The organism is Pseudomonas gingeri (assembly GCF_013385635.1).
Taxonomy (GTDB): Bacteria; Pseudomonadota; Gammaproteobacteria; order Pseudomonadales; family Pseudomonadaceae; genus Aquipseudomonas; species Aquipseudomonas gingeri_A.
This window is the reverse complement of the sequence record NZ_JACAPR010000025.1, coordinates 1-56,691: the sequence shown is the minus strand read 5'-3', so window position 1 is coordinate 56,691 and position 56,691 is coordinate 1. Positions and strand designations below refer to the sequence as shown.

51 protein-coding genes and 1 pseudogene (1 of these 52 only partly in view) are annotated in these 56,691 nt (G+C 64.4%); 23 read left to right on the top strand and 29 right to left on the bottom strand.

The features are described 5' to 3' along the window. Positions 1-360: the 3' portion of a LasR-specific antiactivator QslA gene (locus tag HX851_RS27045; RefSeq protein WP_177066116.1), read on the top strand. It extends 162 nt beyond the left edge of the window; the window shows 360 of its 522 coding nt (coding positions 163-522); its start codon lies off the left edge, out of view; its stop codon occupies positions 358-360. A 277-nt stretch (positions 361-637) separates the two neighbouring features. On the opposite strand, the gene HX851_RS27040 is transcribed toward HX851_RS27045, so the two are convergent. From HX851_RS27040 to HX851_RS27000, 10 genes and pseudogenes are all read right to left on the bottom strand, one after another. Next, complete coding sequence (locus HX851_RS27040; protein WP_256262824.1) at positions 638-772, bottom strand: hypothetical protein; 135 nt, start codon at positions 770-772, stop codon at positions 638-640. After that, a complete protein-coding gene (locus HX851_RS27035; RefSeq protein WP_177058216.1) occupies positions 753-1,160 on the bottom strand; it encodes an S-adenosylhomocysteine hydrolase in 408 nt (135 codons plus the stop codon). Before HX851_RS27035 ends, HX851_RS27040 begins: the two co-directional genes overlap by 20 nt. Before the next feature lie 156 nt (positions 1,161-1,316). Then, on the bottom strand, positions 1,317-2,132 hold the full coding sequence (locus HX851_RS27030; protein ID WP_177066117.1) for a YfaP family protein: 816 nt from the start codon (positions 2,130-2,132) through the stop codon (positions 1,317-1,319). A gap of 3 nt (positions 2,133-2,135) precedes the next feature. Continuing rightward, positions 2,136-3,782: a DUF2300 domain-containing protein gene (locus HX851_RS27025; RefSeq protein WP_177066118.1), complete on the bottom strand. Its 1,647-nt coding sequence runs from the start codon at positions 3,780-3,782 to the stop codon at positions 2,136-2,138. 1 nt (position 3,783) lies between these two features. Further along, positions 3,784-8,352 (bottom strand): alpha-2-macroglobulin family protein, encoded by a 4,569-nt coding sequence (locus HX851_RS27020; protein ID WP_177066119.1) that lies wholly within the window; start codon positions 8,350-8,352, stop codon positions 3,784-3,786. Continuing rightward, on the bottom strand, positions 8,349-8,990 hold the full coding sequence (locus HX851_RS27015) for a DUF1175 domain-containing protein (protein WP_177066120.1): 642 nt from the start codon (positions 8,988-8,990) through the stop codon (positions 8,349-8,351). Before HX851_RS27015 ends, HX851_RS27020 begins: the two co-directional genes overlap by 4 nt. 185 nt (positions 8,991-9,175) lie before the next feature. After that, entirely contained in the window at positions 9,176-10,900 is a 1,725-nt protein-coding gene (locus tag HX851_RS27010) for a DUF2138 domain-containing protein (RefSeq protein ID WP_177066121.1), read from the bottom strand. 52 nt (positions 10,901-10,952) lie between these two features. Next, entirely contained in the window at positions 10,953-11,741 is a 789-nt protein-coding gene (locus HX851_RS27005; RefSeq protein WP_177058210.1) for a YfaP family protein, read from the bottom strand. A 247-nt stretch (positions 11,742-11,988) separates the two neighbouring features. Then, positions 11,989-12,093, bottom strand: a pseudogene (locus HX851_RS45190) (helix-turn-helix domain-containing protein); the annotation flags it as partial. After that, positions 12,094-12,687: a chorismate--pyruvate lyase family protein gene (locus HX851_RS27000; protein ID WP_177066122.1), complete on the bottom strand. Its 594-nt coding sequence runs from the start codon at positions 12,685-12,687 to the stop codon at positions 12,094-12,096. A 226-nt stretch (positions 12,688-12,913) separates the two neighbouring features. On the opposite strand from HX851_RS27000, the gene HX851_RS26995 reads away from it, so the two are divergent. Further along, complete coding sequence (locus HX851_RS26995; RefSeq protein ID WP_177058208.1) at positions 12,914-13,909, top strand: LysR family transcriptional regulator; 996 nt, start codon at positions 12,914-12,916, stop codon at positions 13,907-13,909. Here HX851_RS26995 and HX851_RS26990 read toward each other — a convergent pair. Further along, a complete protein-coding gene (locus HX851_RS26990; RefSeq protein WP_177066123.1) occupies positions 13,885-15,339 on the bottom strand; it encodes an MFS transporter in 1,455 nt (484 codons plus the stop codon). The genes HX851_RS26995 and HX851_RS26990 overlap by 25 nt on opposite strands. Before the next feature lie 361 nt (positions 15,340-15,700). Between HX851_RS26990 and HX851_RS26985 the strand changes: the two genes are divergently transcribed. The 3 genes from HX851_RS26985 (at position 15,701) to dxs (ending at position 18,856) form a co-directional block, all read left to right on the top strand. Then, positions 15,701-15,943 carry an exodeoxyribonuclease VII small subunit gene (locus HX851_RS26985; RefSeq protein WP_017123293.1) on the top strand — a complete coding sequence of 81 codons (243 nt, stop codon included), beginning with the start codon at positions 15,701-15,703 and terminating at the stop codon, positions 15,941-15,943. Further along, positions 15,940-16,827, top strand: coding sequence for a (2E,6E)-farnesyl diphosphate synthase (gene ispA, locus HX851_RS26980; protein WP_177058206.1), 888 nt, complete (start codon positions 15,940-15,942; stop codon positions 16,825-16,827). Before HX851_RS26985 ends, ispA begins: the two co-directional genes overlap by 4 nt. Positions 16,828-16,957: 130 nt before the next feature. Then, positions 16,958-18,856, top strand: coding sequence for a 1-deoxy-D-xylulose-5-phosphate synthase (gene dxs / locus HX851_RS26975; protein WP_177058205.1), 1,899 nt, complete (start codon positions 16,958-16,960; stop codon positions 18,854-18,856). 157 nt (positions 18,857-19,013) lie between these two features. Here the strand turns inward: dxs and HX851_RS26970 are convergent, their stop codons facing one another. The 11 genes from HX851_RS26970 to nrdR form a co-directional block, all read right to left on the bottom strand. Beyond that, positions 19,014-19,433, bottom strand: coding sequence for an MFS transporter (locus HX851_RS26970; protein WP_177066124.1), 420 nt, complete (start codon positions 19,431-19,433; stop codon positions 19,014-19,016). Continuing rightward, positions 19,430-20,047 (bottom strand): GTP cyclohydrolase II, encoded by a 618-nt coding sequence (ribA, locus tag HX851_RS26965; protein WP_017123289.1) that lies wholly within the window; start codon positions 20,045-20,047, stop codon positions 19,430-19,432. Before ribA ends, HX851_RS26970 begins: the two co-directional genes overlap by 4 nt. Positions 20,048-20,146: 99 nt before the next feature. After that, the gene (locus HX851_RS26960; RefSeq protein WP_177066125.1) at positions 20,147-20,671 is read right to left on the bottom strand and encodes a type 2 periplasmic-binding domain-containing protein; all 525 of its coding nucleotides are present in this window, start codon (positions 20,669-20,671) and stop codon (positions 20,147-20,149) included. A 10-nt stretch (positions 20,672-20,681) separates the two neighbouring features. Next, a complete protein-coding gene (locus HX851_RS26955) occupies positions 20,682-21,185 on the bottom strand; it encodes a phosphatidylglycerophosphatase A family protein (RefSeq protein ID WP_017123287.1) in 504 nt (167 codons plus the stop codon). After that, positions 21,182-22,147: a thiamine-phosphate kinase gene (thiL, locus tag HX851_RS26950; protein ID WP_177058202.1), complete on the bottom strand. Its 966-nt coding sequence runs from the start codon at positions 22,145-22,147 to the stop codon at positions 21,182-21,184. The genes HX851_RS26955 and thiL overlap by 4 nt, the downstream gene beginning before the upstream one ends. 18 nt (positions 22,148-22,165) lie before the next feature. Beyond that, positions 22,166-22,666 carry a transcription antitermination factor NusB gene (gene nusB / locus HX851_RS26945; RefSeq protein WP_177058201.1) on the bottom strand — a complete coding sequence of 167 codons (501 nt, stop codon included), beginning with the start codon at positions 22,664-22,666 and terminating at the stop codon, positions 22,166-22,168. Beyond that, complete coding sequence (ribH, locus tag HX851_RS26940; protein ID WP_017123284.1) at positions 22,663-23,139, bottom strand: 6,7-dimethyl-8-ribityllumazine synthase; 477 nt, start codon at positions 23,137-23,139, stop codon at positions 22,663-22,665. Before ribH ends, nusB begins: the two co-directional genes overlap by 4 nt. A 91-nt stretch (positions 23,140-23,230) precedes the next feature. After that, positions 23,231-24,322: a bifunctional 3,4-dihydroxy-2-butanone-4-phosphate synthase/GTP cyclohydrolase II gene (gene ribBA / locus HX851_RS26935; protein ID WP_177066126.1), complete on the bottom strand. Its 1,092-nt coding sequence runs from the start codon at positions 24,320-24,322 to the stop codon at positions 23,231-23,233. 16 nt (positions 24,323-24,338) lie between these two features. Continuing rightward, positions 24,339-25,001 (bottom strand): riboflavin synthase, encoded by a 663-nt coding sequence (locus tag HX851_RS26930; protein ID WP_177058199.1) that lies wholly within the window; start codon positions 24,999-25,001, stop codon positions 24,339-24,341. Between the two features lie 45 nt (positions 25,002-25,046). Then, positions 25,047-26,186: a bifunctional diaminohydroxyphosphoribosylaminopyrimidine deaminase/5-amino-6-(5-phosphoribosylamino)uracil reductase RibD gene (gene ribD / locus HX851_RS26925; RefSeq protein WP_177066127.1), complete on the bottom strand. Its 1,140-nt coding sequence runs from the start codon at positions 26,184-26,186 to the stop codon at positions 25,047-25,049. After that, positions 26,183-26,647 carry a transcriptional regulator NrdR gene (gene nrdR, locus HX851_RS26920; protein WP_177058197.1) on the bottom strand — a complete coding sequence of 155 codons (465 nt, stop codon included), beginning with the start codon at positions 26,645-26,647 and terminating at the stop codon, positions 26,183-26,185. Before nrdR ends, ribD begins: the two co-directional genes overlap by 4 nt. Positions 26,648-26,786: 139 nt before the next feature. On the opposite strand from nrdR, the gene HX851_RS26915 reads away from it, so the two are divergent. The 3 genes from HX851_RS26915 to trxA all read left to right on the top strand — a co-directional run bounded on the left by HX851_RS26915 (position 26,787) and on the right by trxA (position 28,842). Further along, positions 26,787-27,242 carry a YbaY family lipoprotein gene (locus HX851_RS26915; protein ID WP_177066128.1) on the top strand — a complete coding sequence of 152 codons (456 nt, stop codon included), beginning with the start codon at positions 26,787-26,789 and terminating at the stop codon, positions 27,240-27,242. Beyond that, entirely contained in the window at positions 27,239-27,895 is a 657-nt protein-coding gene (locus HX851_RS26910; RefSeq protein WP_177066129.1) for a class I SAM-dependent methyltransferase, read from the top strand. Before HX851_RS26915 ends, HX851_RS26910 begins: the two co-directional genes overlap by 4 nt. 74 nt (positions 27,896-27,969) lie before the next feature. Then, on the top strand, positions 27,970-28,842 hold the full coding sequence (gene trxA, locus HX851_RS26905) for a thioredoxin (protein ID WP_177058194.1): 873 nt from the start codon (positions 27,970-27,972) through the stop codon (positions 28,840-28,842). 241 nt (positions 28,843-29,083) lie between these two features. Here the strand turns inward: trxA and HX851_RS26900 are convergent, their stop codons facing one another. Beyond that, positions 29,084-29,428, bottom strand: a complete 345-nt coding sequence (locus HX851_RS26900) for a hypothetical protein (RefSeq protein WP_177058193.1) — start codon at positions 29,426-29,428, stop codon at positions 29,084-29,086. Between the two features lie 145 nt (positions 29,429-29,573). Between HX851_RS26900 and HX851_RS26895 the strand changes: the two genes are divergently transcribed. The 5 genes from HX851_RS26895 (at position 29,574) to HX851_RS26875 (ending at position 33,611) form a co-directional block, all read left to right on the top strand. Continuing rightward, positions 29,574-30,167, top strand: coding sequence for a DUF2796 domain-containing protein (locus HX851_RS26895; protein WP_177066130.1), 594 nt, complete (start codon positions 29,574-29,576; stop codon positions 30,165-30,167). A gap of 126 nt (positions 30,168-30,293) precedes the next feature. After that, complete coding sequence (locus HX851_RS26890) at positions 30,294-31,004, top strand: ABC transporter ATP-binding protein (protein WP_177066131.1); 711 nt, start codon at positions 30,294-30,296, stop codon at positions 31,002-31,004. Between the two features lies 1 nt (position 31,005). Continuing rightward, positions 31,006-32,271 (top strand): ABC transporter permease, encoded by a 1,266-nt coding sequence (locus HX851_RS26885; protein WP_177058190.1) that lies wholly within the window; start codon positions 31,006-31,008, stop codon positions 32,269-32,271. Positions 32,272-32,297: 26 nt separating this feature from the next. Then, a complete protein-coding gene (locus tag HX851_RS26880) occupies positions 32,298-32,816 on the top strand; it encodes a DUF3299 domain-containing protein (RefSeq protein ID WP_177066142.1) in 519 nt (172 codons plus the stop codon). A 96-nt stretch (positions 32,817-32,912) separates the two neighbouring features. After that, entirely contained in the window at positions 32,913-33,611 is a 699-nt protein-coding gene (locus tag HX851_RS26875; protein WP_177058189.1) for an OmpW/AlkL family protein, read from the top strand. A 63-nt stretch (positions 33,612-33,674) separates the two neighbouring features. Here the strand turns inward: HX851_RS26875 and pgnE are convergent, their stop codons facing one another. Together pgnE and HX851_RS26865 are read right to left on the bottom strand one after the other, a co-directional pair. Then, positions 33,675-34,604 (bottom strand): UDP-N-acetylglucosamine epimerase PgnE, encoded by a 930-nt coding sequence (pgnE, locus tag HX851_RS26870; protein WP_177066132.1) that lies wholly within the window; start codon positions 34,602-34,604, stop codon positions 33,675-33,677. Further along, positions 34,597-35,481: a sugar nucleotide-binding protein gene (locus HX851_RS26865; RefSeq protein ID WP_177058187.1), complete on the bottom strand. Its 885-nt coding sequence runs from the start codon at positions 35,479-35,481 to the stop codon at positions 34,597-34,599. Before HX851_RS26865 ends, pgnE begins: the two co-directional genes overlap by 8 nt. 164 nt (positions 35,482-35,645) lie before the next feature. Between HX851_RS26865 and HX851_RS26860 the strand changes: the two genes are divergently transcribed. Then, complete coding sequence (locus tag HX851_RS26860) at positions 35,646-39,947, top strand: DEAD/DEAH box helicase (RefSeq protein ID WP_177058186.1); 4,302 nt, start codon at positions 35,646-35,648, stop codon at positions 39,945-39,947. Between the two features lie 93 nt (positions 39,948-40,040). On the opposite strand, the gene HX851_RS26855 is transcribed toward HX851_RS26860, so the two are convergent. Further along, positions 40,041-42,119 carry a mechanosensitive ion channel family protein gene (locus HX851_RS26855; RefSeq protein WP_177058185.1) on the bottom strand — a complete coding sequence of 693 codons (2,079 nt, stop codon included), beginning with the start codon at positions 42,117-42,119 and terminating at the stop codon, positions 40,041-40,043. Positions 42,120-42,400: 281 nt separating this feature from the next. On the opposite strand from HX851_RS26855, the gene HX851_RS26850 reads away from it, so the two are divergent. Continuing rightward, positions 42,401-43,612 carry an MFS transporter gene (locus HX851_RS26850; RefSeq protein ID WP_177058184.1) on the top strand — a complete coding sequence of 404 codons (1,212 nt, stop codon included), beginning with the start codon at positions 42,401-42,403 and terminating at the stop codon, positions 43,610-43,612. 89 nt (positions 43,613-43,701) lie between these two features. On the opposite strand, the gene HX851_RS26845 is transcribed toward HX851_RS26850, so the two are convergent. Further along, a complete protein-coding gene (locus tag HX851_RS26845; RefSeq protein WP_176973802.1) occupies positions 43,702-43,911 on the bottom strand; it encodes a tautomerase family protein in 210 nt (69 codons plus the stop codon). 106 nt (positions 43,912-44,017) lie between these two features. On the opposite strand from HX851_RS26845, the gene HX851_RS26840 reads away from it, so the two are divergent. The 6 genes from HX851_RS26840 to HX851_RS26815 all read left to right on the top strand — a co-directional run bounded on the left by HX851_RS26840 (position 44,018) and on the right by HX851_RS26815 (position 48,863). Further along, positions 44,018-44,938, top strand: coding sequence for a LysR family transcriptional regulator (locus HX851_RS26840; RefSeq protein WP_177058183.1), 921 nt, complete (start codon positions 44,018-44,020; stop codon positions 44,936-44,938). 233 nt (positions 44,939-45,171) lie between these two features. Next, positions 45,172-46,140, top strand: a complete 969-nt coding sequence (locus tag HX851_RS26835; protein ID WP_177058182.1) for a CobW family GTP-binding protein — start codon at positions 45,172-45,174, stop codon at positions 46,138-46,140. Positions 46,141-46,169: 29 nt separating this feature from the next. Beyond that, positions 46,170-46,913: a nitrile hydratase subunit beta gene (gene nthB / locus HX851_RS26830; protein WP_177066133.1), complete on the top strand. Its 744-nt coding sequence runs from the start codon at positions 46,170-46,172 to the stop codon at positions 46,911-46,913. A 16-nt stretch (positions 46,914-46,929) separates the two neighbouring features. Beyond that, complete coding sequence (gene nthA / locus HX851_RS26825) at positions 46,930-47,550, top strand: nitrile hydratase subunit alpha (RefSeq protein ID WP_177058180.1); 621 nt, start codon at positions 46,930-46,932, stop codon at positions 47,548-47,550. A 9-nt stretch (positions 47,551-47,559) separates the two neighbouring features. Continuing rightward, a complete protein-coding gene (locus tag HX851_RS26820) occupies positions 47,560-47,862 on the top strand; it encodes a nitrile hydratase accessory protein (protein WP_177058179.1) in 303 nt (100 codons plus the stop codon). Positions 47,863-47,894: 32 nt separating this feature from the next. After that, positions 47,895-48,863: a GlxA family transcriptional regulator gene (locus tag HX851_RS26815; protein WP_177066134.1), complete on the top strand. Its 969-nt coding sequence runs from the start codon at positions 47,895-47,897 to the stop codon at positions 48,861-48,863. A gap of 9 nt (positions 48,864-48,872) precedes the next feature. On the opposite strand, the gene HX851_RS26810 is transcribed toward HX851_RS26815, so the two are convergent. After that, positions 48,873-49,928 carry a HoxN/HupN/NixA family nickel/cobalt transporter gene (locus tag HX851_RS26810; protein ID WP_177066135.1) on the bottom strand — a complete coding sequence of 352 codons (1,056 nt, stop codon included), beginning with the start codon at positions 49,926-49,928 and terminating at the stop codon, positions 48,873-48,875. Between the two features lie 282 nt (positions 49,929-50,210). After that, entirely contained in the window at positions 50,211-53,543 is a 3,333-nt protein-coding gene (locus HX851_RS26805) for an ATP-binding protein (protein ID WP_177066136.1), read from the bottom strand. Positions 53,544-53,827: 284 nt separating this feature from the next. Between HX851_RS26805 and HX851_RS26800 the strand changes: the two genes are divergently transcribed. Both HX851_RS26800 and HX851_RS26795 read left to right on the top strand, forming a co-directional pair. Continuing rightward, the gene (locus HX851_RS26800) at positions 53,828-55,717 is read left to right on the top strand and encodes an MAC/perforin domain-containing protein (RefSeq protein ID WP_177058175.1); all 1,890 of its coding nucleotides are present in this window, start codon (positions 53,828-53,830) and stop codon (positions 55,715-55,717) included. An 89-nt stretch (positions 55,718-55,806) separates the two neighbouring features. After that, positions 55,807-56,664, top strand: coding sequence for a hypothetical protein (locus HX851_RS26795; protein ID WP_256262427.1), 858 nt, complete (start codon positions 55,807-55,809; stop codon positions 56,662-56,664). The last annotated feature ends 27 nt before the right edge of the window (positions 56,665-56,691 follow it).

Here is a 56,691-nt window from a genome sequence, read left to right as displayed (position 1 = left end):
GCTGACAAACTGATCGAGGATGCCCTCGCTCTTTACGATCTGGCCTTGCGGCGGAGGCATCCTCCGCCGTTATCCGAGTCACACGCAGTGGTCAGCATCAATGCCTCAACCGATCCTCCTTCCGCACCACCTCCCCCTTGGGACGATCAGTTCGCTCAGGAAATCGCCAGTGGCGCTCGTTGTGCGGAACGCTGGCTGGAGCGGCAAAACACCCAGCCATTGTGGTGGCAACTGACACAGGCACGTATCAGCCACCCGGAGGGGGATCGGCGTAATGCTTTCGAGGCGGGATTTTTAAGGCGATTGCAGCACCACTTGATTGCGACGCAGCACCAGAACGTTCGAAGGTCGTCGAGTTGAACGCACCGAGCAAACGATGACTTACTGGATGACTCCCGCAGTCGCCCATCACGCCCCCAACGACTCGGAACCGATGGGCGACCTGCGTAAAGACTCAGATCATCGGTGCCGCCGCTCACATGGCCGTCCGGATTCGCGGGCCGGATGGGCCATGCTTTTGGTACGGGCAACGACCTCCAGTGCCAGTGCGATATAAGCCGCATATCCACTTTCGAAAGCGTGTGCCATAAGAGTAGCAATCGACTCAGAGTCTTCCAGCGCCGAGGCGGGCCCCTCTTCAAATCATCAAGGCTTGCAAAGCGTCGGTCACATGGATGTCTTTTTCGAGGATGCTGGCTGTCAGCAAACCAACATCAACCTCAGCCAGCACCGCATCAATCAACTCGGCCTGCTCAGGCGTAATGATTTTCATAAGTCACGTAACGCCCACCAAAACCAAGCTTGCGGTTGATACGGCGAGAACCCGTGTCCAATACGATGCCCGCTGGAAGCTGCAAAGTGTCGCCCGCGTTGTATTCACGCGCAGCACGCCCGACTTGGGTCTTCACACCGAGTTTCTGTAAAACCAGCGGTGCCAGCACCTCAAGCGGACGAATCGGGATCGGCTTACCCGTCAGAACACTGGGTTTTGCCTTTGCGAAGACGCCCACACCCAGTTTGACCAATACGCCGTTGGCGATCAGATGACGCAGGGCACGAGATAGCTGCGCCGGGCTGCCGAAGTCGCAAAACTCGGAGCGCAAAAAAACCTCGTCCTTTCGCAGGGCGATGGATCTTTTCAGACGTTCTTCGATAAGCATGGCTCGCTCCCGAGGCATCACCTAGCCATAAAAATCAGCTAACCATTTGTTTAATATAAAATTAATCAAACAAACAATGATCACCGGCTCTCAGTATAAACCAGAGAGGGCAGAACGCCTCTTACGCTCGTCAGGACGTACAAAGTTTCCCCACACCTATGGGTAACTAAACCGCCTCACCAACGTCAGCTCCCCCGGTGCCCGCATCGGCACGATGAACGATTCCATCTTCTCGTTGACCGTCCCTTCTTCCGTGATCAGCGTGATTTTCGCCGTGGTCAGGGCCTGGACGGCGTTTTCCTGGCCGCCGTCTTCGTCGTCATCGCTGCGGTAGCCGCCGCCGTAGTAGTTCACATACACCAGGTACTGGCCCTTGATCGGTGCGGGCATGGAGAAGATTTCCGGGCCGTAGCCGGTGGTGACGTCGACGTCCAGCGAGCCACCGTTGGGCGCCGAGCGGTCGCCGTACCAGATGTGCGCGCCGTCCGGTGTGACCACGTGCAGGTCGAGGTCGGTGCCGTCGCTGTCCCAGGACAGCAGGATGCGCAGCTTGGCCTTGGTCCCGCCGCCGGAATTGAGGAACTGCACGCGCTTGCGCTGTTGGCCATCGGGGCTGCGCACTTCGACGCTGTTGGTGCCGCCCGGGAATGAGTACGGGCGATCGAAGTTGCCGGCTTCGTCGAGCTTCAGCGGCATGCTGATGCCGTTGATGATCAGGTTGCCCGGTGCCTTGGCGTCCTTCGGCGCGCCCTTGATCTGGCCGAGGATGCGCGCCGTGCTGGCCTGGCCTTGCGGGGTGTTGACCGAGGAGGCCGGGTAGTTGACCGTCTGGCTGTAGCGTTCTTCGTCCGCCGAGCCGACGCGCCAGCCGCCGATCGGGGTGTCGAGGCGGATGGCGTTGTCGGCCTGGGCCGGGGTCAGCACGGCCAGCGCGCTGAGGAACAGGGCAACGGTGTGGATACGCAATGTCATGGCCTATTCCAGTAACAGGTGGCGGGCAAGCCCTTCGATATAGTCTTCGTCCTGGCCGTTCGGATGGGCCTCGAACGCCAGGTGCAGGTATTCATGGGTCAGGTCGAGCCGGTCTTGCTGGGTCAGCACGCCGCGCACGTAGATGCGCTGGCGTTCGCGGTCGACATATGGCCGGCCAAACGACAACCGGCAGACGGCGAACTGGCTGAGTTCGTTATAGCCGACTTCCTGGTCCAGGCGCGGGCGCCAGCCACGGCGCTGCTTGAGCAGCCAGTCACGGGCGGCGGGCAGCGGCTCGCAGGAAGCGACCGGGTTGTCCCAGCGGCTGAGGCTCGCGCGCGGGTAGGCACGCTGCAGGATCAGGTCGTAGCGCGCACCGGCATTGGCCTGTTCAACGGCCTGTTGCCAGGACAGTTTGTCCGGGCCGGGCTGGTCGCTGTGGTAGGTCACGGGACTGCCGGCCAGTACCAGGTCGCTGGTCCAGGCGGCAATCGTGCGGGCATCGGCGGTGGCCGGGCGCGGGGCGACGCGCTGGCGACTGCTGCTGTCGTCGATGCTCAGGCAATCGCCGTTGCGCGCGGCGTTCTGCAGCAGGTAGGTGCGGATGGCGACGGCCAGGGCCTTGGCGGCTTCCACCGGTTCGCTCTTGGCTTCCCGCTGCAGGACCCGGGCGACGTACTCTTCGCGATCCAGACGGGCGACCAGTTGCGGCTGGCCGGCGTTCTGCAGCAGGAACAGTTCGCCGGCGCTTTCGATATCCAGCTGGTTGCCATTGGCGAAGTCGACCCGGTAGCGGCCTTGCAGCGCACCGTTGGAGGCCGCCTGGCCGTCCGCGCGGCTGACGCCTTTCAGCGGGTAGCGCGAAAACAGTTCGACCTGCACGCAACGCCCGGCATACGCCGCAGAGGGCGCGGGCAGGAAGCTGCCGAGGACGTCCGAGTAGTGCCGCAGGACCATCTGGCTGGTGCCGCGCCCACCGACCCACAGCGGCGTGCCATCTTCCAGCCAGCCGGCAAAGCCGCCCTGGCGCGATTGCGGATCGTTGTCACCCAGCCAGCTCCAGGTCTTGACCCGCAGGCGTGCGCCCAGCACGCCGACCGCCTGGCCGTCCGCGGCGCCGAGCACCACATCGAGCAAGAGTTTTCGGGCCTGCTCCTGGGCCGGCAAGGTGCGCAGGGTTTCCAGCAGCTCGGCAATCGACACACGGGTCTGTGGCTTGAGCTGGTCGAGATCGAGCAGCCACGCCGGAGCGTGTCGTGCCTGCCAGTAGTCCCGCCAGCGGGCGGCGTCGATCTGCAGCCGCTCGGGCTCGAAATACAGTCCGCAGGATTTCACCAGCGCCGGATCCCGGGCGATGCTGCCACCCGGCGTGCAGCAATAGACTTCGTCGCGGTCCTGGCCGTGGCAATCGTAGGCCGGCTCCTGCTGGTCGGTATCCACCAGCCAGGCGTAGACGAACAACTTCCACAGGCTGCCCAACGGTGCTTGCAGGCTCGCCGGTAAAGGCTCGCGAGCGAGCACCTGGGTACGGTTCAACTGCACCAGTTCGTAGCCATCGGCGCCTTTCCAGGCCAGGCGCACGGGCTCCTCCTCCGCCGTCGCCAGCAGAGGAAGGACACACAACAACAGCCAGGCCAGGCGACGGGTCATGTCATTCGACCGTGATCTGTCCAAGGCTCGATTTCTGCTCCTGGGCCTGATGCTCCGGCGCATAGATCTGGCTGAAACGTGCCGGCGGCAGGTTGAACTGACCTTTCTGCGAGAAGCGGATCAGGTGACGGACCCGCACTTCGCCACTCAGGCTGTTCACCGGTACGGCATAGGCCAGTTGCCCGGCTTCGAAGCGGGCCTTCTCCAGCGGCGCCGAATCGGTGCCCGGCGCGCCGACGATGTTCACGCCCCAGGTGGTGCGCTCGACGTCGGCACCCGGCGGCAGCGGCACTTCGAGCATGCCGTAGCGCAGCGGTTTCGGGCCTTTGCTGGTGAGGATGACTTCGTCCAGGTAGAGGTTGTCGCTGGACAGCGGTTCCTTGCCCACCGCCTTCAGGCTGAAGCTGTAGGCATCATCGCCCGGCACCAGTTGCAGCAAGCGGCGCTTGAGGGTCACCGGCAGGTCGTCCGGGACCTTGGCCTGGCTGAGGTAGCTCAGGTTCGCCCGCACGGGACGCTCCTGGGCACCGCTCAGCGAGAGCACGGACGGCACGCCCGCGCCCTGCCACTGCCAGTAGTTTTCGCCGGTCGCGCCCTGGCGCGGCTGCCAGCCTTCGCCCGGGGCGAGGGCCACGGTCTTCGGCGCCTGTTCGACGCTGCGTTGCAGCCAGGTCAGGGCCAGCGCACGCTCCAGGGTCGATTGCTGCGGCAACAGACGCTGCAACAGGTCCTGGGCCTGGTCGGCATTGAACGGTTTGAGCGACAGGCTCAAGGCCGTGGCGAACGGTTGCGAGCTGGCACCCAGGCGCTGCTCGGCGGTAGCCAGTTGCTTGGTGAAGGCGTCCGGCAAGGCCACTTTGTTCTGACGGGCTAAGGCAGCTGTCAGCACCCGCGCGCTGGCCAGGCCGAGGGCCGAATCCGGTGCGCTCATGACCAGGCTGTCTTCGCCATCGTCCAGCAGGTTGGTGTTGTCGCCTTCCCCGGCTTTCGCCAGTTCGTCCACCAGGCCGCTCAACAGAGTGTTCACCGGCAGTTGCATTTCCTTGGCGAATGCCACCACCAGGGCCCGCTGCAACAGCGGTGTGGCGGCGGCCTGTTTGGCGTAGACGTCCAGCACCCGCTGCCAGTGTTCCGGCGGCAGGCTGATACCCAGGGCCTTGCTGGCGTTCCAGTCGGCGTAATAGGCATAGGCGGTCAGGAAGGCATCCGGCGTGACGTCTTCGCCCCACCAGGTGAACCACGCATCCGGGCCGGCCATCTGCACCAGGCGCAGGCGGCTGTTCTGCATGATCAGACGCAGACGGTCGCGGACCTGGGCATTGGCCGAGAGCGCCGGGTAGGCGATGCTCAACGGCAACAACTGGCTGGCGGTCTGTTCGACGCCGCCGTAAGGGTAGCTGAGCAGGTCGTCGAGGCTGGCGCGGAACAGCGCTTGCGGGCTGTCGTCCAGGCGCAGGCGGATATCGCTGGTGTCCGCCGGCAGGCTCAATGGCGTATCGCCCGCCGCCACGCCGAGGCTCTGGCTCTGGGTGATCTGCCAACCGTCACCGACGGCCGTGAGGCGCACCTCCAGGGCATCCTGGGTCTTGCCATCCTGCTGCAGCTCGGCGCTCCACTCGCCGCTGCTCAAGGCACTGCTCGGCAACGGAATGTAGTTGATGCCTTTGTTCAGCGACAGCGGCAGGCGCTGTTCCTGGCCGGCCAGGCGGATCAGCAGTTCGGCCTTGACCGGCTTGTCGGCCTGGCTGAAGGCGAACACGCCGAAGGTCGGTTTGTCGCCGTTGCGCAAGTGGGTCGGTCCGCTCCATTTCAGGTACAGCGGCTTGTCGGAGCGGATGAACTGGTTCTTCTGCCCGACCTGCCCGGCATCGGCCATGGCGCGCACGGTGATGCGCCAGCGGGTCAGGGAATCGGGCATGCGGAAGGTGAAACGCACCTTGCCGTTGGCATCGGTGACCAGCTCCGGCTGCCAGGCGGCGGTGTCGACGTCTTCACGCCGTGGCCGCTCCAGCACTTTCACGCCGCGCTCGCTGCGATTGGCCTTGCCCGGTGCGCCGGGGCTGCCCGGCAGGGCGACGTCGTAGCTGATGAACGACAGGCTGGCGCTGGTGCGTACGTTGTTGCGCCGCGGATGATAGAAGAACTGGTCGATGCTCGGCGCCACTTCCGGTTGCAGCGCGTAGATCATTTCATCCACCACGCTGACGGTCAGGTGCGCCGGAATCGGCTTGCCGGCGAACTGCGTGGTCAGGTCCACGGAGACGGTGTCGCCCGGCTGGTAGCTGTCCTTGTCGGTGGCGACGGCGATGTCGATCTGCGGCGCGGCGACCTTGATCCCGGCGTTCTGGAAGCTGTATTCGCCGCCCTTGGTGTAGAGCACGGAGAAGGTCAGGTTGGGGGCGAAGTTGTCCTTCACCGGGATGCGCACGCGGTATTGGGTGTCGCTGAGCTTTTCCAGGCGCAACCAGTCGGCGCCCTTGGACAGCAACGCGGTGGCCTCGACCTTGTCCCGCTCCAGGGACAGCAGTGCATCGCTGACCGGTTCCGGGAAGGTGATCAACGCCAGGGCTTCGTCACCGGCCTGATACTCGGGTTTGTCGAGGAGGATTTCGACGGTGCCCGGTACGGCCTTGACGCCATCGCCGGTCACCGAGTGGCCGGTGGCACCGAGGATGCGCTCGTGGTCGTCCTTGATCGACAGGTTGTAGGTGCCCGGACGATCGAAGGTGACGCTGAAGCCCTTATCCACCGCCGCGAGCTTGCCGCCGCCGGTGGACTGGTCTTCCAGGCGCACCCAGCTGTAACTCGCCGGTTGGCGCGCGGCCGCCTCGGCGCTGGCTTCGCTGGCATAGCCGAACTGGACCTTCTCGCCGGTGGCGCTGAAGCGCTGCGGCGCCGACAGGCGATAACGCGCCGCGCCGCGCTCGATGAGGATTTCCTTGGTGGTCTTGACCCGATACGCGGCGCCATCACTGGCGAATACCGTGAGCATGTAGCGGCTCGGTTTCTCCGCCGCCGGCAGGTCGAGGACGGCAACGCCCTTGTCATCGGTGGTCAGTTCGGCGCTGGTCAGTTCCACCGGGAATTGCCCGAGGTATTGCAGCTCGTTGTCGACCATGGACAGTTGCTGGGCCCGCAGGCTCAGTTGTACGCGGGCGTCGGCCACCGGCTTGCCGTCCGGATAGAGCAGCAGCAACTTGCCCTTGATCGCCTCGCCGGTACGGAAGTCTTGCTTGGCCAGGTCCATGGAGACTTCGAAGTGCGGCTTGATGTATTCGGCAACGCGGAAGGCGCTGCTGTAGGTCTGGTCGCGGTAGCTGAAGCGCAGCTCGTAGCCGCCGGCCACGGCATTGTCCGGCAGTTGGAAGCGGCCCTGGGTACCGGACTTGGCGTCCAGGTTCAGGTCCAGAGACTGCAAGGCGGTGCCGGTGGCATCGAGCACGGTGACACGCACCGGTGCGGTGGTCGGGTTGACCGAGTCACGGGCGTTCTTGAATTCGCGGCCGACGATCTTCAGCGACACCCAATCACCCGGCCGGTACAGCGGCCGGTCGGTGAAGGCGTAGAGCTTGGTGTCGTAGATTTCGCTGTCGTAGTAGAAGTTTTCGGAGACGAAGACCCCGCCCTCCTCGTCTTCACCGATCATGAACGAGCGTTCCGGGCTGACGTGCTTGAGCCGCAGCAGGCCATCGGCATCGGTCTCGCCGCTGCTCATCACGCCGAGGCCGTCGGTCCACAGCACCTTGACCTTGGGCACCGAGCTGCCTTCATGCTTGCGCGCGGCCCAGACCAGCAGTTCGTCGCCGGTGATCTTGCTCACCGCGACGGTGTTGGAGACGAACACCACGGTGGTCGCGCGGTATTTGCCGATCAGCGCTTCCACCAGGTACAGGCCTGGTTTCAGCTTGCCCAGCGGCACATAGACGTTGCCCGGCGAAACGCTGATGAACTGGCTCGACGAACCCGCCAGGTCGACGCCCTTCGGCGGCTGGATCGGCTTGGCTTCCCACAGCGGGTAGCGGAACTGGCTGACCAGCGGCAGGCCCGGCAGCGGCGCGTATTGCGGATGCGCGTCGTAAGGCGTCGGTGCGCCAAGGGTGTCGCCCATCTTCAGTTCCGGCACTTCCTCGGTAACCTGCTTGCGCGACTCGTAGGAGAACGCACGCTGCATCACCCGGCGGGACTTGGCGTACCAGTTGTCCCACAGGTAGGCCAGGGTGTTGGACAGTCCTTCGCCCTTGAACTGGGCGTCGCTGACCACTCGGTGCAGGTTCTTCTGGCGCTTGAGGAATTCCAGCGGCTGGTCGATGCGGTACACACGGATGTCCGCGCCGCCATAGGGCTCCATGCGGAAGCGCCGGTAGTCGCGACCCGGCGCTTCCAGGCGGACCATCGCCTGTTCGTCGCTGGCAAAGCTGGTGTCGGCCAGCAGGAAGAAACTCTCCCCGGCAACCGGCGTGTAATTGCTCGGCGGCACCGAGTCGTCGGCGGCACCGGCGGCCACCGGCAGCAGCACGGCCAGGGCAAAAACCATTCGGGATAACAGACGCATCATTCGAGACCCGTTCATCGAGAGAGGAAGTTCAGCCGATAGACGCCGATGAAGTTGGGGTTCGTTGCATCGGGTATCCATCGGGTGTCCTTCCATGTCATGAGTTGCTGCACGCTGGCGGAGCGCATGCCGTTGTCGGTAGGGGTGGTGGTGCCGGTGTGATAGGCGATGTTGCGGCCCATCCAGATCATCAGGTGCTGGTCGTCGCCCTGGTCGAAGAACAACAGGTCGCCGGGCCGCGCCTGGTTGAGGTCGCGGCTGACCAACTGGCTGTTGAACTGGATCAGCTTGATCGCATTGACGTAGGGCCCGACCTTGCCGCCGCCCTGCTGCCATTGCTGGGCGAGGCTGCGTTGTCCTGCATCCAGCGCCAACTCCGGCGGCAGGTAGCGGTTGGACAGGCCATTGGCCCGCAGCCACTTGTCGTCGTGGACTTTCAGCGCTTCATTGGCGGCGAAGCGCACCAGACCCGCGCAGTCCTGCTGGTACCAGCGCGGGCTCGGGCCCTGGGTCAGTTGCTCCTGGGCGATGCGCACGAACCAGGCGCGGAACACCTGGGACTGCTCGACGTTCAGGGACGATGTTTCAAGGGCGAACGCAGGCGCGCTGAACAGCAACGCCAGCACCCCCAGATATTTGCGAGCACGCCCACCCATTGTGGCGAGTGGGCTTGCCCACGCTGGGCTGCGAAGCCGCCCTGAAACCTGCAAGCGAGGTTTGTCTGGCGCAATGAGTTGGCCGGTTTTGCGACTGCTGCGCAGTCGAGCGTGGGCAAGCCCACTCGCCACAGTAGTGCTGCGTTGCCATCCCGATAGCGCTGTGCCAATTCCGAGCATAGGCGTCACATTGCCCGCCATTGCAACGGCAACCACTGCCAGTGGCCGTCCGGCTCACTGCCTTCGGGCAGCGTCAGGGCGTACTTGCCGTAGCCGGCGAGCTTCTGCAGCTTGGGCAGCAGGTGGGTCTGCGCGGCGTTGCGGAATACCGGTTCCATGTCCTGGGGCAGGCTGTCGAGGGTTTCCTGCTTCATCAGTTGCGCCAGGGAGTCCGGGCCGAAGTAGATCGGCATCAGCACATCCTTGGGCAGCACATCGGCCAACGGCGGGAAGTGCTTGTCGAGGGTGCCGAGGGCCTTGTCCACCAGTTTGTCGTCCAGGGAGAACAGCAGCGTCGAACCATGGCGGGCCAGGCTGACGCGGAAGAAGCCCTTGCCGGTGATCGCATCCGGTTGCGGCGCTTCCTTGGCCGCGTACTGGCCGAAGGTCGAGCTGACCTGGCGCTTCCATTGGTGGACGCTGTCTTTCTTCTGCTCGTCGATGGGGAACAGGCCGCCTTCGACATTGCTTTCGTTGGAACCGACCATGGAGCCGAACAGCTTGCCCAGGTCAGCGTCGAGAGCGTCCCCGGCCTTGTTGTCGAGGCTCGCCACCAGCAACGGCGTGTAGAGACGCGAGTCGGCGTACCAGCACAGGCCGGCGGCACCGTTCATGTGTTCGGTAAGCTTCTGCGCGGTGGCCTCGTCGGCACCGAGCTTGACCAGCAACGGCTTCTGTTGCTCGGCCGCCACCGGCAAGGCGACACAGGCGCTGGCGCCCACCGGCATGGCTTGCCAGATCGGCTTGAAGTCGAAATCCGGCTGGTTGTCCAGCTCGTCCATGGCCAGGAAGCTGTGCCAGCCCTTGTCGTCCATGTCCAGGCGCAGGCCGACGAAGTTCGGGATAAAGCGCTGGTAGCCCATGGCGAGGACACTGGCACCGACCGAGATGCGCTGTTTCACCGTGGCTTCCCGTGGCTTGAGACCAAAGGCCTCGGGGAACAACTTGTCGCCATTGAGCAGCGCGGCCATGGCCTGGAGCGAGACTTCACCCTGCTCGGCCACCGCATCGTCGGTGTGGTCGTAGAGTTTGTCCGGGTTGGACAGCACCACCATCTTGTCGCCACGGGAGGCGAACAGCAGCGATTTGCTGGCGTTGTAGGCCAGGCGGTACAGCGAGACATTGTCGCCGGCCACCTTCAGTTCGCCGACCTTGCTCAGTTGGGTATCGTCCAGCGCGACCTGGGCCAGCGGCTCCAGCACCTTGGCCAGGCCACCGCGATCCAGCACCAGCAGGAAGTCCTTGAGTCGGCCGTCCTTGCCGCGCCACAGCGCCACGTCCGCCGGCTGGTCGAACAGTTGCTCGATCAGCGTGTCCTGCAGTTTCAGGTCATGCTCGTAGATGATCCGGCGCAGGCTGCCGATCAACCCCAGGCGGTCGCCATGGGTTTCGTAGTAGAAGACGAAATCCTCGGTCAGGGTTTCGCGCAGGAACGGCACGCTGAGCAGGTCCTTGGGCAACTGACTGAGGGACGCGGTTTCCAGCAGGGCGTCCGGCCGGCTCAGACCGAGCTTTTCCAGGGCCAGCTCCGGCGCCGGAGCCTTGGGCTTGTGGTGGAGAAACCAGCCCAACCCGCCACCGACCACACCCACCACGCACAGCCCGAGTACGAGACCCAGCCAGCGGCGCGAGCCGGCGGGTTTGGCCGCGGCGGGTGTGCCGGCGTCCGGGGAAGCAGTGTTATCGCTCATGTTCACAAAGCCCATTCATCCGTGGAGCGGGATGCCCAGTAATTGAAAGTATTCAGTAGTTGAAGGTCTTGACCAGCATCAGATCGCCGATGGCGCGCATCGGCACGATAAACGTCTCGCGTTTCTCGTTGACGGTGTTTTCATCGAGGATCAGGTTGATCTGCGAAGTGATCACTTCGTTCTGGTTTTTGCCTTCATCGAAGTTATAGCCTTCGGCGCCGAAGTTGCCCCAATAGTTGACGTAAATCAGGTAGGTGCCGTGCAGCGGCGCGGTCATGGTGAACATTTCCGGGCCCGGGCCGTCGACGCCATCCGGGTCGAGGCCGCCGCCATTGGTCAGGCCGGGATGGCCGAAGAAGGCGTGCTGGCCATCCGGGGTGATGATGTGCATGTCCAGTTCGGCCTTGGGGTCGTCCCAGCCGAGCACCACGCGGATACGCGCCGGAGTGACCGAGCGGTTGGCTTCGTAGAACTGCACGCGCTTGAGGGATTTGCCGGCGGAGCTGCGCACTTCGACGCTGTTGGAGCCGGCACCGAAGGCATAGGGCCGCACGAAGCGGCCGTTGTCATCGGTGTAGAGATTCAGTGGGTTGCCGTTGACCGACAAGGTATGAGGTTGGCGCGGGCCGGACGGCGGATTGACCTTGCCCTCGATCGGCGTGCGACTGCGCTGGATACCGCGGTCGATGGGCGGCGTCGGGTAGGCGACCTGCGGCGCATCGCTGCGATCGAGCAAACCGGAATAGCGCCAGCCGCCTGTCGGCTCCTGCAACTCGGCCGAGGGCTCGGCCCAGGCACTCGCGGCCCAGAGGGCGATCAGGATGGGGAAAAACCGGCGCATCTATGCCTCCTTGCCAGACATCACGAAACCCTGCGCCCGATCCATCCACGGCGCACCACTGAAACACTGAAATCAGAAAGGACCTGTCGAGGACAGGTCGGGAAGTCGCAGAGGTTAGCGATTCACATCTGCTTGCACAATGGCGCAAAAGCGCTATTTGCCGGGCGGATCGGCAAATGAGAGGTCGTGCACACTCAATCCCGTGAAAGCCGCGAAAAACAAGGCCAAAGGCCACTATTCGGCAGCGTCACACCGGCTGCAGATCACGCAGGGCTTCGGGGTATTGGCTGGCGACCCGCAGTAGGGTCTGAGCCGCACCCGTGGGTTGTCGACGCCCCTGTTCCCCATCCTTTCAGGCCCTGCGCTTTTCCAGGAGTGCCGGTTCATCCACCTTCGCCCAGAACGTCGGCAGAAACACTTCCGATACCAGAATGCCCAGGTCGCCCCGTTCGAAGCGTGAGCGTCGCGCCCACAGCGGGGATGCCGTCAACTGACCGTTGCGGGCCGAGTCCTCGTAACGGCAGAACTCTATCGGCCCACGCCGGAAGTCGAGGTCACCGAACAGCAGAGGTCCGATCGGCTGATCGCCCAGGGTCCGCAAGTCCTGGCCGGTCATCTGCTGCACCGCAGCCGGGATAACCGTGCGGGCGAAAACCCAGGGCACGCCCTGGCCGGTGAGATAGATCTCGCGAATCCAGCCACGGCTGCCGGCGGGTAATTGCAGCGCCGTGCATTCGCTGTCCAGCAAAACGTCTTCGCGCTCATACAGCGGGGTGATAGCGAAGCGACCACCGGAAATCTCGACCAGACGCTGGGTCAATGACCCCGGATCCAGCAGGTAATCGGCAACCGATGCCTCGAGTCCGGCGCCCGGTTGCCCGGCCAGTTGCCATTGCACATGCGGATCGGCACACAGGGTTCGATGATTCCTGACGTTGTCGAACATTGCACTTTTCCACCTTTTCTCGAAACCGATCGTGCGGCATGGGCAATAGGGTCACATAGGGACGTGGGCGACTGAAGGGACATTCCTGCACTGTCGAAGTGCACAGGATTCACTTCTCAACGTTCGCCGAATCTGCACAACAATCATCAGCAACGGAACCTGCATCACCGATTGCCCACGGCGCCAGCTCGGCACAGAATTCGCCATCGCCACCGGAGCCCCGTGAATGATTGCTTTCGACCGTCTCGACCTCAACCTGCTGCGGGTCTTCGATGCCGTGATGGAGGAACGCAGTGTCCTGCGCGCCAGCCAGCGCCTGCACCTGAGCCAGTCGGCGGTCAGCCATGCGCTGTCACGCCTGCGCGACAGCGTCGGCAAGGAGATCTTCGTGCGCACCGGCAAGGGCATGACGCCGACTCACTACGCCTTCGAGATCAGCGGTGCGGTGCGCGAGGCGCTGCTGAACATCAACGCCGTGCTGAGCCGGGCGACAACGGCCTTCGACCCGGCTTCGGCGCGGCGCTCGTTCGTCATCGCCGCCAGCGACTACTCGTCGACAGTGCTGCTGCCGCCGTTCAACCGCCTGCTGGCTGCCGAGGCCCCGGGCGTCAACCTGGTCATCACGCCGTCGACCCGCCTGGACCTGGCCGAACAGATCGACCTGGGGCGCATCGATGTCGCCCTCGGCATGTTCCAGGACCGCCCGGAACGCTTGCGTTCGCATACCCTGTGGCAGCAGGAAGAAGTGCTGGTGACCGGCAAACACCACCCGACCGCACAGCGCTGCGTGACCCTGCAGGACATGGCGGCCTATTCGCTGGTGGTCATGTCGCTGGGCACCGCCGCCGATGGTGCGCCACCGAGCTATATCCTGGAGCGCGGCCTGTCCCGGCAAACCGACGGCTACGACCGCGCGGCCCTCGAAAACGCCCTGGAAACCCTGGGGTTGCAGCCGCGCCGGCAGGTGCTGATCCCGCATTTCATGGCCATTCCGATGCTGCTGGAAGACAGTGACCTGATGGCGATCGTCCCACGCCCCCTCGCCGCCGTGTTCAGCCGGACCCTGGGCCTGGTGACCCAGGAGTTGCCCTATCACTGCGTGTCGAGGTCGCTGGAACTGATCTGGCACAGCCACAATGATGCAGACCCGGCCCAGCGCTGGCTGCGCTCGCAACTGAGCGCGGTGGCCAGCCGGGTTCAGGAGGCCGCGTCAGCCGCTTGAAGCCGTTCCCGCCGCCGGGTATGGCGCGAGGTGAGGAACAGCACCACCAGCGCCAGCGCGAAAAAGGTCGCGGAACTGGTCGCGCCCACCGACAACGCCTGGCTCAAGGCCAAGCGGGCCTGGGCATCGGCCCCCGCCGCGACGGGCTGCGGCGACAGCCGCGCAACCATGCCGACAATCGCAATGATCACCGCCGTGCCAAGGGAGCCGCCAACCTGGTGGGCGACGTTGACCAGGCCGGACGCGGCTCCGGCATTCTGCGGTTCCACTCCGGCGATACCGGCGCTGGTCAGCGGCACGAAGGCCGCTGCGCAACCGATGCCGAGAATGATCAGCGGCACCATCAGCCGTGGAAAGTAGTCCACTTCGCTGCCCAGCCCGGTGAACATCAGCATGCCCAACAACGCCGTGCCCAGGCCGAAGAACAGCATCGTCGAGGCACTGATATAGCGCGCCAGCCACTTCACGCCATACATCGACATGGCGAACTGGGTCAGGGTCAGGGCGAGAAAGGCTTCACCGGCCTTGAGCGCGCTGTAGCCGAGGACTTCCTGCACGTACTGGATCAGGAAGAAATAGGTGCCGACCATACCGCCCACCAGCAGCATCCGGCCGATATAGGCGCCGGAACGCTCGGCGCTGGCGAACAGGTGCAGGGGCATGATCGGTTGTTCGGCGCGGCGCTCGATCCAGACAAACAGCGTCAACAGCACCAGGGCACAGGCCAGGGCAATCAGGGTCAGCGCATCGTCCCAACCCTGGGCTCCGGCGCGGACAAAGCAGTAGACCAGGGCACTCATGCCCAGGGTGACCGTCAGCGCACCGGACAGATCGAAGTGCCCGGTATGCCGCTCGGTTTCCTTCAGGTAGCGCCAGGCCAGCAGAAACAGGCCGATGCCTACCGGCAGGTTGATGAACATCACCCAGCGCCAGGACAACATGTCGGTCAGTACGCCACCGAGCACCAATCCGACCGCGCCGCCACCACCGGACACCGCCGTATAGAAGCTGATCGCCCGCAGCCGCTCGGGGCCCGCGGCGAAGTGGGTCATCATCAGGGCCAGGGTCGACGGCGCGAGGAATGCCGCGGCGATACCCTGCACGCCACGGGCAATCAGCAACTCATGGGCCGACTGCGCCAGCCCGCCGAGCAGCGAGGCCAGGGTGAAAACCGTGACGGCGACGATAAACACCCGCCGCCGTCCGAGCAAATCGCCGGAACGCGCGCCGAGCAGCATCATCCCGCCAAAGGTCAGGGTGTAGGCGTTCTGTACCCAGGTCAGGTCGGGCAACGACAGGTCCAGGGCTTTCTGGATATGCGGCAAGGCGGTGTAGAGCACCGTCACGTCGAGCACGATCATCAGTTGGCAGGCGAGGATGATCAGCAACAGAACACCGGACCCGGGAGTACGAGCAGGAGAAGACGCCATGGACGACAGCCTTATGTGTAGAAGCGCAGGAGAATATCGGGGGCGACGAGAGGGCGGTCCATGTCGATCATTCATCCTTGATCGATGGACTACTATAAAGAGACGATTTTGTACCGACTAGCGGGACAAATCGGGATACCCCTCGCCAGGAATCGGGATAATCCCCCACCTGTGGGAGCCGGCTTGCTGGCGATGGCGTGCGCAAGGATGATGCAAGACTCAAGGGCCTCATCGCTGGCAAGCCAGCGCCTACAAGGGATAGGTGGCCCGTCAGGACCGTGACTGCAACTCCCTCGCATTTGCCCCGAAACCCGCTGTCTGCTAGTGTCGCGCCGGTTTAACGCCTATCGAGATCGCCGCCATGGCCCGCAAAAAAGTTTCCCTGGATTTCGAACAATCCCTTGCTGACCTGCAAACGCTGGTCGAGCGCCTGGAGAACGGCGAGCTGTCGCTGGAAGACTCGTTGACCGCTTTCGAGCAAGGCATCCGCCTGACCCGCGACTGCCAGGGCGCCCTCGCCCAAGCCGAGCAGAAGGTGCAGATCCTGCTGGAGCGCGATGGCGAACTGGCCGAAGAACCCTTCGACGCGGAACAGCCAGAATGATCAAAGCCTACCAGGACAGCAGCCAGCAACGGGTCAACGCCGCGCTGGACACGCTGTTCGTCGCCCCGAGCGGCGAACTCGCCCGTCTCTACGAAGCCATGCGCTACAGCGTGATGAACGGCGGCAAGCGCGTGCGCCCGCTGCTGGCCTATGCCGCCTGCGAAGCCCTCGGCGGCAAGCCGGAACAGGCCAACGGCGCGGCCTGCGCGGTCGAGCTGATCCACGCCTACTCGCTGGTCCACGACGATCTGCCGGCCATGGACGATGACGACCTGCGTCGCGGCCAGCCGACCACCCACAAGGCCTTCGACGAAGCCTGCGCCATCCTCGCCGGTGACGGCCTGCAAAGCCTGGCCTTCAGCGCCCTGCTCGACCCGCGCCTGAGCAACCTGAGCGCCGAGATCCGCCTGACCATGGTCAGCACCCTGGCCCAGGCCGCGGGCCCCGCCGGCATGGTCGGCGGCCAGGCCATCGACCTCGGCTCGGTGGGCCTCAAGCTCGACCAGAAAGCCCTGGAGTACATGCACCGGCACAAGACCGGCGCGCTGATCGAAGCCAGCGTCATCCTCGGTGCCCTGGCCAGCGGCGATGCGCAGAAAGACGAGCTCAAGTCCCTGCAGACCTACGCCCAGGCCATCGGCCTGGCGTTCCAGGTGCAGGACGACATTCTCGACGTCGAAAGCGATACCGCGACCCTCGGCAAGCGCCAGGGTGCCGATATCGCCCGCGACAAGCCGACCTACCCGGCCCTGCTCGGCCTCGACAACGCCAAGGCCTACGCCCTGGAACTGCGCGACCAGGCGCTGCACGCCCTGCGACCGTTTGACGCGGCCGCCGAACCGCTGCGCGAGCTGGCCCGCTATATCGTCGAACGCCGCAGCTGACCTGGCGTTGCCCAGGGTCCTTCGCACGCGCGCAGGGCCCTGATCCGACCCGCCGATGCGACAGCGCGTGGGCAGCGTGCGCTCCATAAGGTAAACTGCCGCCTCTTCTATACCTATAACGATTCGCCTGATGCCCACGACGTTCCATGAGATTCCCCGCAAGCGCCCGACCACGCCCCTGCTGGACCGTGCCGAAACGCCGGCCGGCCTGCGCCGGTTAGGTGAAGCCGAGCTGGAAACCCTGGCCGATGAGTTGCGCCTGGAATTGCTCTATTCGGTCGGTCAGACCGGTGGGCACTTCGGCGCCGGTCTCGGGGTCATCGAGCTGACCATCGCGTTGCATTACGTGTTCGACACCCCGGATGACCGGCTGGTGTGGGACGTGGGTCATCAGGCGTATCCGCACAAGATCCTGACCGGTCGTCGCGAGCAGATGCATACCCTGCGTCAGAAGGACGGCCTGGCCGCCTTCCCGCGCCGCTCGGAGAGCGAGTACGACACCTTTGGCGTCGGCCACTCCAGCACCTCCATCAGCGCCGCCCTGGGCATGGCCATCGCCGCCCGGCTGCAGAACAGCGACCGCAAGGCCATCGCGGTGATCGGCGATGGAGCCCTGACCGCGGGCATGGCGTTCGAAGCGCTGAACCATGCGCCGGAAGTCGACGCCAACATGCTGGTGATCCTCAACGACAACGATATGTCGATCTCGCGCAATGTCGGCGGCCTGTCGAACTACCTGGCGAAGATTCTTTCCAGCCGCACCTACGCGAGCATGCGCGAGGGCAGCAAGAAAGTGCTCTCGCGCCTGCCCGGCGCCTGGGAAATCGCCCGCCGCACCGAAGAATACGCCAAGGGCATGCTGGTCCCCGGCACCTTGTTCGAAGAGCTGGGCTGGAACTATATCGGCCCTATCGACGGCCACGACCTGCCGACCCTGATCGCCACCCTGCGCAACATGCGTGACCTCAAGGGCCCGCAGTTCCTGCACGTGGTGACCAAGAAGGGCAAGGGCTTCGCCCCGGCGGAGGTAGATCCGATCGGCTATCACGCGATCACCAAGCTCGAACCGCTGGACGCTCCCGCCGCCGCGCCGAAGAAAGCCGGCGGACCAAAGTATTCAGGTGTGTTCGGCGAATGGCTGTGCGACATGGCCGCCGCCGACCCACGGCTGGTGGGCATCACCCCGGCCATGAAGGAAGGCTCCGACCTGGTGGCCTTCAGCGAGCGTTTCCCGCTGCGCTACTTCGACGTGGCGATTGCCGAGCAGCACGCGGTGACCTTTGCCGCCGGCATGGCCTGCGAAGGCGCAAAGCCGGTGGTGGCGATCTACTCCACCTTCCTGCAACGCGGCTACGACCAACTCGTGCATGACGTCGCGGTGCAGAACCTCGACGTGCTGTTCGCCATCGACCGTGCCGGCCTGGTGGGCGAAGACGGTCCGACCCACGCCGGCAGTTTCGACCTGTCGTACCTGCGCTGCATCCCCGGCATGCTGGTGATGACCCCGAGCGACGAGAACGAGCTGCGCAAGATGCTCAGCACCGGCCACCTGTACAACGGCCCGGCGGCCGTGCGTTACCCACGCGGCAACGGCCCGAACGCGACCATCGAGAAGGACCTGGAACCGATCGAGATCGGCAAGGGCGTGGTTCGCCGCCGGGGCAACAAGGTCGCCCTGCTGGTGTTCGGCGTGCAACTGGCCGAAGCCCTGGTGGTCGCCGAGAAGCTCGATGCAACCGTGGTCGACATGCGTTTCGTCAAACCTCTGGATGAAGCCCTGGTGCGCGAGATCGCAGGCAGCCACGAGCTGCTGGTGACCATCGAGGAAAACGCCATCATGGGCGGCGCCGGTGCGGCGGTCAGCGAGTTCCTGGCGCGCGCCAACCTGCTCAAGCCGATCCTGCACCTGGGCCTTCCGGATGCCTATGTCGAACACGCGAAGCCGGCACAGATGCTGGCCGAATGCGGCCTGGATGTGGCGGGGATCGAAGCGTCAGTCACCGAGCGCATGCAACTGCTGGGGCTGTAAGCCCAACCTGCAAGGCGGCCTTGAAAACGCCGCGCTCTACCCCTGTACAAGCTGGCTTGCCAGCGATGAGGCCCTTGAGTCATGCGCCGAACTTGCGGACGCCATCGCCAGCAAGCCGGCTCCCACAAGGGCCACGTGTCAGCTCAAGATTGCTGGCTCAGCCCAACTGCCGCGGAATGCGATAGAGGTAGAACAGCACCACGGTGGACAGCACCAGCAACACCAGTGGTACTGCCTCCAGGCCGACGAACACCGCCAGGGTGCCGATCCAGGTCGGCAACGCGGCCACCACCAGCGCCTTGCTCCGGACATTGGCCAGGGCGATCCAGGCCGCCGGTTCTTCGGGAGTATCCAGCACCGCCTGGGTGGCGATCAGCGAACGCTTGTAGGCGTCGAAAAACCGCAGGCTGATAAACATCGAGGCCACGCCGGCAATGAAGAACGGCATCGCCAGTACCGGTAACAACGACTCGGACTGAGCGAAAAACCAGTTGGCGACAAACAGCGGCAACACACTCAGCACCAGCTGCTTGTACCAGCCGACCGCCAGCCGACGCTTCACCTGGCCGCGGGTCACGCCGGATCGGCCTCGCTCTGGTGCTCATTGCCCATCATGTGGCCGAGCTTGCCGGCCTTGGTAGCCAGGTAGAGTTTGTTGTGCGGGTTGTGCCCGGTGTGCAGCGGCACGCGCTCGGCAACGGTGATACCCATATCGGTCAAGGCCTTGACCTTGCGCGGGTTGTTGGTCATCAGGCGCAGGGACTGGATACCCAAATGCTCGAGCATCGGCAGGCAGATGGCGTAGTCACGCTGGTCGGCGGCAAAGCCCAGGCGCTCATTGGCCTCGACCGTGTCGGCGCCGCCATCCTGCAATTCGTAGGCTCGGATCTTGTTCATCAGGCCAATGCCACGGCCTTCCTGGCGCAGGTACAGGAGGACGCCGCGCCCTTCGCGGGCAATGGCCTGCAAGGCGGCTTCCAGTTGCGAACCACAATCGCAACGCTGGCTGAACAAGGCATCGCCAGTCAGGCATTCGGAGTGCACGCGGCCAAGAACCGGTGCGCCATCCGCCACATCCCCGAGCGTCAGCACGACGTGTTCACGGCCGGTGGCTTCTTCGAGAAAGCCGTTCATGGTGAAGGTCGCAAAAGGGGTGGGCAGTTTGGAAGCGGCGACGAAAACGACGGGCACCGTGTGCTCCTGATCAGTATGAGGACTGGAAATTCGCAGAGATCGCATTGTAACAGGAGGTTCCTACAGACGCTTAGGCCGAATTATCCATGATAACTATCAATAAGTTTGATCGGTCGCGGCCGGAACGTTGTCACTCTCGAACGGATAAGGCTGTTTCCAGCGCTCGAACAGGCTGCGCAACCGACCGCCCTTTACCAGCTCATCCATCCGCCGGTCATACAAGGCGAGCAACGCGCGGCCACGCTCGCTATCGGAAAAGCCGAGGTACAACGGCAGTTCCACCAGATGGGTACGGCGAAATACCGAAGGGTCCGGGGCCTGGCCAAGGACATAGTCGACCTCGGCCAGGGCATCGATGTAATAGTCGGCACGGCTGTGCTGCAACATCGAGAGAATGCCGTCGCGGCGCAGGATCTCGTTGAAGTGGCGCACGTTGGGCAGGTAGTCCTGGTATTTGTAGCGGCGCACCCAGGCCAGCCCGCTGCCGTCGGCATTGGTGTAGTCGATCCATTCCTCGCTGACCAGGCGGATCTGCGCCGGCAAGCCGGGCATTTCAGCGGCCCAGGCCGGCGGCCAGAACAACAACGCCAACAGCAGCCCCCACAAGCGACAGCCAGACATACCCAATCCCTCAGGTAAGGAAATGCACCAATCCCTGCATCGCCAGCCAGGCGAACACCCCGGCCAATACGTCATCCAGCATGATCCCCACGCCGCCATGCACATGCCGGTCGATCCAGCGGATCGGCCAGGGCTTGAGGATGTCGAAGAAGCGGAACATCAGGAACCCCGCCAGCAACCAGTACCAGCCTTCCGGCACCAGCCACAGGGTGATCCACATGCCGACCATCTCGTCCCAGACGATGCCTTCGTGGTCATGCACCCGCAGATCGTCAGCCACCTTGCCGCACAGCCAGAAGCCGAACAGCATGGTGATGCCGAGCATCAGCCAGTAACCCCAGTCCGGCAACATCTGCCATAGCGGGATAAAGGGTAGCGCAACCAGCGAGCCCCAGGTGCCCGGAGCCTTGGGCAAGGTCCCGGAGCCAAAGCCGAAGGCGAGGAAATGCCAGGGATTGCGCCACACCGAGGGCGGCACGAATTCGGCGGGGACCTGTTTGGGATGATCTGTCACGGTGTCTCCGGAAAATGTTGGTAGCCCCGGACCTGCGGGGTGATGTCCTGGCCATCGGCATCCAGCAGCGCCACGCCCTGCCCGGCGACTACCTGCCCGACGACCCGCACCGCAGCATGACCGAGCAACACTCCCGGCAACTCGGCGGGCGGCAGGGTGAACGCCAGGACATAGTCGTCACCGCCACTCAACGCCGCATCCCTGGCTGAAGTCTGGCCGAGAAACGCCAGCAATGCCGCAGACAAGGGCAGCTTTTCACGCTCGACCAGCAGGCGCACTCCGGACGCGGTCGCGATATGCCCGCAGTCGGCCAGCAGGCCATCGGAAATATCCAGTGCCGAGGTCGCCTTGCCGCGCAGCGCCAGGCCCAGGGCGAATTGCGGCCGTGGCGACCAGTAGTGGGCCAGCAGCGGTTCGGCAATTGCCGGGACGGCGCTGCGCTGGCCCAGCACCAACGGCAAGGCACCCGCGGCATTGCCCAACTCGCCGCCCACGCAGAGCAGGTCACCGACTTGCGCACCGCCGCGGGTCAGCGCCTGCCCGGCCGGCACCCGACCAAACACCGTCAGCGTCAGGCTCAGGGGACCGCGCGTGGTATCACCGCCCGCCAGCCGCAGGGCACACTGCTGCGCCATCTGGTTCAAACCCCGGGCGAACGCCTGCAGCCAGCTCGCTTCGTTGTGTGGCAGGGTCAGGGCAAGGGTAAAGGCGATGGGCGTGGCGCCCATGGCGGCCAGGTCACTGGCGGCAACGGCCAGCGCACGCTGTCCGAGCAGGAAAGGATCGCAGGGGTCGGAGAAATGCACCCCGGCCACCAGGGTATCGGTGGAAATCGCCAGCTGTTCCCCGGAGGGAACGCTGAGCAAGGCACAGTCGTCGCCAATCCCCAGGTCAACACCTTCGCCGGCCTGCGCACAGGGCGCGGCGGCAAAGAAGTTGCGGATCAGCTCGAACTCACCCATGGGAAGTGCAAGCGCCGATCAGCGCTTGAACGCCTTCACTTCGGCTTCACGCAGGTTCGGTGCGAGCTTGTCGAGCACACCGTTGACAAACTTGTGACCGTCGGTGGAACCGTAGACCTTGGCCAGTTCGATCCCTTCGTTGATCACCACGCGGTACGGTACGTCGACGCGCTTGAGCAGCTCCCAGGTGGACAGGCGCAGGACCGCCAGTTCGACCGGGTCCAGTTCGTCGATCTCGATGTCCAGGCACGGCTTGAGCGCGCTGTCGATCTCGGTCTTGAACTGCGGCACGCCGTGGAGGATTTCACGGAAGTAGGCGCCGTCGACATCGCTGAAGTCGTTATCGACCCGGAACTGCGCTTCGATTTCGTTGAGCGACTGCTTGGCCATGTGCCATTGATAGAGCGCCTGGGTCGCGAGCTGACGGGCTTCGCGACGCTTGACGCTCTTGGACGGCTTGCCGCTGCCTTCAGGCTTCGGATCGCGCGGGTTGAAACGATCGCTTTCGTCGCTAATCACACCGCCTCCAACTGCGACAGCAGGCTGACCATTTCCAGGGCGGACAGGGCAGCTTCGGCACCTTTGTTGCCGGCCTTGGTGCCGGAACGCTCGATGGCTTGCTCGATGGAGTCAACGGTCAGGACGCCGAAGGCAACCGGTACGCCGAATTCCATGGATACCTGGGCCAGGCCCTTGGTGCATTCGCCAGCCACGTATTCGAAGTGCGGGGTGCCGCCACGAATGACCGCGCCGAGGGCGATGATTGCCGAGAAATCGCCTTTCTGCGCGACTTTCTGTGCGACCAGCGGGATTTCGAAGGCGCCAGGCGCGCGGATGAGGGTGATGTCGCTTTCGCTCACACCGTGACGAACCAGGGCGTCAACGGCACCGCTCACCAGGCTTTCGACGACGAAGCTGTTGAAGCGGCCGACCACCAGGGCATAGCGGCCTTTAGGGGCGATGAAGGTACCTTCGATGGTCTTCAGGGTCATTCGACAAATCTCTTAAAGAGCCGGGACGCGTCAAGTACGCGCCCCTCAGTGATATTTGAACCGTGAATCAAGGCCGGAACCAGCCAGCCTTTTATTCAGAGGGCACGTATTCTACTACTTCCAGGTCGAAACCGGATATCGCATTGAACTTCATCGGCGCACTCATCAGGCGCATCTTGCGCACACCGAGGTCGCGCAGGATCTGCGAACCGGCACCGACAATGCTGTAGGTGGTCGGCTTTTTCGCCGGCACGTGGTCGGCGGTTTCACGGATATGCGCCAGCACCACATCGCCATCCAGCGGATGCCCGAGCAGCAGCACCACGCCGCTGCCAGCCTCGGCCACCGCGGCCATGGCGGCCCGCAGGCTCCAGCGACCGGGTTGCTTGACCAGCAGCAGGTCGCGCAGCGGGTCCATGTTGTGCACGCGGACCAGGGTCGGCTCTTCGGCGCAGATGGTGCCCAGGGTCAGGGCCATGTGCACGTCGCCTTCCACCGAATCACGATAGGTCACCAGGTTGAAATGGCCCAGTTCGCTGTCCAGCGGCTGCTCGGCGATCCGCTGAACGGTACGTTCGTGGATCATCCGGTAGTGGATCAGGTCGGCAATGGTGCCGATCTTGATGTTGTGTTCGGCGGCAAAGGTCTCGAGTTCGGCGCGGCGGGACATGGTGCCGTCGTCGTTCATCACTTCGCAGATCACCCCGCTCGGTTCGAAACCGGCCATGCGCGCCAGGTCGCAGGCGGCTTCGGTATGGCCGGCGCGGGCCAGGGTGCCGCCAGGCTGGGCCATCAGCGGGAAGATATGACCGGGGCTGACGATGTCTTCAGCCTTGGCGTCCTTGGCGGCCGCCGCTTGCACGGTACGCGCGCGGTCGGCGGCGGAGATGCCGGTGGTCACCCCGACGGTGGCCTCGATCGACACGGTGAACTTGGTGCCGAAGCCGGAACCGTTGCGCGGTGCCATCAACGGCAGCTTGAGCAGTTCGCAACGCTCGCGGCTCATCGGCATGCAGATCAGGCCACGGGCGTGCTTGGCCATGAAGTTGATGTGCGCAGGCGTGCAGCATTCGGCGGCCATGATCAGGTCGCCTTCGTTCTCGCGGTCTTCGTCATCCATGAGGATGACCATCTTGCCCTGGCGAATGTCTTCGACCAGTTCTTCAATCGTGTTGAGCGCCACTCGGCACCCCCTTCTTTCAGGACTTGAGGTAGCCGTTGGCGGCCAGGAAACCTTCGGTGATGCCGCCGCTCGACGGCTCCGCGGCCTTGTCCCCCAGGAGCAGGCGCTCCAGGTAACGGGCCAGCAGGTCGACTTCGAGGTTGACCTGACGGCCGGGACGGTAGTCGGCCATGATGGTTTCGGCCAGGGTGTGCGGGACGATGGTCAGCTCGAACTCCGCGCCATTCACCGCGTTGACCGTCAGGCTGGTGCCGTCGACGGTGATCGAGCCCTTGTGGGCGATGTACTTGGCCAGGTCTTTCGGTGCACGGATACGAAACTGGATGGCCCGGGCGTTTTCTTCACGGGCCACGACTTCGCCGACACCGTCGACGTGACCGCTGACCAGGTGACCGCCAAGGCGGGTGGTCGGGGTCAGGGCTTTTTCCAGGTTGACCCGGCTGCCGGCCTTCAATTGGTTGAACGCGGTGCAGTCCAGGGTTTCGCGGCTGACGTCAGCCCAGAAACCGTCGCCCGGAAGCTCCACGGCGGTCAGGCACACGCCGTTGACCGCGATGCTGTCACCCAGTTTGACGTCGCCCAGGTCGAGCTTGCCGGTTTCTACATAGACCCGCACGTCGCCGCCTTTTGGGCTCAGCGCACGGATACTGCCGATGGATTCGATAATGCCGGTAAACATGAAATCCTCCTCGAGAACGAGCCAGCGCAGGGCGCAAGCCGCAAATTATACGCCGGGTGCCGGGTCAGGTATTGCGGTGACTCGCCAGTCATCGCCCACCGCGCGCATTTCAGTGATTTTCAGCCGTGGCGCCTCGCTCATCCGCTCCAGCGGCCAGTCCAGCAACGGACGCGCGCTGGAGCCGAGGAACTTGCCGGCGACAAAGATCTGGTATTCGTCCACCAGGCCTTGCCGAGCAAAGGCCCCGGCCAGGCGCGGGCCGGCTTCGACCAGCAGTTCGTTGACCCCGCGGGCCGCCAGCAGGCTGAGCAACTGACGCAGGTCGACCTGGCCATCGTTGCCCGGCACGCTCAGGACCTCATGCCCTGCAGCCTGGTAATCGGCGCTGACGCTTGTTGCGCACGTCACCACCAGCGCCGGGCCGGCCTGGAAGAAGGCGGCATCGAGCGGCACTCGCAGGCGCCCGTCGATCAGCACCCGCAACGGCGGCCGGCGCTCGGCCAGGGCGGTCAGTTCGGGGTCCAGGCCCAGCTCGGCGGGACGCACGGTCAGCCGCGCGTTGTCGGCCAGCACCGTATCGGCGCCAGTGAGCACCACGCTGGCCTGGGCTCGCAGCCGCTGCACGGCGGAGCGTGCGGCCGGGCCGGTGATCCACTGGCTTTCACCACTGGCCATGGCGGTACGACCGTCCAGGCTCATCGCCAGCTTGACCCGCACAAAGGGCAGGCCGTGTTCCATGCGCTTGAGAAACCCTTGGTTGATCGCCCGCGCTTCGCCTTCGAGCACGCCGCTGTGCACCGCGATCCCGGCGTCGGCCAGGCGCTTGAGGCCACGCCCGGCGACTTCCGGGTTCGGGTCCTGCATGGCCGCGACCACCCGGCCCACGCAGGCAGTGACCAGTGCGTCGGCGCACGGCGGCGTGCGACCGAAGTGGCTGCACGGTTCCAGCGTCACATAGGCCGTCGCGCCACGAGCGTTTTCGCCCGCCTCGCGCAAGGCGTGCACTTCGGCATGGGGCTCGCCGGCGCGCACGTGCCAGCCCTCGCCGACCACCACGCCGTCACGGACGATCACGCAACCGACCCGCGGGTTCGGATGCGTCGAGTAGCGGCCCTTGCGGGCCAGCTCCAGGGCGCGGGCCATGTAGTGGGCGTCGAGTACCGCCTGTTCGCTGGAAAGACTCATTCCTTGGCGGGCTCCCGGGCGAGACGGTCGATCTCTTCACGGAACTCGTTGAGGTCCTGGAAGCGGCGATAGACCGAGGCGAAACGGATGTAGGCGACTTCGTCGAGTTTCTGCAACTCGGCCATCACCAGCTCGCCGACGATCAGTGACTTGACCTCGCGCTCGCCGGTCGCGCGCAGCTTGTGCTTGATATGCACCAGCGCGGCTTCCAGGCGCTCGACACTCACCGGGCGCTTTTCCAGGGCCCGCTGCATACCGGCGCGGAGTTTTTCTTCGTCGAAGGGCTGGCGACTGCCGTCCTGCTTGATCAGGCGCGGCAAAACCAGTTCGGCGGTTTCGAAGGTGGTGAAACGCTCACCGCAGGCCAGGCATTCACGCCGGCGGCGCACCTGTTCGCCCTCGGCGACCAGACGCGAGTCGATGACTTTGGTGTCGTTGGCACCGCAGAAGGGACAGTGCATGGTGGCAGGCAACAAAAAATGGGAGGGCCATGGTAGCGCATCCCCGTGGCAAGACAAGCCATAGGGTTTGCGGTATACAGTCGGCGGACTAACGTTATCCCATCAGAACCGCCGTTTTCCGCCTCAGTTGGAGCTGTAGATGTCAGTACGACCGCTTGTTTTGCTCAGTCTCGCCGGCCTGCTTGTCGCTTGCAGCAGCGCGCCCAAGCCCGTGCCGGCACCAGCCCCCCAGGTTCAGACAAAAAAACCGGTAAGTCCCTACGAAGAACTCGGCCCGCTGCCGGCGTTCCAGCGGGAACTGAGCGGCACCCTGCTCGGCGTGCCGGCCAATGCCGAGGTCGAACTGGCGCTGCTGGTGATCGATGAACGCGGTCGTCCGCAGCAATTACTGGCCAGCAGCAAGATCAATGGCACCGGCCAGGCGCTGCCGTTCCGCCTGCGCTTCAATCCGGAGGTGTTTCCGGCCGGCAGCCGCGTCGAACTGCGCGGCCGGGCCAGCCAGTCCGGACAACTGATCCTGCACCTGCCTTCCGTGTCGGTGACCGAGCCGACCACCCAGGCCATGGGCCAACTGCAATTCGTCAGCGCGCCATGACTCCACCGCTCGACCTGCAGCAGTCCCTGAGCGAGCTGCTGGGCGATGCGCGACTGGTGGCCCGCGACCTGCCGCAGACCGATCTGCGCTTGTGGCTGATCGACGCCGAGAACATGGACCGCGCCTTCACCTCGGAAGAAACCCGGCGGATCCTGCACGAACCGCCCTACTGGAGTTTCTGCTGGGCCAGCGGCCTGGCGCTGGCCCGCTACCTGGCCAAACGCCCACAGTGGGTCGCCGGCAAGCGGGTGCTGGATTTCGGTGCCGGGTCAGGCGTGGCGGCGATTGCCGCGGCCAGGGCCGGAGCGCTGGAAGTGGTGGCTTGCGACCTCGATCCGCTGGCGCTGGCGGCGTGCCGGGCAAATGCCGCGCTCAATGGCGTGGTGCTGAACTACGCCGAGGACTTTTTCGCCGAGAGCGACCGCTTCGACCTGATCCTGGTCGCCGACGTGCTCTATGACCGGGAAAACCTGCCACTGCTCGATCAGTTCCTCAGCCGTGGCCGCGAAGCCCTGGTGGCCGACTCACGGGTACGGGACTTCCGCCACCCGCTGTATCGGCGCCTGGAAATGCTCGAAGCCCTGACCCTGCCGGACCTGATGGAGCCGGAAGAGTTTCGCCAGGTCAGCCTGTACCACGCCAGCCGGCCCTGAGGCTCAAGCGCCGCTTTCGGCCAACCCGCCCCAGGCCTTATAGTTGCACCATTCCCCGCTCTTCGAGATTCCCGATGACTCAGGACACGCCCTACATCTTCGACGCCACCGCTCTGAACTTCGACCAGGCGGTGATCCAGAACTCGTTCCACAAGCCGGTGCTGGTGGATTTCTGGGCGGAATGGTGTGCGCCCTGCAAGGCGCTGATGCCGATGCTGCAACAGATCGCCGAGAGCTATCAGGGCGAACTGCTGCTGGCCAAGGTCGACTGCGATGCCGAACAGGACATCGTCGCCCGTTTCGGCATCCGCAGCCTGCCGACCGTGGTGCTGTTCAAGGACGGCCAGCCGGTGGACGGTTTTGCCGGTGCCCAGCCGGAGTCGGCGGTACGCGCCATGCTCGAACCCCATGTGCAAATGCCACCGCCAGCCGCGGCCGATCCTTTCGAACAGGCCCAGGCACTGTTTGCCGAAGGCCGCATCGCCGATGCCGAAGCGACCCTGGTGACGCTGCTCGGCGAAGACAACAGCAACGCCAAGGCGCTGATCCTGTACGCCCGCTGCCTCGCCGAGCGCGGTGAGCTGGGCGAAGCGCAAACCGTACTCGAAGCGGTCAAGGGCGACGAACACAAGGCCGCCCTGGCCGGCGCCAAGGCCCAGTTGACCTTCCTGCGCCAGGCCGCCGACCTGCCGGATGCCGCCGACCTGAAAGCCCGGCTGGCACAGGACCCGCTGGACGACGAGGCGGTCTACCAACTGGCGATCCAGCAACTGGCCCGCCAGCAGTACGACGCCGCGCTGGATGCCCTGCTCAAGCTGTTCACCCGCAACCGCGGCTACAGCGAAGGCCTGCCCCACAAGACCCTGCTGCAAGTGTTCGAGCTGCTGGGCAACGACCACCCGCTGGTGACCACCTACCGGCGCAAGTTGTTTGCAGCCCTTTACTGATGTAGGAGCCCATCGGTTTTACAGACGACACGACATTGATCGTTCCCACGCTCCGGCGTGGGCATGCAGCCCGTGACGCTCTGCGTCACAGAAGCGGACGCAGAGCGTCCATAGCGGCGTTACCACGCAGAGCGTGGGAACGATGGCGTCCTTCATTGGCGCCACAAGGCTTGCTAGCCTCATCGCCGGCAAGCCGGCTCCTACAGGATGTGTGCCGGGCAATAAGGCCGGCGCTCTGACCTCAGGCCTCGATCCAGCTGTACAACGGTGAATCAGTACCGCTCAGCACTTTGACCTCGGCGCAATGACGCAGGCGCACCAGCAGCCGCTTGGCTGCCGCGGTGCTGCCCGTCAAGCCTTCCAGCTGCTCCAGCAACTCCGGCCCGCTGATCTGCCCGGCCTGACGCACCAGATCCCTGGTCAACTGCCAGAGGGCATCGTCCTGGCTCACCGGCCTGGACGCCGTTGCCGGCTCCTGCGGTTTCTCCACCTGCAATTGCGCACCGAGCCGGGCCCAATCGCCATCATCCAGTTCCACTGTCAAATCCACCGGCCACTCGCCAATGGTTCCGCGAATCCGCACCATAAAACCGTCCTCGATACTCTTGACTGAATAGCCCTGCGCGCATGCTCCCACGCGTCAGCCGGATCGCCAAGCGGGTGGCCGAAAGTGCAATAAATTGTTATAAGATCACATAACATTATCCTCTCGCCGTTTCTGGAGAAACGCCATGCGCCGCCTGTTGCTCGCCCTGCCTTTTGCCTTGCTTCCCCTGGTCGCCGCCCAGGCCCATGAAAAAGAACATGGCAGCCTCGGCGCCCATGAGCATGGTGTCGGCCGCTTGAATGCAGCACTGGACGCGCAGACCCTGGAACTGGAACTGCAAAGCCCGGCGATGAACCTGGTGGGCTTCGAACACGCGGCCACCAGCGATGCCGACAAGGCCAAGGTCGCCGCCGTACGTGCCCTGCTCGACAAGCCGCTGGCACTGTTCAACCTGCCCGGGGAGGCCGGTTGCGTGGTCGCCAACCAGGAACTGGAAAGCCCGCTGTTCGGTGATCCGGCCCCGGAAGACGCCGACCACGATGACGATGATGACGACCACGCCAAGGGCGGTGACGAGCACGAGCATCATCACGACCACAGCGAAATCCACGCCCATTACCAGTTCACCTGCAGCACCCCCGAAGCGCTCAAGCAGTTGGACCTGACCCAGGTCTTCAAGACCTTCCCCGCTACCCAGAAAATTCAGGTACAACTCATCTCGCCAAGTGGCCAGCAGGGTGTGGATGCGACGCCGAAGGCCGCTACCCTGAAGTTCTGACACACCTTTTGATCGTTCCCACGCTCCGCGTGGGAATGCAGCCCGTGACGCTCCGCGTCACAGAAGCGGACGCAGAGCGTCCAGAGAGGCGTTCCCACGCAGAGCGTGGGAACGATCGATGACCTGATGACCCAAGCACTTATCGAACTGTCCGACCTGGGCTTCAATTGGCCCGGCCACCCGCAGTTGCTGGACATTCCCGCGTTCCGCCTGGAGCCCGGCGAGACCCTGTTTCTCAAGGGCCCCAGCGGCAGCGGCAAGACCACCCTGCTCGGCCTGCTGGGCGGCGTGCAGAAACCCAGCCGGGGCAGCATCCGCCTGCTCGGCCAGGAACTGACCGAACTCGGCGCCGGCGCCCGCGACCGCTTCCGGGTCGATCACACCGGCTACATTTTCCAGCAGTTCAACCTGCTGCCGTTTCTCTCGGTGCGCGAGAACGTCGAACTGCCCTGTCATTTTTCCAGGCTGCGTGCCAGCCGCGCCAGCCAGCGCCACGGCAGCATCGACCAGGCCGCCGCGACCCTGCTCGCCCACCTCGGCCTGAAAGACCCGGCGCTGCTGGGGCGGCGTGCCGACTCCTTGTCCATCGGCCAGCAGCAACGGGTCGCGGCCGCGCGCGCGCTGATCGGCCAACCGGAACTGGTGATCGCCGACGAGCCGACCTCGGCCCTCGACTACGACGCCCGCGAAGCCTTTCTCCAACTGCTGTTCGCCGAATGCCGGGAGGCCGGTTCCAGCCTGCTGTTCGTCAGCCATGACCAGAGCCTGGCGCCGCTGTTCGATCGTCACCTGTCCCTGGCCGAACTGAATCGCGCGGCCGCGCCCGCGGAGGTTTGAGATGTATCTGTTACGACTGGCCCTGGCCAGCCTGGCCAACCGCCGCTTTACCGCCATTCTCACGGCCTTCGCCATTGCCCTCTCGGTCTGCCTGCTGCTGGCCGTGGAACGCGTGCGTACCGAAGCCCGCGCCAGCTTCGCCAGCACCATCAGCGGCACCGACCTGATCGTCGGCGCCCGCTCGGGCTCGGTGAACCTGCTGCTGTACTCGGTGTTCCGCATCGGCAACGCCACCAACAACATCCGCTGGGACAGCTTCGAGCATTTCGCCAGCAGCCCGCAGGTGAAGTGGGCCATCCCGATTTCCCTCGGCGACTCCCATCGCGGCTACCGGGTGATGGGCACCAACGAGTCCTATTTCGAGCACTACCAGTACGGTCACCAGCAGAGCCTGGAGCTGGCCACCGGTCGTGCCTTCGCCAGCGATCCTTTCGAAGTGGTGCTCGGCGCCGAAGTCGCCGATGCACTGCACTACAAGCTCGGCGACAAGCTGGTGCTGGCCCATGGTGTCGCGGCGATCAGCCTGGTCAAGCACGACGACAAGCCGTTCACCGTGGTCGGCATCCTCAAGCGCACCGGAACACCGGTGGACCGCACGCTGCATATCAGCCTCGGCGGCATGGAGGCGATTCACATCGACTGGCACAACGGCGTGCCGGCCCGTGGCGCCGGACGGATCAGCGCCGACCAGGCGCGCAACATGGACCTCACGCCCCAGGCGATCACCGCCTTCATGCTCGGCCTCAAGAGCAAGATCGCGACCTTCGCCGTGCAGCGCGAGATCAACGAATTCCGTGGCGAGCCGATGCTGGCGATTCTGCCGGGCGTGGCCTTGCAGGAACTCTGGAGCCTGATGGGCACGGCGGAAAAGGCCTTGTTCGTGGTGTCGCTGTTCGTCGTGCTGACCGGCCTGATCGGTATGCTCACGGCGATCCTCACCAGCCTCAACGAGCGCCGCCGGGAGATGGCGATCCTGCGTTCGGTGGGTGCCCGGCCTTGGCATATCGCCAGCCTGCTGGTGCTGGAAGCCTTTGCCCTGGCGCTGTCCGGCGTGGTCGCAGGCGTTGGCCTGCTGTACCTGTGCATCGCCCTGGCCCAGGGTTATGTGCAATCGAACTACGGGCTGTACCTGCCGCTGTCCTGGCCAAGCGATTATGAATGGACGCTGCTCGGCGGTATCCTCATCGCCGCCCTGTTGATGGGCAGCGTGCCGGCCTGGCGCGCCTATCGACAATCCCTGGCCGATGGCCTGTCCATCCGTTTATGAGTGTCCGTGTGATGAAAAAGCCTGTGTTGTCCCGCCTGTTGCTGGCGCTGCTGTTGCTGGCACCCCTGCCGTCATGGGCCAAGGACGAGCTGCGGGAGCTGGCCTGGCAGGAGATGATCCCGCCGGACGCGCCGCCGGAAGTGCCGGATATGCGCCCGCTGCATGACCTCTCGCAGTTGGGCAACATGGACCCCGAAGCCGCTCCGGCGGCCAGGCAGGACCTGCCCGATGCCCCGGTGGTCAAGGCCCTCGACGGCCAGCATGTACGCTTGCCGGGCTATATCGTGCCGCTGGAAGTGAGTGAGGAAGGCCGCACCACGGAGTTCCTGCTGGTGCCGTATTTCGGCGCCTGCATCCATGTGCCGCCACCGCCGTCGAACCAGATCGTGCATGTGACCAGCGAGCTGGGGGTCAAGCTCGACGAGCTGTACCAGCCGTACTGGATCGAGGGCGAACTGCAGGTCAAGCCGAGCACCAGCGACCTGGCGGATGCGGGCTATAGCATGGAGGCGCAGAAGATCTACGTGTACGAGTTGCCGGAATAAGGCAACTCGCCTTTCATTGAGCTGAGTCAACGACCGGATCAGCTCGCTCTTTACCATTGGCTCCAGTGAATTCGAAACGTCCTCTGGAGCCCTCCCATGCACAAGTCCTTGCTCAGCGCGTCGCTCATCGCGCTTGCCCTCGCCACCCCGTTTGCCCACGCCCACGATGCCGGTGACATCATCGTTCGCGCCGGGGCGATCACGGTCAATCCGAAAGCCGACAGCTCCAGCGTCAAGGTCGATCGCGGCCCGCTGGCCGGTGCCGATCTCGGCGGCAAGGCGACCATGAGCAGCGACACCCAGCTGGGCCTGAACTTCGCCTACATGCTTACCGATCACGTCGGCCTCGAACTGCTGGCCGCCACCCCGTTCGAACATGACGTGAAGCTCAAGAACACCGCCCTCGGCGCCGCCAACGGCAAGCTCGGTACCCTCAAGCACCTGCCACCGACCTTGAGCGTGGTGTACTACCCGCTCGATAACAAGTCGGCGTTCCAGCCTTATGTGGGTGCGGGCATCAACTACACCTGGATCTACGACGAGCACGTCGGCAGTGAAGCCAGTGCCGCCGGTTTCGACAATTTCCGGGCGAAGAACTCCTGGGGCCTGGCCTGGCAGGTCGGTGCCGACTACATGCTCACCGACAACGTGATGATCAACGCCCAAGTCCGCTACATCGACATCGACACCACCGCCTACGTGGACAACAACGCCGTGGCCGGCGGCACCCGTGCCAAGGTCAACGTCGATGTAGACCCGATGGTCTACATGGTCGGCCTGGGCTACAAGTTCTAAGCCCACCCCGGAATGAAAAAAGGCGCCTCGAAAGGCGCCTTTTTTCATTCCGCGCGCACGCTCTCAGCGTCCCAACAACCGCGCCAGTCCGACACTCATCGGGGTCGGCTCGGGGAAGACGAAGCGCTCCAGCAGGCGCCGGTTGTTCGCCCGGGAATGGCGGATATCGCCGGAGCGGGCCGGGGCGAATGTCACTGGCGGCAACGGGCCGACGACTTCGCCCAGGGCCAGCAGCATCTGGTTGAGGGTAGTGGAGCGGTTCAGGCCGACATTGATCGCGCCCTCCTGCACCTGCGGCGACTCGAGCGCCTGCAGCAGGACCTTGACCAGGTCACCGACGTAGATGAAGTCGCGGGTCTGCTCGCCATCGCCAAACACGGTGATCGGCAGGCCTTTCTCGGCGCGCTCGCTGAAAATGCTGATGACCCCGGAATACGGCGAGGACGGATCCTGGCGTGGCCCGAAGACATTGAAGAAACGGAAGATCACCGGTTCCAGGGCATGCTGGCGGCGGTAGAAGTCGAAATAGTATTCGCTGGCCAGCTTGTCCGACGCATACGGCGTCAGCGGTGCCTTGGGCGTGTCTTCGTCGATCGACTCACCTTCGCCGTTGTTGCCGTAGACCGCCGCGCTGGAGGCGAAGATCACCCGCTTCACGCCCGCCTCGCGCATGGCTTCGCAGACATTCAGGCTGCCGATGAAGTTGCTCTGGTGCGTACGCACCGGATCGTCCACCGAGGCTTGCACCGAGGCCACCGCCGCCAGGTGCACCACCGCCTGGCAACCGTGCATGACCCGGGCGACCAGCGCGGCATCGGCGACATCGCCCTCGATCAGCTCGACCCGGGGATTGTCCAGGGCCAGGTTGCTGCGTTTGCCGGTGGACAGGTCGTCCAGTACACGGATCGAGTAACCCTTGGCCAGCAGCAGCTCGGCGAGGTTGGAACCGATGAAGCCGGCCCCGCCGGTGATCAGAATCGGCGCATCAGCCATGACGATAGAACCTGTCCAGTAAAGCCGGCAGCCCGGCGCGCCAGGCGCGGGGCTTGATACCGAAGGTGTGAAGGATTTTCTTGCAGGCCAGCACCGCATGCTGCGGCTCTTCGGCGGCATCCGGGCGGGCCGCGTGGGCCTGGGCAGTCGGCGCCTCGATCGCCAGCGGATGGAAATTGCGCGCCTCGCCGAGGATCGCCTGCCCCAATGCCAGCGGCGTGGTCGCCTCATGCCCGGCATAGTGATAGGTGCCCCACAACGGCGCCGCGCAATCGAGCTGCTTGAGCACCGAAATGATCACCCGTGCCGCATCGTCCACCGGCGTCGGGTTGCCGCGCCGGTCATCGGCCATGAGCAATTCTTCCGGACGCTCGGCACGGGCGAGGAAACGTCCCAGCGCGCCGTCGATGCTGTCGTCCAGCAGCCAGCCGAAACGCAGCAGCACATGTTGCGGACAGGTCGCGCGCACGCTCTGTTCGATGCGCCACAGCGCCTGGCCACGCAGGCCGAGGGGCACCGGTTCGTCCTTTTCGCTATAGGCGGTCGCCCGCGAACCGTCGAAGACCCGGTAGCTGGACGGCTGCACCAGGACGATATTGTGATGCTGGCACAATTCGGCCAGGCGCTCGACCGCGGACTCCTGGCTGGACAGGCGTGTATCGCTGACCGCCTCCGCCTGAAACCAGTCGAAATAGTAAGCAAGGTTGATCAACGCATCCGGACGGGTGTCGTCGAGCAGTTGCGTCAGGCTCGCGGCATCCCAGCCGTCTTGCGGCGGGCGGGGGGCGAGGAAGCCGATGTCTTCCTCTGCACCCAGGCGAATCAGCGCCTGCCCGAGGGCATTCCCGCCGCCCAACAACATAAGGCGCATTCGCATAGATTCAGCAGGCCCAGGTCTGTTCAGAACGATGGAGGTTTGCGGCAAAACCGAGGTTTTCCCGTTGGCAATAACCACAATCGTTGCATTTTGCGGGTTTTGGATGCAACCGTCACGGGGAAACTGCCTTGCACTTTATCCGCGTCGCCCGCATAAAGTGCAGTATGAACCTTCCCGAACCAGCCCCCGGCGCTCTGGCGGCGTTCCATCCGGCCGTCAGTGCCTGGTTTTGCAAGACTTTCCCGGACGTCACCGCCGCCCAGGCCCGTGCCTGGCCGCTGATCCGCCAGCGCCGCTCGACGCTGATCGCCGCCCCCACCGGCTCCGGCAAGACCCTCACGGCCTTTCTCGCGGTCATCGATGAGCTGGTGCAACAGGGCCTGGACCAGGGCGGCAAGCTGGCGGACGAAACCTTCGTCGTCTATGTCTCGCCGCTCAAGGCACTGTCCAACGATATCCGCATCAACCTGCAGGAACCGCTGGCCGGCATCACCGCCGAGCTCGAACACCTGGGGCTGCCGCCCTTGCCGATCAGCACCGCGGTGCGCACCGGCGATACACCGCAGAAAGACCGCACGCAGATGCGCAAGCAGGCGCCGCATATCCTGGTCACCACGCCGGAATCGCTGTACGTGCTGCTCGGCTCCGACTCCGGACGGCGCATGCTCGCCACCACCCGCACGGTCATCGTCGACGAAATCCATGCGATCGCCGCCAGCAAGCGTGGCAGCCACCTGGCCCTGAGTCTCGAACGCCTGCAGGCGCTGTGCCGCGAGCCGCTTTTGCGCATCGGCCTTTCCGCCACGCAAAAGCCCATCGACGCGGTGTCGCGTTTCCTCGTCGGCAACGAACGGCCCTGCGCAATCATCGATATCGGCCATGCCCGCCCACGAGACCTGGGCATCGAAGTGCCGCCGGTGCCGTTGGGCCCGGTGATGGCGAATGACGTCTGGGAACGGGTCTACGAGCGACTCGCCGAACTGGCCCGGGAACATCGCACCACCCTGGTATTCGTCAACACCCGGCGCCTGGCCGAACGGCTCGCCCGGCACGTCAGCGAACGCCTGGGCAAGGAAGCCGTCGCCGCCCACCATGGCAGCCTCGCCAAGGAACAGCGCCTGGAAGCCGAGCAACGGCTCAAGCGCGGCGAGTTGCAGGTGCTGATCGCCACCGCTTCGCTGGAGCTGGGCATCGATATCGGCGAGGTCGAGCTGGTCTGCCAGATCGGTTCGCCGGGCTCCATCTCGGCCTTCCTGCAAAGAGTCGGGCGCTCCGGTCACCAGATCGACGGAACGCCCAAGGGCCGGCTGTTTCCGACTTCGCGCGATGACCTGATCGAATGTGCCGCCCTGCTCGACTGCGTGCGCCGCGGCGAGCTGGATAGCCTGCTGATTCCCCGGGCGCCGCTGGATGTGCTGGCGCAGCAGATCGTCGCCGAGGTCAGTTGCCAGGAGTGGCAGGAAGCAGCCCTACTGGACATGATCCGCCGCGCCAGCCCCTATGCCGGCTTCGACGAACAGCATTACCAGGCGCTACTGCAGATGCTCGCCGAGGGTTTCAACAGCCGCCAGGGACTGCGCAGCGCCTATCTCCATCGGGACGCGATGAGCCGTACCCTGCGCGGACGACGCGGCAGCCAGTTGACCGCGCTCACCAGCGGCGGGACGATTCCGGACAACGCCGACTACGCCGTACTGCTGGAACCCCAGGCACTGAACATCGGCAGCGTCCACGAAGACTTCGCGGTGGAAAGCATTGCCGGCGATGTGTTCCAGCTGGGCAACAGTTCCTACCGGATCCTGCGGGTCGAAACCGGCAAGGTGCGCGTCGAGGATGCCCATGGCCAGCCACCGAGCATTCCCTTCTGGCTCGGCGAAGCGCCGGGACGCAGCAACGAGCTGTCCTTCGCCGTCGCACGCCTGCATGGGCATCTGGATGAGTTGCTGGGGGCCACGCCGGGCGACTTGCAGCCCAGCCTCGACTGGTTGTGCGACCGCATCGGCCTGGAGCTGGCCGCTGCCGAACAGATCGTCGAATACCTCGCCCGCGCCCGCCTGGCCCTGGGCGCCCTGCCGTCCCGCGACACCCTGGTGATGGAGCGGTTCTTCGACGAGTCCGGCGGCACCCAGTTGATCATCCACACGCCATTCGGCAGCCGGATCAACCGCGCCTGGGGCCTGGCCCTGCGCAAGCGTTTCTGCCGTACGTTCAATTTCGAATTGCAGGCCGCCGCGAGCGAGGACGCCATTGTCCTGTCGCTGTCCACCAGCCACAGCTTTGCCCTGGAAGAGGTCTGGCGTTATCTGCGCAGCAACAGTGCCGAGCAGATCCTCGTCCAGGCGGTGCTCGACGCTCCGCTGTTCGGCGTGCGCTGGCGCTGGAATGCCGGGGTCGCCCTGGCCCTGCCGCGCTTTGTCGGCGGACGCAAGGTACCGCCGCAGATCCAGCGGATGAAAGGCGAGGACCTGACGGCCTGCGTCTTTCCGGACCAGATCGCCTGCCTGGAAAACCTCGCCGGCGAACGCGAGATTCCCGACCATCCGCTGGTGGAACAGACGCTCGACGATTGCCTGCACGAAGCCATGGACTGCGAAGGCTGGCTGGCCCTGCTACGGCGAATGGAAGCCGGCGAGATACGCCTGATCGCGCGCGACCTGCCGGCGCCGTCGCCGCTGGCGGCGGAAATCCTCAGCGCCAAGCCGTACACCTTTCTCGACGATGCGCCGCTGGAAGAACGGCGCACCCAGGCCGTGCTCAATCGACGCTGGAGCGATCCGAGCAGCACCGACGATCTCGGTGCGCTGGATAACGAGGCCATCGCCGCCGTGCGCGCGGAAGCCTGGCCGCAACTCAATGGCACGGACGAAATGCATGAGGCGCTGATGAGCCTCGCCGTGATCAGCGATGCCGAGGCGCGGGACAATGAGCACTGGCCGCAATGGCTCGAAGCCCTGGCCGCCAGCGGTCGCGCTACCTGCCTGCGGTTCGACGGTCACGGCCTGTGGGTCGCCCTGGAGCGCCTGACCTGCCTGCAAGCGCTTTATCCACAGGCCATTGCGCAACCGCCGTTGCTGCCACTGGCGGATTTCGACCAGGCCTGGGATGCGGACGAGGCCGCCGTCGAAGTGCTCCGTGCCCGCCTCAGCGGCTTTGGCCCGCTGTCACTGCGCGAGATTGCCGGCCCCCTGGCACTGACCGACGCCCAGTGGGTCCAGGCCCTGGCGAAACTGGAAAGCGAGGGCTATGTGCTGCGCGGACAGTTCACCCCTGGGGCGACAGCAGAACAATGGTGCGAACGGCATCTGCTGGCGCGTATTCATCGCTATACGGTCAAGCGCCTGCGGCGGGAAATCGAACCCGTGGCCCTGCAGGACTTCATGCGCTTCCTGTTCGACTGGCAGCACCTGTCCAGTGCCAGCCAGGCCCAGGGCAGTGCCGCGCTGCCGATGATCGTCAGCCAGCTCGAAGGCTACGCGGCGGCGGCCGGAGCCTGGGACAGCGATCTGCTGAGCGCGCGCCTGAAGGATTATTCGTCGACCTGGCTGGATGACTTGTGCCGCTCGGGCAAGCTGGTGTGGACACGCCTGAACGCCCGCAACAAGGCCGCCAGCACCACGCTGCGCAGCACACCGATCGTGCTGCTGCCACGCAGCCGGTTGCAACTGTGGAGCAGCCTGGCCGAGCAGACGGCCATTGAGGCACTGTCGCCGCGAACCTTGAAAGTCCACGCGGCCCTGAGCGAACACGGCGCACTGTTCTTCGATGAGCTTTTACACGAAGCCCACCTGCTGCCGACCGAACTGGAAACGGCGTTGCAGGAACTGGTGGGCGCCGGCCTGGTGAATGCCGACAGTTTCGCCGGGCTGCGGGCGTTGATCACACCGGCCAGCAAGCGCCAGCAGCGCTCCGGTCGACGCGGGCGCGGGGCCTTTGTCGGCGGGATGGACGATGCCGGACGCTGGGCGCTGCTGCGACGAGCGTCGACGCCGGCGGCCGACACCGAGCGACTGCCAGAGGAAACCCTGGAACAGGTCGCCATGACCTTGCTGCGCCGTTATGGCGTGGTGTTCTGGCGATTGCTGGAACGGGAGGCGGAATGGTTGCCGAGCTGGCGCGAGTTGTTGCGCACCCTGCATCGCCTGGAAGCGCGCGGCGAGATTCGCGGCGGACGTTTTGTCAGCGGGCTGGCCGGCGAGCAGTTCGCCCTGCCCGAAGCCATCCCGCTGCTGCGCGAGGTACGCCGCCGCCCCCTGGATGGCAGCCTGGTCGCGGTGTGTGGCGCCGATCCGCTGAACCTCGCCGGCACGCTGTTGCCGGGCAGCAAGGTACCGGCGCTGGCGGGCAATCGGCTGGTGTATCGCGATGGTGTACCCGCGGCGGCCGAAGTGGCCGGCAAGCCGCTGTTCTGGCTGGAACTGGCGCCGCAGGCGGCGACCGAAGTCCGACAGAAACTGATCCTCCACTGATCGTTCCCACGCTCTGCGTGGGCATGCAGCCCGTGACGCTCTGCGTCCAACGAGGGCGCTACCACGCGAAGCGTGGGAGCGATCATCCGCCGGCTATTGAGACCGCGACAAGACCACTGGCGAAGTCTCTGTCGGTGGCACCTGCGGCTCGTCCTCCAACACCGGCGCCCGGTTCGGCAACATCACCTGCTGTGGATAAGTCTGCGCGAAATGCACCCACGGGCTCTGGTCCACCAGTTTCTTCAGCCGTTCATTGAACGCCCGGCTGACGCTGTACTGCCCACCCGACACAGTGCGGAACTGCGCCGTCAGGACCACGCCATTGAGGTCCATGCGATCCACGCCGAACACCTCCAGCGGACCTTGCAGGTTGAACTTGAGAAAGCTGTCCTCGCTGATGGAGCGCCCCGCTTCACGAATCAGCGCGCTGGCTTTGTCGATATCGGTGTCGTAGGTGAACTGCACCGAGAAGAAGGCGAAGGCGAATTGCCGCGACTGGTTGGTGACCGCCTTGATCTGGCCGAACGGCACCGAATGCACGAAACCCTTGCCGTCGCGCAGGCGCAGGGTGCGGATGGTCAGGCCCTCGACCGTACCGGCATGGCCGGAATCGAGCACTACCCAGTCACCGACGGACAGGGTGTCCTCGATGATGATGAACAACCCGGTGATCACATCCTGCACCAGTTGCTGCGAACCGAAACCGATCGCCAGCCCGACCACCCCGGCCCCCGCCAGCAGGGGCGCGACATTGATCCCCAGGTTGGCCATGGTGGTGATGGTGCAGATCACCACCAGGATGATCTTCACCGCATTGCGCAGCAGCGGCAGGATGGTCTTGACCCGCATGCTCGGTTGCTTCGAAGCGCGGCGATTGACCGGTGGCTTGAGAGCTTCCTGAATCGCCGTATCGAGCACCACCCACAGCAGCCAAGTGGCCAACAGGATCAGGCCGATACGGCTGAGGGCATCGCTGATGGCCCGACCCACGGTGTTCTGCACGGCGAACTCATAGAGGGACAGCCCCCAGATCCGCCCGAGCAATTCAATGAAGGTAATAGCCAGAGCGATCCGCAGCAACGCGTGCAGCAGGCTCAGCAGGCGTTCCTTGTAGACGCTGCTGCGCTGGATCGCCAGGGCCCCGCGCGCCTTGAACAGGTGCTGGAAGAGCGTGCTGAGAAACACCGTGGCGATCAGCAGCACGGTGGTCAGCAAGGCGCAGCGCAGGGCTTTCTGGCTGTCTTCGCCGGCACCGATCAGGTTGATCGCCGAGACCAGCACCATCAGCAGGATCGGCCAATACCACAGGCCGGAAAAAATCCGCAGCGACTCCTGCAACGCCGGCTGGCCCAGGCGCTGGGACAGCGAACGATTGCGGATCAGGTGGGCCACCGGACGTCGCAGGCGGAACACCAGCACGCCGAACAGGACCGAGGCGAACAGCCCGGTGAATACTGCCACGCTGCTGGTGATATTGCCGCCCAACTGGCGGGCGATCTGCGGGCTGGTCAAGGCATCGCTGAGGGCCGCGAGGAAGCCGATCAGAAACAGCGGACGCGGGCTGTAGTCACGGATGATCCGTACCGCCCGGCGCTTGTGTCCGACATCGAACAGCACATTCAGGCACAGCAGCAGCGCGGTGGAGAACACGCCGCTGCTGGTGGCATAGGCCAGGCACAGCGCTAGCGCGCGGCCAACAGAAGCGGGCAGGAAATGGCTGGTATAGAGAGTCAACGGCAGGCTGATCAACGCCGGCAGCATGTAGGGCAGCACATACCCCACCAGCGACTGGCTGCGCTCACGGGGCTGCAGCAGGCGATGGCGATTGAGCCGGCGCGCGGCGACTCGGCCGAGCAGCGCCAGCCCGGCAAAGCTGCCGATCCAGGCCAGGGACAACAGGATGAAATCCGCCGCGACGCTCCAGGGCGAGCGGTCAACGGTCTGGCTCACCAGCCGGTCCATTTCGTCGGCCGCACGGTCGGCACGCAGACGCCAGGCGTCCAGCAGGTTGTCGTTGAGGTCGAGTTTGTCCTGCACGTCCTCGATGCTGGAGCTCAGGGCCCCGAGCAGGCCACCCTGCACCAGCGGCGGCGGTGAGGCCTGGGTCGGTGGCGCGGCGGCTGGCGCAGCGCCCACGCCGCAACTGACGGACAACAGAAAAATCGAAAGCATGATTGCCAGCTTGAACCGGAACACGGATGGGCCCTCTTCGGCAGTTTCTGTAAGAAACTGAGTCCCTTGGCGTCAGCAAAGTTCGGTTCGAAGTGGATGAAGATTCCCCTACACCCGGTAAAGCCAAGCGTCACGGCGGTCATCACACGCAGCGCATGGGAACGATCAACAAGGGGATATTTGCATTCAGTTCAAATATGTTGTGCCGATACCTGTATTTTTCCGCACAAGTGAAACAACGACACTGCGCTCCTGATTTAAACCCACCGGAGTTTGCAGCCATGCCCATTGCCTTGCTCGCGCTGACCCTAAGCGCCTTCGCCATCGGGACGACCGAGTTCGTCATCGTTGGCCTGTTACCCACCATCGGCACCGACCTCGGGGTCAGCCTGCCATCCGCCGGCCTGCTGGTCAGCCTGTATGCGCTGGGTGTCGCCATCGGCGCCCCGGTGCTCACCGCCCTCACCGGCAAGGTTCCGCGCAAGTTGCTGCTGTTGTCGCTGATGGTGCTGTTCACCCTCGGCAACCTGCTGGCCTGGCAGGCGCCGAGCTATGAATCGCTGATCGTTGCGCGGATCGTCACCGGCCTGGCCCACGGCGTGTTCTTCTCCATCGGCTCGACCATCGCCACCAGCCTGGTGCCCAAGGAAAAAGCCGCCAGCGCGATTGCGATCATGTTTACCGGCCTGACCGTGGCGCTGGTCACCGGCGTGCCCCTGGGGACTTTCATCGGCCAGCATTTCGGCTGGCGGGAAACCTTCCTGGCGGTCTCGGCCCTGGGTGTGATCGCCTTTATCGGCAGCCTGATCTACGTGCCGAAAAACATTGCCCACAGCAAGCCGGCGTCGCTGCTGCAACAATTGCAGGTGCTGAAACAGCCACGCCTGTTGCTGGTGTATGCGATGACGGCGGTGGGTTATGGCGGTTCGTTCATCGCCTTCACCTTCCTCGCGCCGATTCTCCAGGACATCTCCGGCTTCAGCGCCGGGACCGTCAGCCTGGTGCTGCTGGTGTATGGCATCTCGGTCGCCGTGGGCAATATCTGGGGCGGCAAGCTGGCCGACAAGCGTGGCCCGATCGGCGCGCTGAAACTGATCTTCCTGCTGCTGGCCGCCGTGCTGTTGGTCCTCACCTTCACCGCCAGCAACCCGTGGCTGGCCTTGGCTACAGTGCTGGTCTGGGGTGCGGTCGCCTTCGGCAACGTGCCGGGCCTGCAAGTGTATGTGGTCCGCCAGGCAGAGCATCACACTCCGCAAGCGGTGGATGTGGCGTCAGGCTTGAATATCGCCGCGTTCAACCTGGGTATCGCCGGCGGCGCCTGGGCCGGCGGCCTGATCGTCGCCCATCTGGGTCTGATTCATACCGCCTGGATCGGCGGGCTGGTGGTGCTGGTCGCCCTGGCGCTGACCGCCTGGAGCGGTCGCCTCGATCGCCTGGGGCCGGTCTATGCCGAACCCGCGCCAGGTTCGGCACGGGTGGTGGGCGGACACTGAGTCCGCCCCATGGGAGCCGGCCTGCTGGCGATGGTATCGACGCGATCTCCTGCCGGACCGCGCTGCCTGGATCGCCGGCAAGCCGGCTCCTACAGTTTGGATTCGGCCTTCAGAATTTCGGTGGTGCTCAGGCCACCGTGTCCCCAGTTATCGGTATCGATCTCCTCGATCACCACATGGGTCAGGTCCGGCGCCTTGCCGAGCACCCTTTCCAGGGTATCGGTGATTTCGGCGATGACCTGGGCTTTCTGCTCACGGGTCACGCCCGTACGGGTAATGCGCACACTGACAAAAGGCATGTTGTTCTCCAAGGGATTGCGTCCATGTTGAACTCACTGTATTGATCAACCTTGGCTGGGGCAATATCGCACCCCGACCTTTATTTGATCCCCGGTGTAATCAATCATGCGCAGACAATTCGATGACATCCTCCTCGGCAGCATCGAGCTGTTCTGCCTGGCCGCCGAAGCCGGCAGCTTCACCGCCGCCGCCTCGGTGGCCGGGGTCACGCCGGCGGCGGTCAGCCGGTCGATCTCGCGCATGGAGGAACGCCTGGGAGTACGCCTGTTTACCCGCACCACCCGCAGCGTACGCCTGACCGAAGGCGGCCGGGCCTACTTCGAACAATGCCGGCAGGCGCTGACGCAACTGTCGGAAGCCCAGCGCGAAGTCATGGGCAAGCAGCAGGAGCCCGCCGGTACCCTGCGCATCAGCATCCCCACCACCTATGCGCACCATCGCATCCTGCCGCTGCTGCCGGCGTTTCGCGCCCGCTACCCGGCGGTAAAGGTCGAGACCCATATCAGCAACCGTAATATCGATTTCGTCGAGGAAGGTTATGACCTGGCGATCCGCGTCCGCGTACTGCCCGACTCCGGGCTGATCGCGCGGCACCTCGAAGACGCCGCGCTGGTGATGGTCGCCAGCCCCGACTACCTGCGGCGGGCCGGCACTCCCCAGACCCTGGAAGACCTGCAACAGCACGAGTGCATCCAGTTCGAACTGCCCAGCAGCGGTCGACGGATCGCCTGGTTGTTCAAGGAGGACGGCAAGGACCGTGAACTGCTGGCTGAGAGTGGCTACTGCTGCTCGGAAGACGTGCTCGGCGGCGTGACCCTGGCCAGGCACGGCGCCGGCCTGTTCCAGACTTACCGCTTTATCGTCGAGCAGGAACTGGCCGACGGCTCGCTGGTGGAAGTGTTGAAACCCTACACCGGGCGCTCGCGCCCCTTCACCCTGCTCTATCCCCATGGTCGGCATGTACCGCAACGGCTCAAGGCCTTTGTCGACTTCCTGCTGGAGCAACGGGACGGCTGGAACACTTGAGGCTGCACCAGAACAGCGCCACCCGCCCCACCGGGGCATCGGTTTTCTACCCGGCAAATCGATAGCGCTTGTCCATTTCGGTCGTAAACAACCTGAATGGCAAACCTGCCCCACCAAACACGCCATCCCGACCGCCCTGGCGGACAACCCGGCATTAACGGAACGCCTCTGGCACGACATCAGCCCATACAGCACGACAGGCTGTGGGTCGTCACATCGCCAGAGGTTCCTGCATGACACGCGAAAAAATCCCCGTCACCGTTATTTCCGGCTTTCTCGGCGCCGGCAAGACCACCCTGGTCAATCACCTGCTGGAGCAGACATCGACGTTGCAGATCGGCATCGTGGTCAACGAGTACGGCGAGGTCGGCATCGACGGGCAACTGATCGTCGCCGAAGAGCAGGCGCTGATCGAAATCAACAATGGCTGTGTCTGCTGCACGGTCCGCGCCGACCTGCTGGCCAGTATCAAGACCCTGTTGCAACGCGACGGTCCGCCACTGGACCGGCTGATCATCGAGACCTCGGGTCTGGCCGATCCGGCCCCCGTGCTGCAGACCTTCCTGGTGGACCCGCAATTGCGCCAGCAGGTCGAACTGGAGTCGCTGGTCACGGTGGTCGATGCGCGGCATTTCCGACAGCAACTGGACAACGGGATCGTCCGCGAGCAGGTGGCTTTCGCCGATGCGATCATCCTCAACAAACGCGATCTGGTGGACGACACCACCCTCGCCGACCTCGACCGACAGATCCGGCAGTTGAACCCTACGGCAGCGGTGTTCAACGCCGAACGCTCACGGATAAATGCCCGCCAACTGCTCGGCACCCGGCGCTTCTCACTGCCGAACCTGCTGATGATCGAACCCGAGTTGCTGGACGAAGAGGCACACGACCATGAGCACGATGCCGCCATCGGTTCCTGCTCGGTCATCGCCACCGGAGCCCTCGACCCTGATCGCTTCAGCCATTGGGTCAACCGTCTGGTGCAGGCACAGGGCCCCCAACTGATGCGCATGAAAGGCCTGCTGAACTTCGCCGGCGAAGCCCGCCAGTTCCACTTCCACAGTGTGCATATGCTGCTGGAATCGATGCCGGGCCGGCGTTGGGCGGATACCGAGGAGCGCAGCAACCGCTTCGTGTTTATCGGCCGCGACCTGGATAGCACGCGTCTGCGCGAGGGTTTCCTGGGTTGCCTCGACTGATCGCCTCTTCTTTCGGCAAGGAGCATTCCATGAAGCTGCAACACCATATCGGCGGCCTGCAGAACCTCGGACCGATCGAGTTCGAAAAGCGGGTCTTCGTCCAGGCCTGGGAAAAACGCATCTTCGGCCTCCACACCGTGATGATGGCCGAGAGCACTCACCTGGACCGAGCCCTGGCGCGCTATCCGATCCAGGATCTGGCCAGCCGTTTCCGCCACGAGTGGACCTGGGCGTCACTGCGCACCGGCGCCGAAGGCATGCAACCGTTCGAGTACTTCAAGTTCCGCTACTACGAGAAGTGGCTGATGGGCCTCTCCGGGTTCTTTGTCGAGCAGGGCTATATCTCGGCCGGGGAGCTGCAAGCCCTTACCGAGCACTATCGCCGACAGCCAGGAGCGGCACTGCCCGAACAGCCGAATGCCTCGATTCGCCAACAGGTGCAGCGCTACCTCCGCCACGGTGATTCACCGCTGCGGCCACGCCAGGCGCCTGCGGCCTTCGCGCTGGATCAGGCTGTGCGCGTCGGCGATCCGCAAGCGGTCGAACACACCCGCCTGCCCGGTTACCTGCGCAACAAGCCCGGGGTGATCGTTGCCGTCTACGAGGGCGCCTACGGTTACTTCGTCAACACCGGCGCGGACGGGATCGGCGAGCCGATGCCGGTCTACCGGGTCGCCTTTGCGGCGGCGGATCTCTGGGGCGCGGCAAGCTGTGACGCCAATACCCGGATCCACGCCGACCTGTTCGAAGCCTACCTCGCCCCTCTTCACTGAATTCGCGGAGCCTGCCATGAACCCACTCTTCAACCATGAACAAGACCGCGAAAGCGCCAGCGCCGCCAAGGTCCGCGCACTCGAAGCGCTGCTGATCGAAAAAGGCGTGATCGGCAGCGATTCGGTGGACAGCGTCCTGGACTACTTCGAAACCATCGCCGGCCCGCTCAACGGTGCCCGGCTGGTGGCACGGGCCTGGGTCGACCCGGCCTTCGCCGAACGCCTGGTCGCCGACACACCCAAGGCCATCGCCGAGCTCAACCTGGCCCAGGGCATGGACGGCGCCGAGGGTGAACACATGATGGCAGTGGCCAACAGTCCGGACGTGCACAACCTGGTGATCTGCACCCTGTGTTCGTGCTACCCGTGGCCGATCCTCGGCCTGCCGCCTTATTGGTACAAGGATCCGGTGTTCCGCGCCCGCGGCGTACGCGAGCCACGGGCCGTGCTGCGTGAATTCGGCGTACCGATCAGCGCCGACAAGGAGATCCGGGTCTGGGACAGCAGCGCGCAGATTCGCTGGTTCGTGATCCCCGAGCGTCCCGTCGGTTCCGAACACCTGGACGAAGCACAACTGGCCGCCCTGGTCACACCCGAATCGATGATGGGCGTCGCCCTGGTTCAACTGCCGAACTGAGGAACTGCCATGTTTACCCGCTTCGAAGAATTCGCCGCGTCGAGCATGCTCGGCCATCCGGATTCACCGCCCCGCCACCAGGGCAAGCTGCAGTTCGATCAGGATTGGCAGCGCCAGGTGTTCGGCCTGGCCCTGGCACTGTCCAAGGAAGGCCATTTCGAATGGGAGGCCTTGCGGCAGAAACTGATCGCCTCGATTGCCGAATGGGAACAGCAGCCTTGCGCGAATCAACCACCCTGGGATTATTACGAACGGTTCTTCCAGGCACTGCTCGATACCTTGCAGGAACACGGCCTGCCGTTTGAACGCTAGGCTAATCCCACCTCCTTGCGGATCAATCCCCCATGCGCAAAATCACCGTGGCGATGGTGCTCTTCCCCGGCTTCCAGTTGCTTGACATCGCCGGGCCCCAGGACGCCTTTGCCGAGGTCAGGCGCCTCAGCCAGGGTGACTGCCAGTACGAAATGCTCACGGTCGCGACCACCCGTGGCGCACTGTCGTCCTCCAGCGGGATGACGGTGATGCCCGACCGGACCATCTTCGATCCCTGCCCACATTTCGACACAGTGATCCTGCCCGGCGGAACGGGGATCTTCGATGTGCTGGAGGATTCGACCCTCGGCGCCTGGCTGGTCGCCCAGCACAAGAGCGCCCGACGCCTCGCCGCGATCTGCAACGGCGTATTCGCCCTCGGTGCGGCGCGGTTGATCAACCACCGGACCGTGACCACCCACTGGATGGATGCCCCGCGCCTGGCCGAGATGTTCCCCCTGAGCCGGGTCGAGGCTGATCCTATCCATCATCGCGACGGATCGATCTACACCACCGCCGGGGTCACGGCGGGGATCGACCTGGCCTTGCTGATGATCGAGGAGGACTTTGGCAAGAAGCTCGCCGTGGCGGTTGCCAAGTACCTGGTGGTCTACCTGCGGCGGGCCGGCGGCCAGTCACAATTCAGTCCGCTGCTGGAGACCCAGGCCCACACCGACTCCCAGGTGCTGGCGACCCAGGATTATCTGCTGCGCCATTTGCAGGCCGGGCACAGCCTGCAAGCCCTGGCCGAGCGGGTGCACATGAGCCCGCGCAACCTGTCCCGCCTGTTCACCCGCGAGACGGGTAAACCGCCCATGGCGTTTCTCGCCGACGCCCGTATCGATGCCGCCCGGCGTTATCTGGAAACCACCGAGCTGTCCCTCAAGGAGATTGCCCGGCACTGCGGTTTCGACAGTTCGGAGGCCTTGCGGCGGGTGTTTGCCAAGCGGCTGGCGATCAATCCCGGAGACTATCGCCAGCGCTTTCATTCAGGCGGCTGACCTCGCAGGTCAGCGCACGCTGTCCAGGCGATCGAAGCCGCGCAGTTTGTAGAACATCATCGACAGCGCCCAGCTCGCGACGAAGATCCCGATGATCAGGTAGCCCAGGCTGCCGAAGTTGTCGTTGAGCATCGCCACGACGTCCCACACCGCGCCCCGCGGGCTGTAGGTATCGGCGAACAGGCCGAGGGCCTCGACGCTGCCGACTACCAGGGCCACCAGCACCGAAACCAGGGTGATGGTCATGTTGTAGTAGATCTTGCGGGCCGGCTTCAGGTAGGCCCAGCCATAGGCACCGAGCATCAGGTGGCCGTCGAGGGTATCGACCAGCGACATGCCGGCACTGAACAGCAACGGGAAAATCAGCACCGACCATGGCGACAGGCCTTGCGAGGCCTGGGTCGCGGAAATCCCCAGCAGGCTGATTTCCGTGGCGGTGTCAAAGCCGATGCCGAACAGGAAACCCAGCGGGTACAGGTGCCAGCTGCGGCTGATAAAACGGAACAGCGGTTGCAGCAGGCGGTTGAAGAAACCACGCTTGTTCAGCAATTGGTCAAAGTCGCTGTCGACATAGGCTTCGCCGCGTTTGAGCTTGCGCCAGGCCTGGTAGATCGAGCCGAAGATCACCAGGTTGGTCAGCGCGATGATGAACAGGAACGACGCCGACACCGAGGTGCCGAACACCCCGCCGACCGCCTTGAAGTGCTCGAATCCGGCACCCATTTTCACCACGGCGAACGCCACCGCGACCGAGGCCAGGAGCACGACGCTGGAGTGCCCCATGGAGAAGAAGAACCCGACGGTGACCGGGCGCTGGCCATCCTGCATGAGCTTGCGGGTGACGTTGTCGATGGCGGCGATATGGTCAGCATCCACCGCGTGACGCAGGCCGAAACCGTAGGCCAGCAGCGCGGTCGCCAGCAGCACCGGCTGATCGTGAAAGGCCAGGAGCGCCCAGCCCCAGGCAAACACATTGAGCGCCAGCAGTACGCCGTAGATGGCGAACAACCGGGCCTTGATGATACCGCTGGAGGCTTTGTACTGCTGGATCAGCCTTGAGATCACTGAGGTTCTCCTCGGGAAATGAGGCCCTGTTCAAAGGGGCGGGGAATCGGGTCGCGGCGAACACTCCGCGTCCTCGCGCCAGCCACGCAAACTTCGCTCCAGAAACCGGACGTACTGGATGAAATCGGTGCAGGACTGTCCGTGGTTGCAAGAAATACTGGCCGCCGTGGACGCAAACGAAGGAAAAGGTCAGCGGGCGGGCCAACGACGCACCTCGCAACCGTTCGGAACATGCACCAAAGTTGCCCCTGGCGAGTACAAAGAGTGCGCAAACGCCGCGCCTCAGGAAGACCGTGGGAGAACCGCTGCCAGCTCGGGCATGGTCGCGACAAAGCCGAGCTGCTCGGCTTCGCGGCGAATGGCGTGCAGCAACTCGACGTTCGAACGATCCGCGCTCTGCAGCCATTGCCCCGCCGCGCCGATCAGCCGTACATGGTGGCGGATCCAGGCGCAGGAGGCCGACTCGGGAAGAATCGCCATCTGCTGCCCATGATTGATCGCCTGCTCGATATCCCCCGCCAGCAGGCAGACTTCGGCGGCGCTCACCCGGAACTGCAAGACATTGTGAGCCAGGCACGCCTGGTCCAGCAGGGCCTCGCCCCGCGCCAGCGCCTGGCGCTTGAGCGTCTCGTCGTCGAGCAGCAACGCCAGGCTGCCGTAGACCCAGGGACCGATATAGCGTTGCAGAGCAAAACGCTCGACCCGTTCCGCCGCTTCCATGATCAGGCCCTGCGCCCGGCCCCGCTCGCCCTGGCGCAGCGCCACCCGCGCCAGCCCTTCGAGGAGGATCGCCTCGAAACGACTGGCGCCGAGGTTGCGCGCCAGCTCAAGGGCATCGGACAACTCCTGCCCCGCTTCGGTATCGCGGCCGGCGGCCGACAGCACCCAGGAGGCGGTCAGGCGGGAAAACACCTCCGCCCGGTGGTTACCGATCCTGCGACTGCTTTCGATGGCCTGCGTGGCATCGCGCAAGGCCGCTTCCGAGTGGCCCAGGTAGAACTGCGCCGAACCCCGCGCACTGCGATTGCCCGCTTCCACTTGCACCAGTTCATGACGCTCGCACAGGCGCACACACTGGTCGAAGACTTCGTAGGCGGTCTGCATGCTGCCCTGGGCATAGTAGGAGTCACCAATGCCACTGAGGGCCTTGGCCTGGGTCTCGAGGTGCAGGCCGATGCGGGCAAAGGACAGCGATTCCTCGTGCAGGCGACGGCACTTTACATAGTCGCCACGCGGAAAATAGATATTGCCGCGCAGGTGATACAGCCGAGCCAGTGCCGTATGCGCCTGCAAGCCCTGGGCGACAGGCAGTGTCTGTTCAATCAGGTTCTCTTCTTCGTCCAGGCAGTCGAGGGTGTTCAGCACCGCCGCCAGGCCCAGCGCCGCTTCGATGCGCTCTTCGTCCCGCGCGGCCAGCGTCAGCGCCTGCTGGAAACTGTCGCGCGCCTCGCTGGTCCGGCCCAGGCCCGAGCACGCCTGGGCGCGGAGCAAGGCCAGGTCGAAACTGCTCGCGGCGCGCTCGCCCCGGCCGGCCGCCTGCAGTCCCAGGGCCAGCACGCTGTCGTACTGGCAGGCCTGCAGCTTTTCGAGCATGGCGGCCAGCAGCGCATCGAAGGCCTCCGGAGCATCGGCCCGCAGCAGGTGCTGGGCGTGCAATACCCGGTCACGATGGTGATAGAGCGTCGCCACCGCGCGATGCAACTGTTCGCGCAGGACCCGCGGCATCGCGTCGTAGAGACAGTGCATGACCAGGTCGTGGACAAACATGTAGCTGCCCGGCTCGACCTCACGCAACAGGCTCTGGCGCCATTGCGCTTCGGGGACGTAGTCGGGCTTGCCCAGCGCCTCGCGCCAGAGCGCCAGATCGAAGCGATTACCGAGCACGGCAGCGTAATGCAGGGCCCGGCGTTGTTCGGGGGAGAACCGATCCACCCGTGTCTGCACCAGATGCCGCAGGCTGTCCGGGAGCACGCCTTCCTGGTTCGACAACAATTGTGTGAGGTACAACGGATTACCCTGGGCCCGTGTCACGCAGTCGGCACGATAGCCGGGATCGATCTCGGGAAACTGCTCCGCCAGCACCGCCGCTTCCCGTGCGCGAATCGGCGCGATATCGAGCAGGCTCATGGGATTGGCGCAATGCGGGCGCAGCTGGCTTTCCAACGGATCGCCCTCGGGACGGGAGGTCAGCAGCCAGACGATCGGCGCCTCGTTGGTGGCATTGAGCAGCTTGCCGAGCATGGCAAACAACGTCGCGTCGCCCCAGTGCAGGTCTTCAACGGCAATCAGCAGGGGCTGCTGCACCGCGATACGCAGCAGTAGTTGCAACAGCGCGTTGAACAGGCCTTGTGTCCGCGCCTCGCTGCTCATCGCCGCATACAACGCCAACTGCGCCTTGAACGACTCACCGGCGGGATGCACACCGGTCAGTATCTGCAGGAACATGAGTTGTTCGGCCGACAGTTTCAAACGCAGCGCCGCCGCTTCCAGTTCCTGCCCGCTGATGGGTGGCGAAGTCCCCGGCGCCAGCAAGCTGCACACCAGTTGTCCGAGAGGCCAGAGGCCATGGTCCATGCCGAAGTCCAGCACGTCGCCGCGATGGCAGGCGAAGCCGCCCTGCCGGGCCATCTCGAAAAACTCGCTGACCAGTCGCGTCTTGCCGATGCCGGCCATGCCACGCAGATAGACCACATGGCCGTCCTGGCATTCCTCGGTGGCCTCGATCACCCCTTTGAACTGCAGCACTTCTATCGCCCGGCCCACCAGCGGCCGCGGCGCATTTTCATCGAGGTTGCGCAGACGCTGGCAGCGTCGATAGGCAGGAAACGCCGCCTCACCCGCGGCGAACTCGAACCGTGGGGACAGTTGCTCGACTAGGTTCTGTGCCACATGCACCGGGGCATTGCCATGCTGCACGGGAAACGCGTGGTGAATCAGGGCCAGCGCCTCGGCAGGCAGCGCCTCGACGTCGCGGCTTTCGCGAACCAGCCGCAGCGCAATGCCGTGCCCGGCCCGCACCAACTGTTCGCGACTCAAGGCCAGGGCGCAGAGCAAGGCGCGTTCGCTGTCACTGCGATAGGCCTGTGGCGAACCGAACCGAGCGATGACCAGGCCCGACGTGGCGTCGACCGGTACCCCGCCGAACTGCCGGATCAGTCGCTCGATGTCCTCGGCAAACAACAGCACCGATGTCGATGCGCGGTTATCGGGCGACAGGTCAGTGGCGAAGCACAACTCCAGCACATAGCGAATGACCGCATAGTCTGCCGCCTGCGCCGAGAATACGCTGTCGTGCAATTCACTGAGGGTCTGCTCGATGTCCTCAAGCGCCGCTGTGACCGATTGCCCGAGCAGGGCGCTGACATCGACCTCGAAGGCCGTGGCCAGGTGGCGGGCGGTGCGATACAGCACCGGCTTGCCCGTCTCGGCCCGCTTGATGGAGGCGATGGACACGCACAGATGACGGTTCAGGCAGGCTTCGGCGAGGGTTTCCTGGCTCAGGCCATGCTGTTTGCGCAGCCCTTTCAGCAACCCGCCATCGAGCAGCACGCGGCCGTCGGAAATCGCCGACCCAGGCCTGGCCACAGCGGAAAGCGAAGGGTTCCTGGAATCCATGTCGATAGCCCCGGCCGCCCCGTCACCCTGGGCAGGCACGCCAATAAACGCACAATCGGATGTCGCAATCAGCGAATGCCGGGCCGTGATGACCTGGCAGCCGGTCGAGTGTACCCCAGCAGCCAGGCAGCAATCACGGGGTGAACCGGCTGTTTGCGCATTTAACTGATACCAAACTGATACCGGACTGACACTGCTCTGGACTGTCTCACCCGCCCCGCTCTTCCGATACTGGTCTGCGTCAGTGGAGCCAACTGATACAACCTGGACGAGGGGAGAAGACGATGAGCAACGACATCGGTGGTTCGCAGCTGCTGGGACGCGGTTTGAACAAACTGGACTGGGCCAGCGAAAGCAAGGAATGCCAGAAAGTCGGGGATACCGAAAGCGCCAAGCGCGAGGTGACCTATGACAGCAAGTCCTACAGCATCGGCCAGCACGTCACGCTGGACCCGATGAGCAAGGAAGACTATTTCACGGAAAGCTTTTCGTCCCACGAAGAGTATGAAAAGCACACTCAGTCGAGTGTCGAGGCCAAGGGCAGCTATGGTGCCTTCTCCGCCGGCTTCAAGGCCACCTTCGGCAGCGATATCTCCCAGCTTGAAGAGCGCGAAGCCGCCCTCTACAGCCACACCGTGCGCTTGTGGAAACTGAGCCTGGCGGTCAATCCGGACAACGCCACCGAGGCGTTCAAGAGCCGCGTCAAGGAACTGCCCCAGGCTTTCGATCAGGCTGACGCCAAGACGTTCTTCAACTTCTTCGTCGACTTCGGCGCCGATATCGTCAATGAAGTGCTCGTCGGCGGTTCGCTGAACTACGCCATGACGGCGTCCAAGAGCTACCTCAGCAACAAGAGCAGCCTCAAGGCAATGGTCGAGGCGGAATACGGTGCGTTTGTCAGCGCTACCGCTTCCACCGAGATCAAGGAAGAGGTCAAGCGGCACCTGGCCAATCGCAACAGCCGGCTGACCACCTCTGGCGGCACCCACTCCATCAGCTTCAACTCGCTCACGCCACGTGACTACAGCGCCGATTTCGCCGCCTGGCGAAAATCCCTGCCTGACAGCCCACGGGTCGTCGAACTGAAACTGGCGCCGGTGTTTCTCTTCGTCAAGGAAGGCCCGACCCGTAATGCCCTGGAAGAGGCGTATCAGTGGTACACCAGCTACAAGGCGGAGATTGACGCGAACTGGGCCGACTCGCTGATCGTCATCGGTCGCTCCACTCGCCGATCCTCGCTCAATGCCGCGGCCAACGGTCCGGCCTTGCGCACCGTGTTCGTCGACAACAAGAGCAAGAGCACCAGCGAAAGCTTCCACTACCCGCCCGCCGCCGACGCCGCGCCCATCGCCTTCGAACAGTTCTGGGATGCCCTGGCGCTGCTGCTGAAACAGAAGAGCGGGCACAAGCTGTTGCTGGCCACGGAACGCTGGCCACGCCACAGCAACTACTATCCGAGCCGCGCCATGCGCGAAGCGCTGCTGGACAACGGCGCCAGCGACAAGACCCTCCAGCGCTGGGAAATCCTGACCAAGCATATGCAGCCCAACCCCCAGGCCGGCCTGACGTACGCCCTGGCGGGCAACGACCTGGAAGTGCCAGGCGTCGACGGCCTGATCGCCGGCTTCGGCAAGCCGGGCTACGACCTCAACCCGCGGGTGAAAATCAGCGCACGCCTGTCCCATGACTCCTTCGGCAAGGTGAAGCTGGTGCAGACCGGCAAGACCCTCGAAGACACACAAACCGTCCTCTACCTGATGCGCAACAACACCGGCGATCATCCGGCACTGGCCGTCGACCCGCAGAACAAGACCCGGGTGGTCATGCAGACCCCGGACATCGGCAATCCCGGGCAATTCTGGTACATGCCGGAACTGGAAAAACCCTACCCGGAAATCAACAACCCGATCCTGCTGATCAACTACGAGACCGGCAGTTGCCTGCAAGGCATGCTCGACCAGGGCGATTGCCGGCTCCACCCCATCAAACCGGGCCGGCAGGAGGATGATGTGATCTGGGACCGCCGCGGCGGCGACGTCTTTCATCTGTTGATGGTGTACTACCATATGCGCAGCCTGTGCCTGACCCAGGTCGAAAAACGCGCGGCAGTCCGCCAATGGCGCGAGCCCCATGGCATGGACTGGTTACGCGAGCAGCAACAGCCACATCGTTAAGGCCTGTCGCGGTCGATCCGACACGATTGCCGGATCGACCGTCTGCCCAACCGGTCTCCTTTGCAGCCCCTGACATGAGTGGTCTCTCCATGATGCAGTTTTTCAACAGCATTCCCTTTATCGAGGATGGCGCCGAGTCGCCACTCGATACCCGTACCTTCCCTTTCCTCTACAACGACCAGGGCCTCGCGGTCCCCAGCCGCGAAGCACTGGGCCGACGGATCCCGCCGGCGCCCGACAGGCCCGAGCTGGAAAGGGGCAGGAAATACACTGGTATCACGTGGGAAACCCGCAAGGTGCCGACGGCAACCGGTTCCTATGAAATCAAGGAGTTCGATTTCCACGCCAAGGAGGTGCACTACGAGCCGCTGTGGGCCACGGAAGAAACCGCCCAGGCCTTCGGCATGACTTTGCTCAAGAGCGGTGAATGCATCCGCTTCGAATACGAAAAACTGATCCTGGCGCAGTACACCTACGGCAAGTGGGCCGGCCACCAATCGCCCTACCTCGGCCCGGCGCGCCAGCGCGAACTGTTGACCTACAACCCGACCGACCTGGAGTACCACAACTTCGCCCACGTGTTCTTTTCCCGCTACACACGGCTACCACTGGTGATCAGCGTGGCGCGCTGGCGGCCCTACGCGAACGAGATCTGCCTGGCGGACCTGTGGCTCAAGCCCGGCGAGGCCCTGGTGCTACCGCCCAAGACCTTCCCCAGCCCCCCCACCACCGAAGCCGAGAAACGGCTGAAGATCGTCGACATGCATGGCAACCGCAATTCGGCGCTGGCCTGCTGGTTCAAGGACGGCGAGGATTGCCTGCTGACCGAAACCATCCTGGCCAACCCCGAGCTGATGGCATCCGAAATGGGCAGGCCGCACTACCACGAAGAGAAGACGCCAACCCGGCATGAGTTGCCGCCCGGCTATATGAACACCGACCTGTAGGAGCCTGGTTTGCCAGCGAAGAGGCCC

What these genes read in the sequence shown, in the direction of transcription:
- HX851_RS27040 (WP_256262824.1), bottom strand. Translation starts at nt 772, where the DNA reads ATGAAAATCATTACGCCTGAGCAGGCCGAGTTGATTGATGCGGTGCTG.
- HX851_RS27035 (WP_177058216.1), bottom strand. Translation starts at nt 1,160, where the DNA reads ATGCTTATCGAAGAACGTCTGAAAAGATCCATCGCCCTGCGAAAGGAC.
- HX851_RS27030 (WP_177066117.1), bottom strand. Translation starts at nt 2,132, where the DNA reads ATGACATTGCGTATCCACACCGTTGCCCTGTTCCTCAGCGCGCTGGCC.
- HX851_RS27025 (WP_177066118.1), bottom strand. Translation starts at nt 3,782, where the DNA reads ATGACCCGTCGCCTGGCCTGGCTGTTGTTGTGTGTCCTTCCTCTGCTG.
- HX851_RS27020 (WP_177066119.1), bottom strand. Translation starts at nt 8,352, where the DNA reads ATGAACGGGTCTCGAATGATGCGTCTGTTATCCCGAATGGTTTTTGCC.
- HX851_RS27015 (WP_177066120.1), bottom strand. Translation starts at nt 8,990, where the DNA reads ATGGGTGGGCGTGCTCGCAAATATCTGGGGGTGCTGGCGTTGCTGTTC.
- HX851_RS27010 (WP_177066121.1), bottom strand. Translation starts at nt 10,900, where the DNA reads ATGAGCGATAACACTGCTTCCCCGGACGCCGGCACACCCGCCGCGGCC.
- HX851_RS27005 (WP_177058210.1), bottom strand. Translation starts at nt 11,741, where the DNA reads ATGCGCCGGTTTTTCCCCATCCTGATCGCCCTCTGGGCCGCGAGTGCC.
- HX851_RS27000 (WP_177066122.1), bottom strand. Translation starts at nt 12,687, where the DNA reads ATGTTCGACAACGTCAGGAATCATCGAACCCTGTGTGCCGATCCGCAT.
- HX851_RS26995 (WP_177058208.1), top strand. Translation starts at nt 12,914, where the DNA reads ATGATTGCTTTCGACCGTCTCGACCTCAACCTGCTGCGGGTCTTCGAT.
- HX851_RS26990 (WP_177066123.1), bottom strand. Translation starts at nt 15,339, where the DNA reads ATGGCGTCTTCTCCTGCTCGTACTCCCGGGTCCGGTGTTCTGTTGCTG.
- HX851_RS26985 (WP_017123293.1), top strand. Translation starts at nt 15,701, where the DNA reads ATGGCCCGCAAAAAAGTTTCCCTGGATTTCGAACAATCCCTTGCTGAC.
- ispA (WP_177058206.1), top strand. Translation starts at nt 15,940, where the DNA reads ATGATCAAAGCCTACCAGGACAGCAGCCAGCAACGGGTCAACGCCGCG.
- dxs (WP_177058205.1), top strand. Translation starts at nt 16,958, where the DNA reads ATGCCCACGACGTTCCATGAGATTCCCCGCAAGCGCCCGACCACGCCC.
- HX851_RS26960 (WP_177066125.1), bottom strand. Translation starts at nt 20,671, where the DNA reads ATGTCTGGCTGTCGCTTGTGGGGGCTGCTGTTGGCGTTGTTGTTCTGG.
- thiL (WP_177058202.1), bottom strand. Translation starts at nt 22,147, where the DNA reads ATGGGTGAGTTCGAGCTGATCCGCAACTTCTTTGCCGCCGCGCCCTGT.
- ribH (WP_017123284.1), bottom strand. Translation starts at nt 23,139, where the DNA reads ATGACCCTGAAGACCATCGAAGGTACCTTCATCGCCCCTAAAGGCCGC.
- HX851_RS26930 (WP_177058199.1), bottom strand. Translation starts at nt 25,001, where the DNA reads ATGTTTACCGGCATTATCGAATCCATCGGCAGTATCCGTGCGCTGAGC.
- ribD (WP_177066127.1), bottom strand. Translation starts at nt 26,186, where the DNA reads ATGAGTCTTTCCAGCGAACAGGCGGTACTCGACGCCCACTACATGGCC.
- nrdR (WP_177058197.1), bottom strand. Translation starts at nt 26,647, where the DNA reads ATGCACTGTCCCTTCTGCGGTGCCAACGACACCAAAGTCATCGACTCG.
- HX851_RS26915 (WP_177066128.1), top strand. Translation starts at nt 26,787, where the DNA reads ATGTCAGTACGACCGCTTGTTTTGCTCAGTCTCGCCGGCCTGCTTGTC.
- HX851_RS26910 (WP_177066129.1), top strand. Translation starts at nt 27,239, where the DNA reads ATGACTCCACCGCTCGACCTGCAGCAGTCCCTGAGCGAGCTGCTGGGC.
- trxA (WP_177058194.1), top strand. Translation starts at nt 27,970, where the DNA reads ATGACTCAGGACACGCCCTACATCTTCGACGCCACCGCTCTGAACTTC.
- HX851_RS26900 (WP_177058193.1), bottom strand. Translation starts at nt 29,428, where the DNA reads ATGGTGCGGATTCGCGGAACCATTGGCGAGTGGCCGGTGGATTTGACA.
- HX851_RS26895 (WP_177066130.1), top strand. Translation starts at nt 29,574, where the DNA reads ATGCGCCGCCTGTTGCTCGCCCTGCCTTTTGCCTTGCTTCCCCTGGTC.
- HX851_RS26890 (WP_177066131.1), top strand. Translation starts at nt 30,294, where the DNA reads ATGACCCAAGCACTTATCGAACTGTCCGACCTGGGCTTCAATTGGCCC.
- HX851_RS26885 (WP_177058190.1), top strand. Translation starts at nt 31,006, where the DNA reads ATGTATCTGTTACGACTGGCCCTGGCCAGCCTGGCCAACCGCCGCTTT.
- HX851_RS26875 (WP_177058189.1), top strand. Translation starts at nt 32,913, where the DNA reads ATGCACAAGTCCTTGCTCAGCGCGTCGCTCATCGCGCTTGCCCTCGCC.
- pgnE (WP_177066132.1), bottom strand. Translation starts at nt 34,604, where the DNA reads ATGGCTGATGCGCCGATTCTGATCACCGGCGGGGCCGGCTTCATCGGT.
- HX851_RS26865 (WP_177058187.1), bottom strand. Translation starts at nt 35,481, where the DNA reads ATGCGAATGCGCCTTATGTTGTTGGGCGGCGGGAATGCCCTCGGGCAG.
- HX851_RS26860 (WP_177058186.1), top strand. Translation starts at nt 35,646, where the DNA reads ATGAACCTTCCCGAACCAGCCCCCGGCGCTCTGGCGGCGTTCCATCCG.
- HX851_RS26855 (WP_177058185.1), bottom strand. Translation starts at nt 42,119, where the DNA reads ATGCTTTCGATTTTTCTGTTGTCCGTCAGTTGCGGCGTGGGCGCTGCG.
- HX851_RS26850 (WP_177058184.1), top strand. Translation starts at nt 42,401, where the DNA reads ATGCCCATTGCCTTGCTCGCGCTGACCCTAAGCGCCTTCGCCATCGGG.
- HX851_RS26845 (WP_176973802.1), bottom strand. Translation starts at nt 43,911, where the DNA reads ATGCCTTTTGTCAGTGTGCGCATTACCCGTACGGGCGTGACCCGTGAG.
- HX851_RS26840 (WP_177058183.1), top strand. Translation starts at nt 44,018, where the DNA reads ATGCGCAGACAATTCGATGACATCCTCCTCGGCAGCATCGAGCTGTTC.
- HX851_RS26835 (WP_177058182.1), top strand. Translation starts at nt 45,172, where the DNA reads ATGACACGCGAAAAAATCCCCGTCACCGTTATTTCCGGCTTTCTCGGC.
- nthB (WP_177066133.1), top strand. Translation starts at nt 46,170, where the DNA reads ATGAAGCTGCAACACCATATCGGCGGCCTGCAGAACCTCGGACCGATC.
- nthA (WP_177058180.1), top strand. Translation starts at nt 46,930, where the DNA reads ATGAACCCACTCTTCAACCATGAACAAGACCGCGAAAGCGCCAGCGCC.
- HX851_RS26820 (WP_177058179.1), top strand. Translation starts at nt 47,560, where the DNA reads ATGTTTACCCGCTTCGAAGAATTCGCCGCGTCGAGCATGCTCGGCCAT.
- HX851_RS26815 (WP_177066134.1), top strand. Translation starts at nt 47,895, where the DNA reads ATGCGCAAAATCACCGTGGCGATGGTGCTCTTCCCCGGCTTCCAGTTG.
- HX851_RS26805 (WP_177066136.1), bottom strand. Translation starts at nt 53,543, where the DNA reads ATGGATTCCAGGAACCCTTCGCTTTCCGCTGTGGCCAGGCCTGGGTCG.
- HX851_RS26800 (WP_177058175.1), top strand. Translation starts at nt 53,828, where the DNA reads ATGAGCAACGACATCGGTGGTTCGCAGCTGCTGGGACGCGGTTTGAAC.
- HX851_RS26795 (WP_256262427.1), top strand. Translation starts at nt 55,807, where the DNA reads ATGATGCAGTTTTTCAACAGCATTCCCTTTATCGAGGATGGCGCCGAG.